This is a genomic window from bacterium, assembly GCA_037143175.1.
In the GTDB taxonomy this organism is placed as follows: Bacteria; Verrucomicrobiota; Kiritimatiellia; order CAIKKV01; family CAITUY01; genus JAABPW01.
The window spans coordinates 1-56021 of the sequence record JBAWZF010000018.1 but is presented as its reverse complement, the minus strand read 5'-3'; the positions used below and the strand labels follow the sequence as shown (position 1 = coordinate 56021).

General features: G+C 52.5%; 51 protein-coding genes. 33 read left to right on the top strand and 18 right to left on the bottom strand.

The genetic code is table 11. The features are described 5' to 3' along the window. Positions 1 to 148 precede the first annotated feature (148 nt). The 4 genes from WCI03_07930 to WCI03_07915 are packed head-to-tail and all read left to right on the top strand — an operon-like array spanning position 149 to position 5949. Entirely contained in the window at positions 149 to 2353 is a 2205-nt protein-coding gene (locus WCI03_07930; GenBank protein ID MEI8139781.1) for a GDSL-type esterase/lipase family protein, read from the top strand. 7 nt (positions 2354 to 2360) lie between these two features. Then, positions 2361 to 3791 carry a glycosyltransferase gene (locus tag WCI03_07925; protein MEI8139780.1) on the top strand — a complete coding sequence of 477 codons (1431 nt, stop codon included), beginning with the start codon at positions 2361 to 2363 and terminating at the stop codon, positions 3789 to 3791. Further along, the gene (locus WCI03_07920; GenBank protein ID MEI8139779.1) at positions 3778 to 5286 is read left to right on the top strand and encodes a hypothetical protein; all 1509 of its coding nucleotides are present in this window, start codon (positions 3778 to 3780) and stop codon (positions 5284 to 5286) included. Before WCI03_07925 ends, WCI03_07920 begins: the two co-directional genes overlap by 14 nt. Positions 5287 to 5292: 6 nt before the next feature. Then, positions 5293 to 5949 carry a hypothetical protein gene (locus tag WCI03_07915; GenBank protein ID MEI8139778.1) on the top strand — a complete coding sequence of 219 codons (657 nt, stop codon included), beginning with the start codon at positions 5293 to 5295 and terminating at the stop codon, positions 5947 to 5949. Here WCI03_07915 and WCI03_07910 read toward each other — a convergent pair. Next, the gene (locus tag WCI03_07910) at positions 5930 to 8230 is read right to left on the bottom strand and encodes a DUF5060 domain-containing protein (GenBank protein ID MEI8139777.1); all 2301 of its coding nucleotides are present in this window, start codon (positions 8228 to 8230) and stop codon (positions 5930 to 5932) included. The two genes, WCI03_07915 and WCI03_07910, sit on opposite strands and share 20 nt — an antisense overlap. 143 nt (positions 8231 to 8373) lie before the next feature. Between WCI03_07910 and WCI03_07905 the strand changes: the two genes are divergently transcribed. Genes WCI03_07905 through lepB (WCI03_07890) form a run of 4 tightly spaced genes read left to right on the top strand, consistent with a single transcriptional unit; the run spans position 8374 to position 12284 of the window. Beyond that, positions 8374 to 9606, top strand: coding sequence for a pyrophosphate--fructose-6-phosphate 1-phosphotransferase (locus WCI03_07905; protein ID MEI8139776.1), 1233 nt, complete (start codon positions 8374 to 8376; stop codon positions 9604 to 9606). Between the two features lie 33 nt (positions 9607 to 9639). Further along, positions 9640 to 10149, top strand: a complete 510-nt coding sequence (gene tpx / locus WCI03_07900) for a thiol peroxidase (protein MEI8139775.1) — start codon at positions 9640 to 9642, stop codon at positions 10147 to 10149. Between the two features lie 37 nt (positions 10150 to 10186). After that, on the top strand, positions 10187 to 11752 hold the full coding sequence (amrB, locus tag WCI03_07895) for an AmmeMemoRadiSam system protein B (GenBank protein ID MEI8139774.1): 1566 nt from the start codon (positions 10187 to 10189) through the stop codon (positions 11750 to 11752). 13 nt (positions 11753 to 11765) lie between these two features. After that, entirely contained in the window at positions 11766 to 12284 is a 519-nt protein-coding gene (lepB, locus tag WCI03_07890) for a signal peptidase I (protein ID MEI8139773.1), read from the top strand. A gap of 37 nt (positions 12285 to 12321) precedes the next feature. Here the strand turns inward: lepB (WCI03_07890) and WCI03_07885 are convergent, their stop codons facing one another. From WCI03_07885 to WCI03_07870, 4 genes are all read right to left on the bottom strand, one after another. After that, positions 12322 to 13413: a DUF362 domain-containing protein gene (locus WCI03_07885; GenBank protein ID MEI8139772.1), complete on the bottom strand. Its 1092-nt coding sequence runs from the start codon at positions 13411 to 13413 to the stop codon at positions 12322 to 12324. 97 nt (positions 13414 to 13510) lie between these two features. Next, positions 13511 to 14062 (bottom strand): hypothetical protein, encoded by a 552-nt coding sequence (locus WCI03_07880; protein ID MEI8139771.1) that lies wholly within the window; start codon positions 14060 to 14062, stop codon positions 13511 to 13513. A 114-nt stretch (positions 14063 to 14176) separates the two neighbouring features. Further along, positions 14177 to 14476, bottom strand: coding sequence for a hypothetical protein (locus tag WCI03_07875; protein MEI8139770.1), 300 nt, complete (start codon positions 14474 to 14476; stop codon positions 14177 to 14179). Between the two features lie 182 nt (positions 14477 to 14658). Beyond that, positions 14659 to 14841: a hypothetical protein gene (locus tag WCI03_07870; GenBank protein ID MEI8139769.1), complete on the bottom strand. Its 183-nt coding sequence runs from the start codon at positions 14839 to 14841 to the stop codon at positions 14659 to 14661. 234 nt (positions 14842 to 15075) lie between these two features. Here WCI03_07870 and WCI03_07865 point away from each other — a divergent pair, with 234 nt between their 5' ends. The 5 genes from WCI03_07865 to WCI03_07845 all read left to right on the top strand — a co-directional run bounded on the left by WCI03_07865 (position 15076) and on the right by WCI03_07845 (position 19870). After that, on the top strand, positions 15076 to 15516 hold the full coding sequence (locus WCI03_07865) for a type II secretion system protein (GenBank protein ID MEI8139768.1): 441 nt from the start codon (positions 15076 to 15078) through the stop codon (positions 15514 to 15516). Positions 15517 to 15600: 84 nt separating this feature from the next. Further along, positions 15601 to 16458 carry a PHP domain-containing protein gene (locus tag WCI03_07860; GenBank protein MEI8139767.1) on the top strand — a complete coding sequence of 286 codons (858 nt, stop codon included), beginning with the start codon at positions 15601 to 15603 and terminating at the stop codon, positions 16456 to 16458. 4 nt (positions 16459 to 16462) lie between these two features. Continuing rightward, positions 16463 to 17281, top strand: coding sequence for a nitroreductase family protein (locus WCI03_07855; GenBank protein MEI8139766.1), 819 nt, complete (start codon positions 16463 to 16465; stop codon positions 17279 to 17281). Positions 17282 to 17291: 10 nt separating this feature from the next. Continuing rightward, entirely contained in the window at positions 17292 to 17759 is a 468-nt protein-coding gene (locus WCI03_07850) for a YaiI/YqxD family protein (GenBank protein ID MEI8139765.1), read from the top strand. Positions 17760 to 17947: 188 nt separating this feature from the next. Continuing rightward, a complete protein-coding gene (locus tag WCI03_07845) occupies positions 17948 to 19870 on the top strand; it encodes a sugar phosphate nucleotidyltransferase (GenBank protein ID MEI8139764.1) in 1923 nt (640 codons plus the stop codon). Between the two features lie 14 nt (positions 19871 to 19884). Here the strand turns inward: WCI03_07845 and WCI03_07840 are convergent, their stop codons facing one another. Continuing rightward, positions 19885 to 20193, bottom strand: coding sequence for a YkgJ family cysteine cluster protein (locus WCI03_07840; protein ID MEI8139763.1), 309 nt, complete (start codon positions 20191 to 20193; stop codon positions 19885 to 19887). A gap of 17 nt (positions 20194 to 20210) precedes the next feature. Then, complete coding sequence (gpmI, locus tag WCI03_07835; protein ID MEI8139762.1) at positions 20211 to 21863, bottom strand: 2,3-bisphosphoglycerate-independent phosphoglycerate mutase; 1653 nt, start codon at positions 21861 to 21863, stop codon at positions 20211 to 20213. 101 nt (positions 21864 to 21964) lie between these two features. Between gpmI and WCI03_07830 the strand changes: the two genes are divergently transcribed. Both WCI03_07830 and WCI03_07825 read left to right on the top strand, forming a co-directional pair. Continuing rightward, a complete protein-coding gene (locus tag WCI03_07830; protein ID MEI8139761.1) occupies positions 21965 to 22408 on the top strand; it encodes a 3D domain-containing protein in 444 nt (147 codons plus the stop codon). A 23-nt stretch (positions 22409 to 22431) separates the two neighbouring features. Then, positions 22432 to 23622, top strand: a complete 1191-nt coding sequence (locus WCI03_07825; GenBank protein ID MEI8139760.1) for a flavodoxin domain-containing protein — start codon at positions 22432 to 22434, stop codon at positions 23620 to 23622. Position 23623: 1 nt separating this feature from the next. Here the strand turns inward: WCI03_07825 and WCI03_07820 are convergent, their stop codons facing one another. Next, on the bottom strand, positions 23624 to 24328 hold the full coding sequence (locus WCI03_07820) for an AraC family transcriptional regulator (GenBank protein MEI8139759.1): 705 nt from the start codon (positions 24326 to 24328) through the stop codon (positions 23624 to 23626). Positions 24329 to 24496: 168 nt separating this feature from the next. Here WCI03_07820 and WCI03_07815 point away from each other — a divergent pair, with 168 nt between their 5' ends. From WCI03_07815 to WCI03_07785, 7 genes are read left to right on the top strand one after another with little or no spacing between them, the layout of a single operon-like run. Continuing rightward, entirely contained in the window at positions 24497 to 25594 is a 1098-nt protein-coding gene (locus WCI03_07815) for a Gfo/Idh/MocA family oxidoreductase (protein ID MEI8139758.1), read from the top strand. Positions 25595 to 25612: 18 nt separating this feature from the next. Next, complete coding sequence (locus WCI03_07810; protein MEI8139757.1) at positions 25613 to 26608, top strand: sugar phosphate isomerase/epimerase family protein; 996 nt, start codon at positions 25613 to 25615, stop codon at positions 26606 to 26608. A gap of 3 nt (positions 26609 to 26611) precedes the next feature. Beyond that, the gene (locus WCI03_07805) at positions 26612 to 27637 is read left to right on the top strand and encodes a Gfo/Idh/MocA family oxidoreductase (protein MEI8139756.1); all 1026 of its coding nucleotides are present in this window, start codon (positions 26612 to 26614) and stop codon (positions 27635 to 27637) included. 33 nt (positions 27638 to 27670) lie between these two features. Further along, the gene (locus tag WCI03_07800) at positions 27671 to 28576 is read left to right on the top strand and encodes a sugar phosphate isomerase/epimerase (GenBank protein MEI8139755.1); all 906 of its coding nucleotides are present in this window, start codon (positions 27671 to 27673) and stop codon (positions 28574 to 28576) included. A 58-nt stretch (positions 28577 to 28634) separates the two neighbouring features. Further along, the gene (locus tag WCI03_07795; GenBank protein ID MEI8139754.1) at positions 28635 to 28955 is read left to right on the top strand and encodes a homocysteine S-methyltransferase family protein; all 321 of its coding nucleotides are present in this window, start codon (positions 28635 to 28637) and stop codon (positions 28953 to 28955) included. Further along, positions 28952 to 30892, top strand: a complete 1941-nt coding sequence (gene dxs, locus WCI03_07790; GenBank protein MEI8139753.1) for a 1-deoxy-D-xylulose-5-phosphate synthase — start codon at positions 28952 to 28954, stop codon at positions 30890 to 30892. The genes WCI03_07795 and dxs overlap by 4 nt, the downstream gene beginning before the upstream one ends. A 22-nt stretch (positions 30893 to 30914) precedes the next feature. Then, the gene (locus tag WCI03_07785; GenBank protein MEI8139752.1) at positions 30915 to 31913 is read left to right on the top strand and encodes an AEC family transporter; all 999 of its coding nucleotides are present in this window, start codon (positions 30915 to 30917) and stop codon (positions 31911 to 31913) included. Between the two features lie 72 nt (positions 31914 to 31985). On the opposite strand, the gene ilvD is transcribed toward WCI03_07785, so the two are convergent. Beyond that, positions 31986 to 33656 (bottom strand): dihydroxy-acid dehydratase, encoded by a 1671-nt coding sequence (gene ilvD / locus WCI03_07780; protein MEI8139751.1) that lies wholly within the window; start codon positions 33654 to 33656, stop codon positions 31986 to 31988. A 204-nt stretch (positions 33657 to 33860) separates the two neighbouring features. Between ilvD and WCI03_07775 the strand changes: the two genes are divergently transcribed. The 7 genes from WCI03_07775 to lepB (WCI03_07745) all read left to right on the top strand — a co-directional run bounded on the left by WCI03_07775 (position 33861) and on the right by lepB (WCI03_07745) (position 43384). Next, positions 33861 to 35018, top strand: a complete 1158-nt coding sequence (locus WCI03_07775) for an FAD-dependent oxidoreductase (GenBank protein MEI8139750.1) — start codon at positions 33861 to 33863, stop codon at positions 35016 to 35018. A 228-nt stretch (positions 35019 to 35246) separates the two neighbouring features. Beyond that, on the top strand, positions 35247 to 36026 hold the full coding sequence (locus tag WCI03_07770; protein ID MEI8139749.1) for an MBL fold metallo-hydrolase: 780 nt from the start codon (positions 35247 to 35249) through the stop codon (positions 36024 to 36026). Between the two features lie 181 nt (positions 36027 to 36207). Continuing rightward, on the top strand, positions 36208 to 38736 hold the full coding sequence (locus WCI03_07765) for a sodium-translocating pyrophosphatase (GenBank protein ID MEI8139748.1): 2529 nt from the start codon (positions 36208 to 36210) through the stop codon (positions 38734 to 38736). 91 nt (positions 38737 to 38827) lie between these two features. Further along, complete coding sequence (locus WCI03_07760; GenBank protein ID MEI8139747.1) at positions 38828 to 39601, top strand: MBL fold metallo-hydrolase; 774 nt, start codon at positions 38828 to 38830, stop codon at positions 39599 to 39601. A gap of 114 nt (positions 39602 to 39715) precedes the next feature. Beyond that, positions 39716 to 40423 (top strand): ribulose-phosphate 3-epimerase, encoded by a 708-nt coding sequence (gene rpe, locus WCI03_07755; protein ID MEI8139746.1) that lies wholly within the window; start codon positions 39716 to 39718, stop codon positions 40421 to 40423. A gap of 9 nt (positions 40424 to 40432) precedes the next feature. After that, positions 40433 to 42259 carry a translation elongation factor 4 gene (gene lepA, locus WCI03_07750; protein ID MEI8139745.1) on the top strand — a complete coding sequence of 609 codons (1827 nt, stop codon included), beginning with the start codon at positions 40433 to 40435 and terminating at the stop codon, positions 42257 to 42259. 18 nt (positions 42260 to 42277) lie between these two features. Next, positions 42278 to 43384, top strand: a complete 1107-nt coding sequence (gene lepB, locus WCI03_07745) for a signal peptidase I (GenBank protein ID MEI8139744.1) — start codon at positions 42278 to 42280, stop codon at positions 43382 to 43384. A 46-nt stretch (positions 43385 to 43430) separates the two neighbouring features. Here the strand turns inward: lepB (WCI03_07745) and WCI03_07740 are convergent, their stop codons facing one another. Further along, positions 43431 to 44837: a glycosyltransferase family 39 protein gene (locus tag WCI03_07740; GenBank protein ID MEI8139743.1), complete on the bottom strand. Its 1407-nt coding sequence runs from the start codon at positions 44835 to 44837 to the stop codon at positions 43431 to 43433. A 60-nt stretch (positions 44838 to 44897) separates the two neighbouring features. Here WCI03_07740 and WCI03_07735 point away from each other — a divergent pair, with 60 nt between their 5' ends. The 4 genes from WCI03_07735 to WCI03_07720 are packed head-to-tail and all read left to right on the top strand — an operon-like array spanning position 44898 to position 48505. After that, complete coding sequence (locus tag WCI03_07735; protein ID MEI8139742.1) at positions 44898 to 46100, top strand: O-antigen ligase family protein; 1203 nt, start codon at positions 44898 to 44900, stop codon at positions 46098 to 46100. After that, entirely contained in the window at positions 46097 to 46501 is a 405-nt protein-coding gene (locus tag WCI03_07730) for a hypothetical protein (protein ID MEI8139741.1), read from the top strand. The genes WCI03_07735 and WCI03_07730 overlap by 4 nt, the downstream gene beginning before the upstream one ends. Continuing rightward, complete coding sequence (locus tag WCI03_07725) at positions 46501 to 48330, top strand: carbamoyltransferase (GenBank protein MEI8139740.1); 1830 nt, start codon at positions 46501 to 46503, stop codon at positions 48328 to 48330. The genes WCI03_07730 and WCI03_07725 overlap by 1 nt, the downstream gene beginning before the upstream one ends. 10 nt (positions 48331 to 48340) lie before the next feature. Continuing rightward, positions 48341 to 48505: a DUF5989 family protein gene (locus WCI03_07720; GenBank protein ID MEI8139739.1), complete on the top strand. Its 165-nt coding sequence runs from the start codon at positions 48341 to 48343 to the stop codon at positions 48503 to 48505. A 2-nt stretch (positions 48506 to 48507) separates the two neighbouring features. Here the strand turns inward: WCI03_07720 and WCI03_07715 are convergent, their stop codons facing one another. From WCI03_07715 to WCI03_07680, 8 genes are all read right to left on the bottom strand, one after another. Continuing rightward, a complete protein-coding gene (locus tag WCI03_07715) occupies positions 48508 to 49221 on the bottom strand; it encodes a glycosyltransferase family 2 protein (protein MEI8139738.1) in 714 nt (237 codons plus the stop codon). Positions 49222 to 49226: 5 nt separating this feature from the next. Then, positions 49227 to 50102 (bottom strand): FtsQ-type POTRA domain-containing protein, encoded by an 876-nt coding sequence (locus WCI03_07710; protein MEI8139737.1) that lies wholly within the window; start codon positions 50100 to 50102, stop codon positions 49227 to 49229. Position 50103: 1 nt separating this feature from the next. Beyond that, positions 50104 to 51033, bottom strand: coding sequence for a D-alanine--D-alanine ligase (locus WCI03_07705; protein ID MEI8139736.1), 930 nt, complete (start codon positions 51031 to 51033; stop codon positions 50104 to 50106). A gap of 12 nt (positions 51034 to 51045) precedes the next feature. Further along, positions 51046 to 52887, bottom strand: coding sequence for a DNA primase (gene dnaG, locus WCI03_07700; GenBank protein ID MEI8139735.1), 1842 nt, complete (start codon positions 52885 to 52887; stop codon positions 51046 to 51048). Then, positions 52875 to 53438 (bottom strand): CvpA family protein, encoded by a 564-nt coding sequence (locus WCI03_07695; protein ID MEI8139734.1) that lies wholly within the window; start codon positions 53436 to 53438, stop codon positions 52875 to 52877. The genes dnaG and WCI03_07695 overlap by 13 nt, the downstream gene beginning before the upstream one ends. Before the next feature lie 17 nt (positions 53439 to 53455). Then, positions 53456 to 54169 carry a tetratricopeptide repeat protein gene (locus WCI03_07690; protein MEI8139733.1) on the bottom strand — a complete coding sequence of 238 codons (714 nt, stop codon included), beginning with the start codon at positions 54167 to 54169 and terminating at the stop codon, positions 53456 to 53458. Positions 54170 to 54229: 60 nt separating this feature from the next. Then, positions 54230 to 55573 carry a sodium ion-translocating decarboxylase subunit beta gene (locus tag WCI03_07685; GenBank protein ID MEI8139732.1) on the bottom strand — a complete coding sequence of 448 codons (1344 nt, stop codon included), beginning with the start codon at positions 55571 to 55573 and terminating at the stop codon, positions 54230 to 54232. 70 nt (positions 55574 to 55643) lie between these two features. Beyond that, positions 55644 to 56021, bottom strand: a 378-nt coding sequence (locus WCI03_07680; protein ID MEI8139731.1) for an acetyl-CoA carboxylase biotin carboxyl carrier protein subunit, incomplete at its 5' end; no start/stop codon positions are given.

Genomic DNA, 56021 nt, shown 5'->3' with positions numbered 1-56021 from the left:
AGTATTTGAGCCAGAAACGCCAGATTAAAGGAAAATTAGATGCGTCTGCCCTGCTGCGCGCCCTACCTTTGGGATCTAACTCAGCGTGGCATGATTATTGCTTAAATAATACTCTTTATACAATGAATCGATCGAAAATAGGATGTGTTTGCAAAAATTTCTAATCATTTTGATATCAGTGCTGCTGGCGGGATCGGGAGAGGCAATCCCAACGGTGGCGTGGCGTTTTTCGGCCTATCCTTTTCGCACAGTTTTTCGTGTACCGGATGCGGCGCGTACAAATATCATGCTCAAGGTGAATCGTGTGGGTAACATGCCGGTGACCCGGAACGGGTTTCTGGCGTGTAGTCCTGATGGGACTCCGTTGCCACTGCGCGTGTTGCATATGGAGGGAGATGAGGTTGTTCTTGCGCTGGAGGCGCCTCGTTCAGGTGCACCTAACTATGCCGTGTATTACGGGGCCAGTCCAGCCAATGAGTTAGTGGTTCCCCTGGAAGCCGCAGTGGATCCAGAGCCACTGGCTTTCGGATTCATGTCACTTCCTGGAAAAGGGATCCCTTCATCATGGGAGCGACTGAGGCACATGCTTAAGTCTCCACCGGGCCAGATTCGGACCCCATATCGGATGTCGGGTTTCGATGGGATAGGGAAGGAGATGGATCGGATTGAATCTGAAAAAGCCGAAAAAGAAACCAAGGGTAAAAAAGAAGGGAGCCGATTCAAGTCGGGAATGAAGCTGGCCTTAATACGCTCATTTCTGCTCTGCCATCGCGAGGGAACGTATCAATTTGCAGTGAACTGCAAGGACGCCGGTTTTGTGGTGGTGGATGGAGAACTGGCGGCCACCTGGCCCGGCGAACATTTGCCTGGCACCTGGCAACTGGGAGCACCGGTCGCCCTCAAGGCGGGGGTACACCGTTTAGAAGTATTTAACGCGTTTGATGGTGCGCAGCCGAATCTCCGCGTGGGCTGGTTGCCGCCGGGACGCAAGGAATTTGTTCCGTTGGCCGTACCGGATCTGATCGCCTCGTGTGAAGCGATGGAGGCCAGAGCTGAACGCATGGACCGGACGCTCCAGCCCGGTTTTCTGGCGACTTTGGTCCAGGCCTATTCCTTTCGTGGCGATGCCGATGTCTTTGTGACCGTGAAATTTAACAACACCACCGAGAATTGGATCACGCCTGAGATGGTGTCGCGCTGGCAATTTGGCGACGGCGCACAAAGCGATGAACAGAATCCCAGTCATATTTACAAAACCGCTGATGTTTTCAAGGCTTCACTCGAGGTTCGGGATGCATTGGGGTTTGTGGCCAGTTGCAGTGAATCTGTGGATTGTCGTCAAATTCAACCCGAGGAATACGCGGTATCATTCGATATGGTCGGTCTACCCGCCCTGTGTTTTGGCCGTGATCAGGTGGCTCCCTCCCTACGTATCCAGGGAGTTGTGCCAAACGATGTCGTTCTTGACGTAAGCTGGGAGTATCATCTCCGGTCAGGGGCTTCGCAACAGAACCACCAGGAGATTACTCCAAAGAGCCAGGCGCAATTCATACAGCTTGCACCTGTGGCGGCGAGTGAAGTGGAGTCCCTCAACTGGAGCATCAGTCACCGTAAATCAAGGTTGGGCGGAGAATTGATCAAGTTTGTGCGTCCACCATTCGATACACTACCATCACGTCTTGAAGGTGACAGGCTATACGCTGCCGGGGGGACTCGACTGGTACTGGTTCCCGGCTCCGGGGTATCGGAGCTCCGGCGGACGGTTCCGGTTCCGGGTAAAAGTTTTGGTCGACTGGTATGTGTGGATGATTCCCTTGCCGTCATAGGGCTTATTAAACCCGGCTATGAGCCGTTTGATCGCATTCTGGCGCGCCTGCTGGCGGGGCGGGTGGATGAGGTCCGTTATGCGGCGCTCCCCGAATGGACACAATTTTCAGAATCGTATGGTTCGTTACGCAAGTTTGTCGATGTGCCCGCCGCCTTAGAGCGGGAGCGGGCCGATGTTGCCATCCTCACCATCGGTTTAAAGGACATTCTAGAGGTGAAGGATGTTGATGAATTTGAGCGGCAGGTGGCGGCACTGTCGGACATGGTGGCAACGTTGTTGAATATCAAGCTGGTATGGGTGACTCCACCCCCGTATCCTTCCGCCCCTGAGCGTAGCCGGGTGTTTGCCGCAGCGATCCGACGTGTCGCTGACGCACGTGGGATTCCTGTGGCTGACCTGTTCACGGCCTTTAGCTGCGTGAGTGATAGCCGACATGTTTTTTTTCAGGAAAATTCCCTTATGTTGTCGGAGCAGGGACATCGGCTAGCAGGTCAGCAGATTGCCCGGGCGTTGGTGGGGGAGTAATAAAAAGATGTTTCAAAAGTCAGCAGTGAGCAGTCAGCAGTCAGCAGTGACTGTAGGCGATCCCTTGATGCTTAGCCGTTTACGGCCCGAGTGGAGTGCCCGGGTTCCGATCACCAGTGCCCAGCGGACGGTTCTGCTGGCGGCTTGCGGGGTGGTCCTGCTTCTGGCCGTCTGGCAGCCCTGGTTAACCGCCAAGGTATTTGTTTTGACCTCCACTGTCTTCTACGTGATTCACGCCATTTACAAACTGGCTCTGGTCCGTTTCTCCATTTCCGTCAACTCTGAACTCGTCATAGGGGCGGCTGAACTGGCGGCCATACGTGACGAAGAGCTGCCCGTCTATTCGATCATGGTGCCGATGTACCACGAATGCGAATCGGTGAAGCATCTTGTGCAGGCCTTGAGTCAGTTGGATTATCCCGCCGATAAACTCGATGTTCAACTCCTGCTGGAGGCTGACGACAATGAAACCCGCGCCGCAGTGGAGGCGATTACACTGCCTGCGGGGTTCCGGGTCACCGTGATACCGGTTTCTCAGCCGCGAACGAAGCCCAAAGCCTGCAATGTCGGGCTCGATTTCGCACGCGGAGAATACCTGGTGATTTATGACGCTGAAGATCGCCCCGAACGGGATCAGCTCAAGAAAGCGGTTGTCGGGTTTTCGCGTGCTGGTGCGAATACTATCTGTCTTCAGTCACGTCTCAACTTTTACAATCCGCGCCACAATCTGATCACCCGTCTTTTCACGGCGGAATATTCGGCGTGGTTCGATTTATCCCTGCCCGGACTTTCTGCGGTGCAGGCCGTGATCCCGCTGGGGGGGACATCGAACCATTTTGTTACGCGGAGACTGAGGGAGTTGCTGGGGTGGGATGCGTTCAATGTGACAGAGGACTGCGACCTAGGTATCCGGATACAGCGGGCGGGTTATCAGACCAGTATGCTACATACCACGACATGGGAGGAGGCGTGCAGCCGAGTGCGTTTCTGGATCCCCCAGCGGACACGTTGGATCAAAGGCTACATTCAGACCTACCTGGTCCATATGCGCCATCCTCTGCAATTGTTGCGCGAACTCGGTTTGGCGAAGTTCCTGCATTTTCAGTTGGTGGTGGGGTGCAGCACCCTGGCAACCTTGCTTAACCCGTTATTCTGGTTTCTGGCTGTTTTGTGGTTTCTTTTTCGTCTGGATGCCTTGACCAGTTTATTCCCAGGTCCGGTGTTCGCGATGGGGGTACTCTGCCTTTTCGCAGGGAACTTCGCGTTTGTGTACCTGGGAATGATCGGGTGTTACCGGCGGCGGTACTGGGACCTGGTGAGTTATGCACTGCTGGTTCCGTGCTATTGGATTCTGATGAGCTACAGCGGGTGGCGGGCTTTTTTTCAATTCTTTTCCGATCCGTTCAAATGGGAGAAAACCAATCATGGCCTATCCTAAACATGAATCTATATTGTGGCGGTGGGGGCTCTGGGTTAGCCTGACGGTTGTGCTCCTGGCTGCCGGGCTCTACCTGGGACGGGAGGTCGGAACCGAGGGGCTTGTCCGTGAAGGTATTTGTCGGGAACTTCTGGCCGGGTATACGTCAGGCCGGCAGGGAGTGATCAGTTCCGTATGGTGGGGACCTTTCCCGACGCTCGCGATTCTCCCGGTGGCCTTCCTGCTGCCTGCCGCCTTGTCCCTGCCCGCCTGTCTGTTGGTGAGTGCGTTGTTTGGTGCGGCGACTCTGGTCTTGATCGAACAGGCACTCAGGATGTGGGGGGCGGGGCGCTGGCGGTGGGTGCTGTTGCTGGGCGTGGCACTGAATCCTGCTTTTCTTGAGCATTGTTGGACGGGCTCGTCGTTACCCATGGTTACGTGTTTGCTGGTTCTGTCCTTATATAGCGTGACGAGCTGGGTGCACAGACGGCGATTGCTGGACTTGGTCTGGTTCGCCTTTGGTAGCGCCCTGCTTCTGGGAACCGGCTACGAGATGAGTGGATGGGTCTTGGCGGCGGTATGTGTGGTCGCCATTGAAGAGTGGCGTCGTCGTGTGTCCGGGGCCGAAAAACGGGCGGTCTTGCTGGTGGCATTGCTGCCATTGGCCTATATGGTCGCCTTATGGCTGTTGATGTGCTGGTTGATCATGGGGGATCACCTCTATGCGATGAGATCTCTGATGGCGGCGGGCCCCGGACCGGGTAGTGCGCTGATTCTTCCGGATCTTATCTGGTGGAGTTATGCCTGCCTGGCGATTCTGGTGGTCTGGATGCTGGTGCTGGCCCTGCGCGGACATGACCGGGGCGGTGTCTGCCTTGCGGTGCTTGGACTGGCGTTGCCGGGAGCGGCAGGGCTGATGGCCTGGCGGGAACAACTTTGGGATGGGGCGCCGCTCCTGTTGGCCATTCTGCCTGCTGCGGTTATGGCGCTGGGGCACTGGCTGGCAAACCGGGAGCAAGGGGAGACGGCTAATGGGGGGGGCGCGTCGACCCGATGTGACCGCCGTACGGTCGGTGTCTGGCTTCTGGCCTGCCTACCGCTGATCCTGGCTGATATAGTGCCCCTGGCGCTTCCTCCAGGAGCACTGAGGACGGCCTCTGTTCCCAGTGATTCAATGCAAGGGCCCTGGTTACCCGAACTGGAGCGACACATTCGCCTCCAGACACCCTTCGCCAAGGTGTTTGTCTGTGGTTTCGAGAGTTTTGCCCTGTTGCAGAGTCATGTCAGTCCGATCTTTGAACATGCCCTTGATTTCAACTTTGAAAAATCCAAGCGCGATTACCACGGTCATGTTTTGTATATTCTTGTTCCCCGGCCGGAGCAACGTAATGCCATGGAAAGCATTCACTGGAAAAATCGTAATATTTATGTGCAAGGCGGGCCGGATGCCTTGTACGATAGCGACTGGGGTAATTGGCGCTTGTTTGAAATCATTCAGGCAACCATGCCGAGGTAGGAGTGTATGAAGGTGTCACGAGCATTACTATGGATTCTGGGAGGCGCCGCTTTAATAGCGGGGGTGATCGTGTTCGGCTCATGGAATTGGAGGCTGCATGGTGAGTCGGAAATGCGCCTGAGTCGGGCCATGAAGCTTGAGGCCCGCGACCAATCCCTGCGTGCCGAGGTCGCGGCAGGAACCGGTCAAATACGTGAATTGATAGAGTCGTTACAGGTCGCCTCCAACCACATGGACGAAGTCGAACGACAGCTTGAAGTGGAAATAAAAACTCACGATCCGCTGCGACGTCAGATCGAAGAAATGCTGGTGGAGCAAATCAGCATCAAGGACAATCTGAGCAAACGGGAGAAGTCTGTAGCTGGTTTGGATGCTTCCCTTAGCGAGGCACGGAAAACGAACGAGATCCTGCGAGTTCGGCTCGACGGGCAGCGGGATCAGATAGCGAGCTTGGAGAAGGAATTGAAGGGGGCGAGCGAACGTGAGGCCGCCGTAAAGACGCAATGGGGTGAGGCGCGTAACAGCGTGACCGAACTGAAGACCAAACTGAATGAAACTCAGCGGCGCCTGACAGAAAGCGAACGACTGGCCGGCGAACTTCAAAAACAAGCGGCTGTGCCGGAGACGGCCACCAACACGGCAGTTACTGTTTCTTCGCCTTGAATGCGATGTCCCTCGAAAACAGGGGGACGCTGATGGAAAGAATACCCTCCTTGACCTCGACGGTCTCGGTTTTCGTCAGTACCCCCCCGGAGGTTTCCCAGAACTCAACACGGTATAAGCCGTTGCTCATGTTATTCAATCGGGCGACCAGGTTACTGATCACGGGATGAGCATCGGACTCGGCGGTGTCGAAAGCTGGCTCATCATAGATCCAGCCCTGAGCGCGGGTTCCGTTGTTCAGGGAGTAAGCCTGAACATGTGTATTTGGAATATCGGGCCTGGAGAGCACCGGACTGCGGGATAACAAGGTGCGGTCACGCTGGTCTTCGCCTTTCATGAAGCGACTGATAGCCAGGTATTCCGGGTAGTAATTTTCCTCCTCGATCAGACCCCACCACCAGAAGAGCGGGGTACCGGCGAGAGGGATGGAGGTGGAGGCCCAGAGTCCGGCATGCAGGCTGTTTTCGAGGTGTACAAGTCCCTGGGCGAAGGAGGCGCCCCCAAACTCCGTGACCAACACCGGTTTACCGGAGGGATTGTTGAACTGGGCGGTAGCGGACAGGAGGTCGAGAATCTTGAGGATGCGTGGCTCGTTGTGATAGGCGTCCACAGAGGAGTGGGTAATTCCGGGTAGAGCGGTAATATCCATGTTCTGAGCGGAATAGTCAGGGCAATAATGGGTGGTAATAAGGTGCTTGTTTGGATCAAATTCATCGATTGCAGCGGTGGCCATACGATGCCAGTTCACACATTCCGGGGTGCGATAGAATTCCCTAGTGGAACCTGAAATGTTGAGTTCACTCCAAAGTTCCCAGGCAAATACCCTGGTGCTGTAGCCCCAGCGGGCGATGATGTACCGCATCAACTGCCGGAAAGATTTCTGGGCGATGGGATCCGTGAAGTACTCGTCCGGCTTTTCCAGATAACCACCGAGTTTTTTATTGAAAGGATTATATATCCATTCGTTATCCACATAGGTGCTGAATTTTCCGTGGTTGTGAATGACTACATTCAAATAAAGCCCGTTGCGGTCGGCTTCATCAATAACCTTATCCATTTCCCATGCATTCATCAGGTTGTACTGCCCAATGCCGTGGTAGCCGCGCCATACAGGGGACCATTCGAGGCCGAGTGACCAGGCTGCCATCCAGACCTCTGCGATATTCTCCCCGTGCTCGCGCATGTTTGAGAAATGACGTGCATAAGCCGAGGTTCCCTCAGTCCAGCGCTTAACCCAGGGGAATGCACTGTTCATGCGACTATCGGAGGGCGAGCGGATATTGTGGCCAATAGGGAAGAAAAAGTCGCCATTGTCGAATTCGAAGTAACGGCTGTCGGTCTTGGAGACGCGGACATAACCCGGTAACGTGGGGGACTTGGCTACGAAAACGCCGGGACCCCACGTGGCGGTGCCGCAGGCGTCGCGAACCTGCAGGGTATAGCGATAGGTGCCGGCACGGGGAGGCGCATAACGGATTTGCCAGTGGGGCGGCCCCTGGGGGAGGATTTCTTCCCCGGTGGGGGTGATAGTTCGGTAGCAGTCGCGCATATGGAACCCGTCGATGGTGACGGTTTTGCCGTCGGGCATTTCCAGGGTTGCCGTGACGGAAACCTCCTCTGGGTCGAACGGGTTGGCATAGCGGTCCGGGAGGTCGAACGTGACCTCAAACTTTTCGTAACAGGCTACCTGCTGCGCGGAAGGGCGAACATTGCGGATGGTAGGCGGCGTGGTCTCAGGCGGCATCCTTTTGGCGGTAACGTTGCTGAGCGTTCCGGTCAGACTGCCGGGGCCATCAAGAAAGATACGGATACCGAACTCACGGGGCTCCATCAAAGTGCGGGCATTCCAGATGGCGTGGTGTCCTTGCGGCTCCCATTTGGTGGATGCGGGGGACAGGTCGACACGGTAGCGATTCGTAACGCCGGCTGAGGCGTATCCTGGCAGGAGTTGTTGGTACCACAGATAGTCCCAGTCCTTCATGAAGACCAGCACTTGCACATTGGTTGGGGCTTCATCGAGGGCGAGTGTCCAGTTCAAGTCCGACATGCCAAACCAGGTTTTCGCAGGGAGGATCAAGGCAATGTCCCGGTTACCGGGCCCGGTGAGCGTGAATGTGAAGGCGTTGGTGCCAACCGGCACCGGGTTTGTGGAGGTTGCGGGTACAGTTGGGATCGAGAGGCCAAGAGGTATGGCGTCCCTGGAAGCGGGGACATCCTCTGCCACGGTGACGTGGAGTGCGAGTCCGATAAGGGCGATGAAGCTGAGTACGGTTCTTTTCACCCGCACAGAGAACGCCACCGCGCAAAGGAAGTCAATATCGATTTCCATGTTTTGTGAGGTCTCTGCTCTTGTAAAATGAACGGTTTTATTTTACAAAGCACCTCCCTTTGAATCAGGGAATACACAGTCATTAAGGAGAATCTATGAGCAAGCAAGTGAAGAGGGTGGGGATTTTGACGGCAGGTGGCCTGGCGCCGTGCCTGAGTTCGGCGATCGGGTATTTGATTGATGAGTACAGTCGCGTGGCTCCCCAGATTGAGATCATCGGGTATGTCAACGGTTACATGGGCCTGCTGAAAGGGCAAAGCATCAAGGTCACTCCTGCGGTTCGCAAGAACGCCCTATTCCTGACCGAGCATGGCGGTAGTCCGATCGGCAACAGCCGCGTGAAACTCACGAACATCAAAGACTGCATCAAACGGGGCCTGGTCAAGGAAGGCCAGGATCCTCAGCAGGTTGCGGCGGATCAACTCGTCAAGGATGGTGTGGACGTGCTGCACACCATCGGTGGCGATGACACCAATACGGCAGCAGCAGATCTGGCCGCATTTCTTGCGAAGAACAATTACGGCCTGACTGTGGTAGGGCTACCCAAAACCATCGACAACGATGTGTATCCCATTCGCCAGAGCCTGGGGGCGTGGACCGCCGCCGATGAGGGTGCACGTTTCTTCGCCAATGTCGTCAAAGAAAACACCGCCAACCCGCGCATGCTGATCGTCCATGAGGTCATGGGCCGTAACTGCGGATGGCTCACTGCGGCGACCGCCCTGGCGTATCGCAAGCTTCTGGATGGTTCTCATTACCTGCCCGAGTTCGGCCTGACGCGTGAACGCGAGGAGGTTCATGCCGTGTATGTTCCTGAGATGGCTTTCGATGCCAAGGCTGAAGCTGCCCGTCTGCGTGAGGTGATGGATAAAAACGACTGCGTGAACATCTTCGTGTCCGAGGGGGCCTGCGTTGAGACGATCATTGCGGAGTTACAGGCCAAAGGCGAGGAAGTGCCGCGTGATGCGTTTGGGCACCCCCGTTTGGACAAGGTCAACGTGGGCAACTGGTTTGCCAAGCAGTTCGGTGAGATGCTCGGCGCCGAAAAGACCATGGTTCAAAAGAGCGGCTATTACAGCCGTGCGGCGGCCCCGAACAGCAAGGACAAAGTGCTGATTCAAGCCTGCGCAAAGAAGGCGGTCGAGTGCGCGCTGGTCGGTATCGGCGGTGTGGTCGGCGAGGACGAGGACAAGAATGGCGAACTGCGCGCTTGCGAGTTTCCCCGCATCAAGGGCGGCAAGCCCCTCAGTATCGATGTGCCGTGGTTCAAGGAGTTATTGGCGGCTATTGGTCAGCCAAAAGGGGTCAAGGTCGCGGTCAAGCACTAAGCAGAACAATTAACCTAAATAAGGAGAACACTCATGGCTACAATTACACTGAAGGGAACGGCAATTCAGACATCCGGTTCATTACCCAAAGTGGGGGCCAAGGCGCCACCATTTAATTTGACCGGGGTTGACCTGGCCGATATCGGGTTATCGAAATTTGCCGGGAAGAAGAAAGTCCTTAACATTGTCCCGAGCCTGGACACTTCCGTATGTGCTCTCTCGGCTCAGCGCTTTAATCAGGAAGTGTCGACGTTGTCGGATACAGTGGTTTTCAATATCTCCGCGGATCTGCCTTTTGCCCAGAAGCGATTCTGTGAGAGCGCCGGGCTCAAGAATATCATCAACCTCTCCACGATGCGGTCGCCCGCCTTCGGGACAGATTACGGTGTGGTGATTACGACGGGGCCTCTGGCTGGCTTGATGAGCCGTGCCGTGGTTGTCTTGGATCGACAGGATCAGGTTGTTTATACGGAGCAGATCCCTGAGATTGCCCAGGAACCTAACTATGACGCAGCTTTGGCGGCGGTAAAGAAAATGGGCTGAACGCCAACCCATTGTCCGCCGGGAAGGGGATGGGAAAATGAACATGGTCCGGTTATACCTAAGCCATTGTTTGATCCTTCTGATAGTGACGGTGATCGGTTGTAAGGCCGGTTCTGTGAGGCCTCCGGCAGTAGCCGGGGCCTTCTATGAAAGTTTTCCACCTGCCCTTGACCGGCAGGTGGAAAACTTGCTGACTAAGGCGGTGCGGCCCGCAACAACAGGGCTGTTGGTGGCGGCTGTGTCACCCCATGCTGGCTTTGTTTTTTCCGGTTCCTGCGCGGTAAGTATCTACAGCTTGCTGTCCAGTGGTCAGTATGACCGGGTCATTATCATGTGTCCCGCGCACCATGTTTTTGTCAAAGGGGTATCCCTGCCGGATCCGCTCCTGACCGCATACTCCACACCGCTGGGCACAGTGCCCATTGACCGTGAAGTGTGTAATGCCTTGCGAGATAAACCTGGCTTTGTGACCTTGCCAGCCGCTGCTGTCCAGGAACATGCCATTGAGGTGCAACTGCCTTTTTTACAGAAGACGCTCCAGTCGTTCCGGCTCGTGCCACTGATATGCGGGCCGGAAGGGCAGGTGGATTTAGGGGCTGTGAGTGCTGCGTTGGTTCCCTGTTTTGGGAGTAATACGCTCGTGATAGCCTCCTCTGATTTTACGCATTATGGCGAGAATTACGGGTTCAAACCATTTGTCGCTAATATCCCGGAACGCCTACAGGTCTGGTTGAAACAGTCCAGTGAACGGGTCGCGGCGTTAGATCTGAAAGGCTTTTCTGCTCATTGCGAAACCACCCATGATACGATTTGTGGTGAGATGCCCATCAAAATCCTGGTCGCGACGCTAATCGGTAGTGGTCGAAATCTCTCCGGTCAGGTACTGAGTCAGGCTACCTCGGGTGAATTGACGGGCAACTTTGAAAATTCAGTATCTTATGCGGCGATCGGGTTTTTCTCCGGCAATACGGTCGCAGCGGGTCTAAATCAGAATCGGGCCGGGTATAAGGAGGGCCATATCGTGAAAGAACATCGAAGTGGAGGGTGGACGCCGGGTTTGACGGAGGCCGAAAAGGGGACGCTCTTTGCCATTGCGAATGACACCTTGAAATGGTGCGTCGCCGGGCGGCATGGGAAATTTGATTTTACTAAATACGCCATAACCCCTCTGTTAAAGGTTGAGATGGCCACCTTTGTGACGCTTAAAATTCACGGTGACCTCAGGGGCTGTATTGGTTCTTTAGCACCAGTGGAGCCCTTGTATCAATCGGTTCACAACAATGCGGTCAATGCGGCCCTGCGGGACCCACGGTTCAATCCGGTTGAGGATCGGGAGTTGCCGCTGATTGAAGTGGATGTGTCCGTGTTGAGTCCCATTCGCGATATTCCGTCCATAGCCGATTTCAAAATTGGCCAGCAGGGGATCATTCTTGCGAAGGGGCGGTATCGGGCGGTGTATCTTCCCGAAGTGGCAACCGAGCAGGGCTGGACGATGGAAGAGACGCTCGCATCGCTGAGCCAGAAGGCAGGGCTCCGGCCCGATGCCTGGCGTGAAGGTGCCACGTTTCAGGTGTTCGAGAGCGTCGTGTTGTCGGAGAAATGAGCATCTTTATTATATGCGTCGTCTATTCGATTATCGTTCGGTATCGCGGGAAAAACGAACCCACATCATGGCCGCCATGTTGTTTGGTTCCATGCTGAGTTATTTTCTGCTTACACGGTTTGTCCTATCGGTAGGGGAAGTTGAAGGGGCCAGTATGCTGCCGACACTCCGGGACGGGGAGCGTTATCTGATTAACCGGGTGATCTATCAATTTAAGGATCCGGAACCTGGAGACATTGTCGAGATCAGTCGGAAAGGTTCAGATGAATTTGCGGTCAAACGGATTATCGCCGCTCCGGGTGACGTCGTGCAATTTAAGGAGGGGCGTGTCTATGTGAATGGGAAGGTTCACCCGGAGCCGTATCTGCCAAAAGGGTTGATGACAGATGGCAAAGCGCTCGGAAGTGAAGCCTTTGTTGTGGTTGATAACGCGTATTTTATCCTGGGCGACAATCGCTCAGCCAGTGTTGACAGTCGGGTATTTGGTGCGGTGCAACGGCGGCAGCTGGTGGGCAGACTCTGGATCTGGTAGCCAGCTGGTGATGCATCACAAAAATTGGCGCTCTGGCTTATTCAACTTCCTTCAAGGTGTATTTTTGTTTGCCCATTCCGAGTTCCGCAAGGAACTCTACCACCGCATGCGGATCCTTGCCATGTACGCGTTCAAATAAGTGACCCTTGGTCCCCATCTTCCACCCGGGTGGTAATGAATGGGGGATCAGATTCTCAGTTTTCACCAAATCCAGCGAGGCCTGCTCAATGGCGACGATATCGCGACCGGCCAGAATCCCAATGTCCGGCACCAGACTGGCTGTCGTCATGCCCCAACAGTCACAGAAGATTGTAATGTTCATCAGCATATTGATGAAGATCCGATGTTCTGCGGGGAAATTTTCAAGGACGAGTTTGGTAGTGAGTGCCATTCCTCGTTGGAAATCACGATATTTTCCGCCCAGCATGGTCAGCGACTTTTCCGGGCAGATCAGTACGCAGTGCTGGCAATACTTGCAATTATGATAAAAGACATCAAAACGGTCTTTATCAAAAGAAATGGCACCTGTAGGGCAGTTCTTTTCGCACTTACGGCAACGTGTGCAGGCCTTCTCATCCCACTCGAGCCCACCTTCGAGGGCATGCAACGTACCGCGAGAGCGTTGCGTCACGCAGCCCATGGAAAGATTTTTTGATGCGCCCCCGAACCCGCAGGCGCCATGTCCTTTCACATGCGAGAAGTCGATCAGTGCCTCCGCAGCCAGCACTTCGCCGCCGATATCCACTTTTGTGAATGATCCAAACGGGGGATTAATCTCCCGTGTCTGGAAGTGCGTATCTGTTTGTCCGGACAGGGGCACCAGCGGACAACCGACTGTTTCTGCTGTATACCCTCGCTCTACCGCCTGAAGTACCGCCCCGGGGGAGTCGGTAATGAAGACCGTTTTTGCGCCCGCCTCCTTCACTTTCTCGACAAGTTTGCGAGTGAAGAACGGGTGAATGGTGGTAAAGCCCATGCCGCCCCCCAGGTGCATTTTGATACATGTACGCTTCCCCTTGACTGCTGGTGCCAGATCCAGCGTATCCAGTAAGCGCATCCATTTGGCCCCGATTGAATTGACCGGTTCCAAGTTCTTGGCCGCATATTTTGCAAATAGTAAGTTTGTCATGTTTAAATGTTCTCCTGTTATTACCAGCGGCTTGTCTTATAGGCGCTTGTGGCTGGAAGTTCAAGCCCCACTAACTTTTCTCCGAAAAAAGGCCTGTCTAGTTGGCCTCACTTGCCTGCCAGCTGATCGTGAGTGGTAGGCGAGTATCCCGTGCCGGGTTTCCCACAGGCCATTCGGTGAGCCAATCGGTGAAATTCCAGTAAGGAAGGTGATCGATCAACCCGTTTTCAAGCCGCTTCCGCTCGAACCAATCAAGGACTGTCTTGATACCTGGCATGACCTCCTTAACCAGTTCCAGATCCCCAAAATAGTCGTAATAATACCGGACCATCATCACCCAATACAGGCTGAAACCGGGGATGAACTGCGTCCACGTCGAAGGATAGCGTGACTGAGTGATGCCTTCGTGTAACCGGGACCAGTCATACTGCAGGATGGCTTGTCTTCCGAGCCGCCCGTCACCCGCTGCGCTATAGGAGACCAGTGCCTGGATCCGGGTATCGCCGACATACTGAAGTTGCTCGTAATAGGGGCAGTCGTAATAATGTTCATGCGCGCAGAGCCGTGCCGTTCGCCAGACAATGTCCAAGATTTTTCGGCAATCGGGGTCATCACCATTAAAGGATGCCCGTTGTTTAAGCGGATACATGAAGGTCCGGAATCTCGGCGTCTCGAGTGTAACCGGGGAGTCCGGGCTGGCTTGAATATCCAGCTCAATGAAACGGAAAGTCCGGAACCAGAAAGGCTCATACTCCGCCAGCTTTCAATCAAGCCGGATGAGATCGCTATATTCGAATACCCGGCCGTCCGGATGGTCCCGTTCCCGTTTTTCATTTCCTACGAACAACGATTCAGAATAGGTGATTTTAACCGTGGCGTTTTTTCCGCCTTTAAAGGCAAACAAAGGGAAGGCGGTGGTTAAGGCGCCCGCATCGAGGGTGAGTTTAACAGAGCCTGAAACTTTCAAGGGGGCTATAGCCGCGAGCCAGCGGGTGGCTTTCGCGAAGTCCACTCCTTCAGCACGGAACACGCGTTTGAAATCCGATTTTTTCTCCTCCATCATTTTCTTCCATGGGCGGGACGACCGCATAGGCGCGAAGATCATATTCCGCATTCAAAGGTCTGTGTTTCCGGGAGAGGTCTTCAGCGCATTTCCAGTCTGTCGTGGTCTCAAGGTTGATGAGTTTTTTTGTCTTTGTGAAAACACCCCGGCGATCAGGAATCCTGAGCCGCAATGCATTTCGGTTATGGATAATCCATCGGTGAAGGACAATCCATCCCCCGAAACGAAGCAGGTCGTTTCGCCAGACGCGATACCACTTGCGCCAGCCGAAGCGGATGTTCCATAGCAATTCTGGTGTAGATATTGAAGGCGGGGAAGGCCGGAATGATCATCCGGAATCGTCGCCTTATAGGAATATCGCCCATATGCGTGAGCCCTTTCTGTGTGTATGGGGTTACAATAGACCGAATCATAAAAGGGCCAATCGGGCGAACCATGATCTCTGTATCAGGATGATCCTGATAAGGAGAAGGGGTTAGTTGAGCGTTTGAAAATATTGATCGACGGGCTAAGAAAAAATGGTTTAAATCTTAACAACTGCGTTTGCGTGACTGTTCGATGGCGATTTTGAAAAGTTTGAAAGAAAGGGCCGGAAGATATTGAAAAATCATCGTTTGATTCCATACTCTTATTCCCCTGGATTCACACTCGTGGAGATCATGATTGTGGTCGCCATTATTGGTATGCTTGCCGCCCTTGCGATTCCCAGCTTCCAAAAAGTGAGGATCAATTCACAAAACTCTGCGTTCAAGAATGACTTGCGGATTATTGATGCCGCAATCAATCAATACATTGTCGACAAAAAGGGGTACCCGGCTGATGTGAATGAAAAGATCATGCCTCCGGAACTTGTCCCTTATCTCAAGAGCTCGGACTGGTCGCAGCCCACGCCTATTGGAGGCTACTGGGACTACGATTACAATTGGGGTATGACCTGCGGAATTGGGGTGTTTGGTCCCTCAAGAAATGATGCCGAGATGGAAACACTCGGTGACTTCGTTAAATACGGCGGCCAATACATACAAGTCATTGTGCCGTAACTAACAGTGAGCAGTAGATAGCGGGTAGAGGGCAGTGACCTCTTCATATTTGCAGAGGTCAAACTAATGTGCTAAATACGACACATGCTTCTTACTGAAACCGTTACCCCTACAAACTCACATGAGTGGACGGCCAACTGGCACACGCATACGGCCCGCTGCAAGCATGCGAGCGGCACGGTGGCCGATTATTGCGCTGTTGCTGCGGTGTATGGACTTACTGATTTAGGCATCTCAGATCATACTCCTTTCGCCGATGGCCGCTGGCACAGTGTGCGTATGGCGATCGCGGAGTTGCCTACCTATCGCGCAGAGATTGAGGCGGCGCGTCCGCTGTTTCCAGGTCTTCGTCTGTGGGCTGGCTTGGAGTGTGAGTTCCGCAGGGAACTTGGTGGATTTTACCGTGAGGTGTTATTGCAGGAACACTGCATGGACTATCTGGTCGGCGCGGTGCATTGGTTTCCATACCGTGATGCCTGGACTAGTTTGGAGGAACCTAGTGTGCGAAACGATCCAAAGGCGTTGGCGGCCTATGTTACGCACATTATTGACTGCATGAGTGCTAACTTATTTTTGTTTATGGCGCATCCGGATGCGTTTGCTGGTTTTTACGTGATTTGGGATGCCGAGGCGGCTGCTGCGAGCCGTGATATTCTTGAGGCGGCACGAGACTTGGGTGTCCCATTGGAAATTAATGCCTTTGGCCTGCGTAAACCTCGTATAGAGACCCCGCAGGGGCTGCGGTGGCGATATCCCTTGGAACCTTTCTGGCAGCTGGCTGGCGAATGCCGCACACCTTCTGTGGTAAATTCTGATGCCCATCGTCCGGAAGATATTGCTGGCGAAGTGAACAGGGCACTCGCCTGGGCTGTTCGCTTCAACGTGCCCCTTGTGGATCTGCAACAAGTGGTGGTGAAACGAAATACACGGATAAAGAGGTGATCGTATGTTGAAATTCATCGTCGATTCCGGACTGTGTACGCGATGTGGATTGTGCGTGCAAGACTGCCCTGCCAACATCATCAGGCAGGAAGGTGATGCTGCGCCTGATATCGCGCCGGATCAGGAACTGCTCTGTTACCAGTGCCAACACTGTCTGGCTATCTGTCCCACGGCGGCGCTTTCAATTCTAGGCCGGAACCCGGCGGAGAGTATTCCTCTGACCACAGGGAGTCTTCCATCTTGGGAACAGGTTGACCGTTTTGTCCGGGGACGCCGCAGTATTCGTCGGTATCGGGACAAGAATGTGGATCCCGGTCTGATCCAAAAACTTTTGACCACTCTTGCAAATGTGCCGACCGGAGTAAACCGACGTGAACTGATCTTTACCGTGATTGATGACAGGGTTGTCATGCAGAGACTTCGAGTACAAATTTACAAAGCCCTGGCGGCGGCTGGTGGGACTAGGCGCGTCCCGGAATATCTTAATACTGCGGCATCGGCCTATTTGGAGCAGGGGACTGACCGGGTTTTCCGTGGTGCACCTCACGCCCTCATTATATCTGCCCCACTTGATGCACCCTGTCCCCGCGAGGATGTGGTGCTGGCTTTGGCATATTTTGAATTCCTGACACAGAGTACGGACCTGGGAACGGTGTGGTGGGGGATGTTCAAGTCCATCATGGAGTCGCTACCCGAACTGAAGCCTTTGGTCAACCTTCCAGAGGATTATGTCTATTACGCCATGCTTTTCGGGATTCCTGCCATCCATTTTGTACGTACCGTCCAACGTGATGATGCTGCTGTAATCAGAAGAGTAGAATAGAAGGCTTCATATGCTTCATATTTATGTCGATGCTGATGCATGCCCGGTCAAGCAGGAGGTATATCGTGTTGCGCATCGATATCATCTCAAAGTGACCTTGGTGGCCAACTCCTGGATGCGCGTTCCTCGCGAGCCATGGCTTTCACTTGAGGTGGTAGGAGATGGATTTGATGCGGCCGATGATTGGATTGTCGATCATGCGGAGCCTCACGACATTGTGATAACCTCTGACATTCCTCTTGCCAGTCGTTGCCTGAAGAAAGGGGCGCGAGTCATGGGGTCAACAGGAAAGTCGTTCAGGGAAGATAATATCGGGCAGGCCATCGCAACGCGGGCACTGTTGTCAGAACTTCGTGATGCTGGCGAGATAACGGGAGGGCCTCTGCCGCTGAACGTGCATGACCGCTCCCGTTTTTTGCAAGAACTTGACGAAGTGATTCAAACAATCCGTCGTAAGCATCCATCGCCCTCTATCTAACTTTACCTGTAAAATGGCCGCTCTTTTCTCACGGAAGGTTGACAGGCTGTAAGTCTATTTGTGAGGTTAATTATTTCTTTGCGAATTCTGATTGTTCCGGAATTGCGAAAAAACTAATGACCAAGTAGTATGTCGGCTTCGTAATCCTCTAGAAGGGGGAGAGCATTCTCAAGGTGGGGGTAATTTTCATGAAGTTATTTGTTCCTGGCCGTATTTGTCTTTTTGGCGAGCACTCTGATTGGGCTGGCAGTTATCGCCGTATCAACGGAGAGCTTGAAAAGGGCTACACGATCATCACGGGCACCAACCAGGGCCTGCATGCCACGGTCAAACCCCACCCGAATAAGTTAATTCTCAAGACGACCCTGAGCGACGGCACCCCGTTCGGCCCTTATGAGATCCCGATGGATCGTGAGGCCTTGCTGGTAGAAGCTCAAAAAGGAGGCTTCTTCAGTTATGCCGCAGGGGTCGCCTATCAGGTTTTGACGCATTACCGGGTGCGAGGCTTGGAGCTTGATAACTATCTTACTGATCTGCCGATTAAAAAAGGCTTGTCTTCCAGTGCGGCAGTTTGTGTGCTGGTGGCCCGTGCATTTAACCGGCTCTATGACTTGAAAATGACCGTTCGCGGTGAAATGGAATTCGCTTATTTAGGTGAAATTACCACGCCGTCCCGTTGCGGGCGTATGGATCAGGGATGCGCCTATGGCAGCCGTCCTATTATGATGAGCTTTGATGGCGATCGGATTGACGTCTCAGAACTGAATACCCCCAAGGATCTTCATTTTGTCATTGTGGACCTTCACGCTGGCAAGGATACCCGCGAGATTTTGAATCACTTGAATCACTGTTACCCTTTCGCGGAGGATGAGATCCAAAAAGGGGTCCAGAAGTACCTGGGTCCGGTGAGCTCCACGCTCACCCAACGTGCCGCCCAGGCGATCCGTGAAGGTGATGCAAACCTTATTGGTGAGCTCATGCGGGAGGCTCAAGCCGAATTTGATAAGTATTGCATTCCGGCATGTCCCTCGCAGTTGACCTCGCCTGTTCTCCACAAAGTGCTTAATTATGCTCCCCTCCAAGCTCTCGTTTTGGGAGGCAAAGGAGTGGGGTCGCAAGGCGATGGCACTGCTCAGTTTATCGTCAAGGATCAGGAGACGCAGGAGAAGGTAATTGAGATCATCGAGCGCGATCTCAAGATGAGCGGGCTCAGACTTGTGCTTCAGGCAGGACGTCGGCTTCGTAAGTGCGTTATACCTGCCGCTGGTTTTGGAACCCGGTTGTTCCCTGCCACCAAGGCCCTTAAGAAAGAACTGTTTCCCATCATGGATCGACAGGGACGAATGAAGCCTGCCATTCAAATCATCGTTGAGGAAGCCGTGCAGTCCGGCATTGAGGAGATCGGACTGATCGTGCAAAGTCGAGACAAAGAAGTTTTCGAGGACTTTTTTTACTCCCCGCCGCCCATCGAAAACTTCAATAAGTTGTCCAGGGAAAATCAGGAGTACAGTCAGTACCTTCTGGATATTGGACGACGTGTGAAGTTACTGCCGCAGGATACCCAGGAAGGGTTCGGGCATGCGGTCTATTGTGCGAAGGACTTCGTCAAAGAGGAGCCGTTTTTGCTCATGCTGGGGGATCATCTTTATGCCTCTGCAATTGACCGCTCTTGTGCCGGGCAATTGATGGATGTTTATGAGAAAACCGGAATGAGCGTGGTGGGCCTAAAGGCCATGCCCGCCGACCAGGTAAAACATTTTGGCTGCGTTACGGGAATGTGGCAGAAGGAAGGTGAAATTCTGAGCATCACCGAGTTCGCCGAGAAACCTGATGCTGAATATGCCCGCGCGAATTTGAAGGTGGATGGCTTGGCCGATGATACCTTCCTGACGGTTTTCGGCATCTATATCATCAAGCCCCAGATATTTCATCTGCTTGGGGAGAACATTCGGAATAATATCCGTGAGCGTGGCGAGTTCCAACTTACTTCGTGTCTGGATGAATTACGAAAACTGGATGGATTCGTCGGCTGTGTCGTGAAAGGACGCCGTTTTGACATCGGGCTTCCCGACGTTTACCGGCAAACCATGATTGATTTCCCAAACGCCTGATACCTCTCGGGGCTTTAGCCTGCGGCCGGCTTGGCCGCAGGGCAGATGGCTTCTAAATCCTGATATTTCCACTGCAGGGGGAAGTCGCGACACTGGCGGGGCTTGGCTGCCTGAATATGGCAGGCCGCCAGGGCACCCTCCAGAAAGATGCAGGAACCGTCCGGCAAATCCTTTAGCGACAAGCCCCGGCGGTCATCCCTGAGCCGGGTGAATTGCTCGGTGAAGGAGGCGACCTCCATACCCAGTTCAGCCGCAATCGCTTCCGCTTCGCCATCGTCAAGACGTACCTCTCCGTCATGACGACAGCAGTTTCCGCATCGCAGACATTGGAATGACGGTACTATTTTCCCACCTCGATCACACTGGGATCGTAATTGGCCGGGGCTTCAAAACCGAGCAGATTCAGGCAGGTTGCCGCCAGGCTACTGATGCCGAGGCCCTTGTGGCCGCTCAATTTAAGTTTCGCGCACTGGCTGGGGTCATAGACAATCACAGGAACCGGGTTGAGTGAGTGGGCGGTTTTGACCTTGATTTTGCCGTTCTCCAGCTTCGTCTTGCCGGTTTTCTTATCATGCTCATACATGTCATCCGCATTTCCATGATCCGCTGAAATCACCAGGATGCCGCCTGCCGCCTGGATCGCGGGGAGCAGGCGCCCGATGCAGAGATCGACCGTTTCCACGGCGATTTGAGTGGCCTGATAGACACCGGTATGCCCGACCATATCGCCATTGGGGAAATTCAACCGGATAAAGCGGTGGGTATTCCCGGCGATGGCCTTCAATACGGCATCAGTAATCTCCGCTCCCTTCATCCAGGGACGTTGTTCGAAAGGAAGGATATCGGAGGTGATCTCGTAATAATCCTCCAGGGCGGCGTCAAATTTTCCGGAACGGTTACCGTTGAAGAAATAGGTGACGTGTCCATACTTCTGAGTTTCGCTGATAGCCATTTGTTTGATGCCAGCATGCGCCAGATATTCGCCCATGGTTTCGGCGATCGCCGGGGGTTCGACCAAATAGTTTTTCGGGAGTTTCAAGTCGCCGTCATATTGCATCATTCCGGCAAAAAGAACCTTGGGGCGTGGGGAACGATCAAACTCGGTGACCGTGTCGTCCTCGAATGCGCGGGTGATCTCGATGGATCGATCGCCTCGGAAATTGAAGAAGATGACGCTGTGGTTGTCCGTGATATTGCCGATCGCCTGTCCCTTATCGGCGATTACGAAAGCGGGAAGATCCTGATCAATGACTCCGGGTGTTGCTTTACGGAGTGCCTCGATGGCGGTGCGTGCCGAGGGATACTGGGCACCGAGTCCACGTACATGGGTGTCCCAACCGCGTTTGACCATATCCCAGTTGGCGTTGTAGCGATCCATGGTGATATTCATGCGTCCACCGCCGGAGGCAATCCGGAAATCAGCGGCACCGCCTGCGTTAAGTCCCGCGAGAAATTGTTCGAAGGGATCAACATAGTCCAGGGCAGAGGTCTCACTGACATCCCGGCCATCCAGTAGGATGTGAATCCGGGCGCATTTCACGCCTTCGGCCCTGGCCTGGGTGAGCATGGCCTTGAGATGATCAATGTGGCTATGGACATTACCATCCGAGAACAGGCCGATGAAATGAAGCGGGGTGTGATGGTTAAGGCAATTGGCGACTTGGGCTTTCCAAACCTGGCCCTGGAACATCGCGCCGGAGTTGATGGCGTCGCTGACCAGGCTGGCGCCCTGGGCGAAAACGCGGCCGCAGCCGATGGCATTGTGCCCCACTTCGCTGTTTCCCATGTCCTCGTCGCTGGGGAGACCAACCGCAACGCCGTGTGCTTTGAGCTGGCTGTAAAGGGCATTGGCCTTCAACCAGTCGAGATTCGGGGTGAGTGCCGTGCGGACCGCATCTCCTTCCTCATATTTCCCAATACCAACTCCATCCATGATGACCAGAACCACCGGGCCTTTCGGGCCGGGGAAAATCGATTTTTTCAATGCCTGCATTGTTGTGTCCTTTCGTTGAAAATGGCTTTAAGTTTACCTAAAAACCAGATGGCGGTAAAGAGGGTTCACGAGATGATTATTTTATGTTATTCTTGACGCCCGTGAAAAGAGCCGTTCCATTTCTTTGTTTAATTCTTTTGACCTTGTGGGCGACAGGGTGTGCCTCTGTGCGGCCGCCCAGGGACAGTCGTGCTGTGGAGCGACGGATTCTCACTACCGGGTATTGTCCCTGTGGTGAATGTTGTGGATGGCGTCGTAATTGGCTGATGCGACCGGTCTATACGTCGGGTCCGTTGAAGGGGAAGCGCAAAGAGGTCGGTGTGACGGCCAGTGGCATAAAGGCGCGGCGGGGAACGATCGCGGCTGATACGGGTCGTTATCCTTTCGGTACGGTGATGTACATTGATGGATATGGCGCCGGGCGGGTCGAGGATCAGGGCGGGGCCATTACAGGTGAACACATCGATTTATATTTTCCCACTCATCGCGAAGCCCTGGCATGGGGTAAACGTGTGAAATGGGTGCGGGTATGGTATGGTGGTTGAGAAGTTAAAAGTAAGGAGAAATCATGAGTATTGAAATTGCAAAAAATATTTTCTGGGTAGGCGTGACGGATTGGGGTATTCGGCGGTTTCACGGTGTTGAATTGTCAGTTCATCGCGGAACGACTTACAACGCGTACCTGATCATGGATGAAAAGATTGCGATTGTGGATGCCGTCTGGGATCACCATGCCGATGAATTCATGACGAAGATCAAAGACATTGTGGATCCGGCCAAGATTGATTATGTGATCGTGAATCACGCGGAACCGGATCATTCCAGCAGTTTGCCGATTCTCATGAAGCACTGCCCGAATGCGACGGTAGTTCTTACCAAAAACGGGGCTGCCAGTGTGGAGGGCCATTATCATGAAAAGTGGAACTTCCAGACCGTCAAGACCGGTGACAAACTTAGCCTTGGTAAAAATGAGTTGGTTTTCATTGAAGCCCCGATGCTTCATTGGCCTGACACCATGTTCACTTATGTGACCGGGCACAATATTCTAATGTCCAATGATGCCTTCGGGCAGCATTACGCCTCGGCATTCCTCTTTAATGACCTCGTCAATCAGGCGGAGCTCTATGAAGAGGCCTTGAAATATTACGCCAATATCCTAACCCTTTATAGTGACAAGGTTTTGAAAAAGATTGATGAGATTCTGGCACTCAATCTTCCGGTCGACATGATTGCTCCCAGCCATGGGGTTATCTGGCGTAATGAGCCCTTGCAGATTGTCGCTAAGTACCAGGAATGGGCGCGGCAGATACCTGCCCCGACCGCCCTGATTGTTTACGATACCATGTGGAATGCCACTGAAAAAATGGCCAAAGCGATTGCCGAAGGCTTAATTGAATGTGGCGTGGACTGCAAGGTCTGCCATGCGGCTTTGTCGGATGGGAATGATTTGATGGTAGATATTTTTAAAGCCAAACTGGTCGTGCTGGGCTCCTGTACCCACAATAATGGGATTTTACCGTCCATGGCCAAAATTCTTGAAGAGATGAAAGGGCTTCGCTTTAAAAATAAAATCGGGGCGGCTTTCGGTTCTTATGGGTGGAGCGGCGAGAGCGTCAAGGATATCGAAGAAGTGTTCAAAAAGGCGGGCATTCCCGTCGCTTTGCCCGGACTTCGTGTTAAGTGGCAGCCCGGTGCGGCCGAGGTCGAGGCCTGCCGTGCTATGGGACGGCAACTGGCGGCTGCAGTGAAGGCCCCTTGAGTTATTGGTGTTGCTGGCGATAAGCGGAAGGGGATAGGCCGTAGACGCGAACGAACTGCCGGATGAAATGGCTGTGGTCATAGAACCCGCACTGAGCGGCAACGTCTGTGATCTTGGCCGGGGTTGAGGTCAGGATCTGGCAGGCCTTGGTGAGTCTCAAGCGAATGAGGTATTGCACCGGGGTCACCTGAAAAAGCGTCTGGAATCGGCGCTCAAATTGGCTGAGCGACAAATGGGTGATGGCGGCAAGCTCTTTGACCGTGACAGGCTCAGGGTAATGGTCTTCCATGTGTTTCATGACACCATCCATCGATTTGTACCGGCTGGCGGTGACATTCGTTCGGTTCAAGTCGCGTGTCATCCCCGCCGTTCCAACGATCTCGCCGCCATCATCCCGGATCGGGATTTTTGTCGTGATATGCCAACTGATACTTTTATCGAAGTTCGGGACCAGTTCCACTCGGCTGGCCATCGGTTTCCCGCTCCTGATGACCTGCCGGTCATCCCGTACAAAACGGTCTGCCAGCTCCTTGGGTGAGAAGTCATGGTCTGTTTTGCCAACAAGCTCTTTCAGGTTGCGTGCTCCCAGCATTTTGAGGAAAGCCGGGTTGCCGTAAAGGAACTCACTGTTCATGTTTTTTACAAAAAAAGAAACATCCGGCAAGAAGTCAAACAGCTTCAGTGCTGAATGAACAGGTGATGCCATTGAAAATTGATACGTTTTGTTCATGCCGAAAATATACACAAAGATGCGCAATTCATGCAAGACCACTGAAAGGTCTGAAATCTAGTATGTCACTCTGTAATTTGTCCGGAGAAATCCGGCTTAGCACGAGTTTCGGTTTGAACTCACAACAAAACGGAAGACATGACAATGGCAGCGAAAAATAAACAGGACGTCGTTAAAGTCGGGATTATTGGGTGTGGTGGCATTGCCAACGGTAAGCATATGCCCAGCTTGAAGAAATTACCGCATGTGGAAATTGTCTCATTTTTTGACATCGTTCCCGAAAGGGCGACCGCTGCGGCCACAGCCTTTGGCGTCAAGGGTGCCAAAGTGTGTGGAAGCTATAAGGAAATGCTCAATGATAAGACCGTTGATGTCATCCATGTTTGCACTCCCAATAAATCCCATTCGGATCTTGCGATTCTGGCCTTGGATGCTGGTAAGCATGTCATGTGCGAAAAACCCATGGCTAAAACTTCTGCGGAGGCCCGCCGAATGGTCCAGGCGGTGAAGCGTACCGGAAAAAAACTCACCATTGGTTATCAGAACCGGTTTCGAGCCGATTCTCTGTTCCTCAACAAAGTCTGCCGGGACGGCGAATTGGGAGACATTTATTATGCCAAGGCTCACGCTATTCGCCGACGGGCTGTTCCGACCTGGGGTGTATTCCTGAACGAGGAGGAGCAGGGGGGGGGGCCGTTGATCGATATCGGGACTCATGCCTTGGATCTGACTCTATGGCTGATGAATAACTACAAGCCCGTAAGTGTTATGGGCTCAGTTTATCATAAGCTTGGAAGTCGCAAAAATGCTGCTAATGCATGGGGGCCATGGGATCCGAAACAATTCACCGTGGAAGATTCGGCCTTCGGGTTCATCACTATGGAGAACGGCGCGACCATCATGCTTGAGTCCAGTTGGGCTTTGAACGATCTCCAGGTTGGGGAAGCCAAGACCACCCTGTGTGGAACTGAGGGCGGAGCAGATATGTGGGACGGGTTACGTTTAAATGGCGAAAAGCATGGGAAGCTCTTCGTTAATAAAGTGGATATGTCCGGCGGCGGTGTTGATTTCTTTGCAGGAGTTTCGGAGAATGAGTCCGATCGCGAAGCCCGCATGTGGATTGACTCCATCATTAACGACACGGATCCCATGGTGCGGCCTGAACAGGCTTTGGTGGTAACGGAAATTTTGGAAGCTATTTATAAGTCTGCGAAAACAGGGAAACTCGTCACTTTCAAATAAAGAATAGGAGTGTGATCTATGGCGCGACAGGTAACATTATTCACAGGGCAATGGGCTGATATGACGTTGGAACAACTTTGCCAGAAAGCAAAGGGATTTGGTTATGATGGGCTTGAATTGGCATGTTGGGGCGATCATTTTGAGGTGGATAAAGCGGATGCCGCCTACTGCCGTCAGAAACATGAGACGCTGGCCCGTCATGGCCTGAAGGTGTATGCCATCAGTGCCCATCTTGTGGGGCAGGCGGTGTGTGACCAGATTGATGAGCGCCATAAATCCATACTTCCTGCCTATATCTGGGGCGATGGCGATCCTGAAGGGGTGCGCCAGCGTGCAACCAAGGAGATGATCAAGACCGCCAAGGCGGCTAAGACCCTCGGCGTCAAGGTTGTCAACGGCTTTACAGGCAGCTCGATTTGGAATTTGCTCTATGCATTCCCGCCCGTATCGGAGGCGATGGTCGCCGCGGGTTACAAGGACTTCGGAAAACGATGGAAGCCGATCTTGGATCAGTTTCAGAAAGTTGGCGTGAAGTTTGCCTTGGAAGTGCATCCCACCGAGATTGCCTTTGACATTGTTTCAGCTGAGCGTGCCCTGGCCGCCGTTGATGGACATCCGTCTTTCGGGTTCAACTTTGATCCGAGTCATTTGGGGTATCAGGGTGTTGACTATGTGAAATTCATTGAGCGGTTTAATGACCGGATTTTCCATGTTCATATGAAGGATGTTGCCTGGGGTCAGACCCCGCAGTTGTCCGGTGTGTTCGGGGGACATCTCACTTTCGGGGATGCCCGGCGGTTCTGGGATTTCCGTTCATTAGGTCGTGGGAATGTGAATTTTGAGCCGATCATTCGCGCCTTGAACCGGATCAACTATCAGGGGCCCCTCTCGGTGGAATGGGAAGATAGCGGAATGGATCGTGAACATGGAGCCCGGGAGGCCTGCGAATTCGTCAAACGGCTTGATTTTCCGCCCTCGAATGTCGCATTTGATGCAGCTTTTGAAAAAGGATGATTTATGAAAAAACCGTTTCGTGTCGTTTTGGTGGGCTGTGGAGGCATTAGTGGGGCCTGGTTGAAGCCCGTGGCAACTATGCCTGATATCCAGATTGTCGGGCTGGTGGATCGTGTTGAGGAGAGTGCCCGCAAGCGGGCGACTGAGTTCCATTTGGAGTCGGCGGAGATTGGGACAAATCTCCGCACGGTTCTCAAGAAGCTGAAGCCGGATATCGTGTTCGATTGTACTGTGCCTGAAGGTCATGTCGAGGTGGCTTTGGAAGCCTTCCGTCATGGCTGTCATGTGCTGGGAGAAAAGCCCTTGGCCGACAGCATGGCAAATGCCCGTCGGATTGTGAGGGCGGCCAAAAGGGTAGGGCGTACGCATGCGGTCATCCAGAATCGACGGTTTGATGCCAATATCCGGACGGTGCAAAAATTGGTGGAGTCGGGTCGTATCGGAACTTTGACCACCCTGAATTCCGATTTCTACATCGGGGCTCATTTTGGCGGCTTTCGTGACCGAATGGAGCATGTGCTCCTGCTGGACATGGCGATCCATACCTTTGATGCTGCGCGTCTCTTGGGCGGCGGGGACCCCGTGTCCGTTTATTGCAAGGAATGGAATCCAAAAGGCTCCTGGTATGATCACGATGCTTCAGCCATGGCGGTGTTTACCATGAGCAACGGACTGGTGTATACTTATCGAGGCAGCTGGTGTGCTGAAGGGATGAATACCACATGGGAAAGCACGTGGCATGGGATTGGTACTAAAGGCAGTTTCCGCTGGGATGGTGCGACGGACATCCGGGCGCAGGCCGTCAAAACTAAGGGGGGCTTTTTCTCCACATGGGAAGACATTGTGGCGGAGCCCTTTACCGACGAAAGCAGAACGGGTTTTCATGGTGGTCAGATTGCGGATTATGTGAAATGTTTGCGCAAGGGCAAGTCGCCGGAGACCATTTGTACGGACAATATCAAGAGCCTGGCGATGGTTTTTGCCGCGATTAAGAGTGCTGCATCTGGTAAAGAGGAAAAGGTCAAGTGACCTGTTTGTTTATAAAGAAGGAAATTTCATATTATGAATCATCAAAATCATTGTGACATCAGGATTGGTACGCTGGTGAGTGCTGGCAAGGATACCAAGAAATACATCCAGCAGATTATTCAGCATGGATTTGAGAGCTTTTCTTTAACCTTTTGGCAGACAATAGGTGATGCCGACCTGAAAACCTTGGCGGCTGAGGTCAAGGAAGCGATTGGTAACAAGGACGTCGTCATCAGTTCGTTGGGCATGTTCGGAAATCCTCTTGAGAATGACGAAAAGGATCTGGCCACCCGGCGCGGCTGGGAAACCTTGATCGACAATGCGCATTTGTTTGGTGCGGATGTTGTCGCCGGATTTACCGGCCGACTGCGGGGCCAGTCGATCGACGCGTCCATTCCCCGGTTTAAAGAAGTTTTTGGAGAGTTGGCTCGACGCGCGGAAGGCAAAGGGGTCCGTCTGGCTTTCGAGAACTGCAGTATGGGTGGCACCTGGCAAAGTGGCGATTGGAATATCGCGCACAATCCCGATGCATGGCAATTGATGTTCGATGCGGTTCCAAGCGCTAACCTTGGGCTTGAATGGGAGCCCTGTCACCAGATGGTCGCTCTGATTGATCCTCTTCCCCAACTCCGGAAATGGGTCAACCGTATCTTCCATGTACATGGAAAGGATGCGTCCATATTGTGGGAGGTAGTTAGGACTCATGGAGTATATGGCAATAAGCAATTTGCCTTCCACCGCACTCCGGGATTTGGTGACACCAATTGGACGGATGTTATTACAGAGTTGCGGCGTGGCGGGTTTAAAGGCTCCATTGATATTGAAGGCTGGCATGATCCGATTTACAGGGATGATTTGGAAATGACGGGCCAGGTGCATGGCCTGAATTTCCTGAAGCATTGCCGGGGTGGGGCATTTGTGCCAAATCCGGGAATCTAATAGGGGTAAAGTTCTCTGGACTCGACGAAGAATGGTCGAGTCGCTATAGTCCCCCTCCGTGAAACCGAATCAAAACTTTCTCGAAAAGATACGTGCTGGTGTCATGTTGTTTGATGGCGCCATGGGGACGATGATCTATCAGCGTGGCGTCTTTGTGAATGTGTGCTATGACGATTTGAGTTTGACGCAGCCCCAATTGATTTTGGGGATTCACAAGGAATACGTCGAGGCAGGCGCCGATGTTATTGAAACCAGCACGTTCGGCGCCAACCGTATTAAACTCTCGGCTTACGGCCTGGCGGATCGTGTAGCGGACATGAATCGTGCGGTCAGGTTGGGGGTGAACACCGCGCTTTCTGTGCTCGCGGGGGGATCATGAGCACCGTTCTTGATAAAATCAATGGCCCGGCAGATGTAAAACTGCTCTCACCAGATGAGATGACCGACCTGGCAAATGGAATCAGGGTGCTCATGATCGAGACCATCAGCAAAACGGGTGGTCATCTGGCCTCCAATTTGGGTGTGGTGGAACTTACCCTGGCAATTCTAAAGGTGTTTCAACCGCCAGAGGATAAGATTTTGATGGATGTCAGCCATCAGGCTTATACCTATAAAATCCTCACAGGGCGCAAAAACCAGTTCGCCACGCTTCGTCAGTATGGTGGGCTTTCAGGATTTATGAATCGCAATGAGAGCCCCTGTGATGCTTTTGGCGCCGGACATGCGGGAACCGCTTTGTCGGCAGCTCTGGGGATGGCTGTGGCGCGCGATCGACAGGGGGGCAACAATCATGTGGTGGCGGTGGTAGGAGATGCCGCTCTTGGCGGTGGATCCTCGTTTGAGGCTCTGAATAATATCCAGGGCACCACGGGGCGGATGATTGTAATCCTGAATGATAATGAGATGTCCATTTCCGCAAATGTTGGGTCTGTGTCCAAATATCTGGGCGCGCTTCTGACAAACCGCAGCTATAATAAATGGAAGCACTCTGTTGAGTCGGTGGTGAAGCGCATGTCGGGGCAATCGAATGTTTTGAGGCGTTTGTATTACCGGGTTGAGGAATCCATCAAGAGTATGTTTCTTCACAGTGTGTTGTTCGAAGAATTCGGGCTTCGATATATCGGCCCGATTGACGGCCATGATATACCGCGTTTGGTGGCTGCTTTGGAAATCGCCAAGAACAATGACGGGCCGATTATCCTGCATGTGCTCACGCAGAAAGGCCGAGGCTATTCGTTTGCCGAGAAATGTCCCGAAAATTGGCACGGAATTGGTAACTTCGACGTTGAATCGGGGATTCCAATTTCCTGTTCCTCGGCTCCTTCCTACTCGCAGGTTTTTGGCAATACTCTTGAAAGGCTTGCCGCGAGTGATTCCGGGATCGTTGCCATTACGGCGGCCATGCGATCAGGAACAGGGCTCACCTCTTTTGCGACTCGTTTTCCTGAACGCTTCTTCGATGTGGGGATTTGCGAGGAACATGCCGTAATTTTTGCTGCCGGTCTGGCTTCCCAGGGGATGACCCCGGTGCTGCCTCTCTATTCAACGTTCTCGCAGCGCGTGGTGGACTACATTCTTCATGATGTTTGCCTGCAGAACCTGCCGGTGGTGTTCTGCCTCGATCGCGCAGGGGTTGTCGGTGATGATGGCCCTACGCATCATGGAGTATTTGACATTGCCATGATGCGAACGTTCCCGGGATTGATCATTATGCAACCTGCCGATGGGGCGGAGCTGTCCCACATGCTCTATTCGGCAATCAAATGGAAACGTCCGGTGGTCATTCGCTATCCCCGCGGAATTTGTGCCGGGTTTGAACCACCAGATCAGTTTGAAGAGGTTCCTTTGGGAAAATCACGTATTCTACTAGAAGGGTGGGAAATCCAGATTTGGGCGTTGGGCGACATGATCCCGGTGGCGATAGCGGCAGCTGACATTCTGGTAACCAAAGGGTTTTCAGTGGGGGTTGTAAATGCAAGATTTGTGGCCCCATTGGATCTGGATTTGATCACGGGCCAGAGTACGTTAGCCCGGACATTCGTCACTCTTGAAAATGGGGTTGCCGCAGGAGGGTTCGGGACTGCGGTTGCTGAAACGCTGGGCGATCTTGGGTATCAGGGCCGCATCATCAGGAACGGTTGGCCTCGTGAGTTCGTTCCGCATGGAGCCCCTGCGATACTGCTTGAAAACTTTGGCCTGACCGCCGAAGCCATTGCTGAACGGGTGGAGAAAACGCTCAGGATTCAAAAGACGGACGACAATAGACAGGATACAGAAGTCTGTAGACATAAATCAGTGGTCAGAATGGAAGCCTGATCTGGCTTACCAGGTATTTCCCATGATCCAAAGCAAGCTTGTTTTTCTCAAAATTTCGGTGATGTTTCTGATGATGGTTATCGGGTGGTGGTGTGCCCGCTGGCAATATCTCACCACCACTTTAACCAAGGCGTTAAGTCTGCTTGTGGTACAGGTGACCTTTCCTGCTTTGGTTTTCGTTCAGATGCTTGAAACGGTCAGTTTTGCATCGTTACAGCGAGGGTGGTGGATTCCTGTTTTTGGAGGAGTCAGCATTGTTTTGGCGGCCTTGGTCGGTAAAGGTCTTATCGGTTTTTTCCGGGTTCCGCCAGAAAGTCGGAAAACGTTTGTTTTCCTTGTGGCACTTCCGAACTGGGTATTCCTACCTTTGCCGATTGCGGCGGGCCTGTATGGTGCCGAGGGCGTGCGATTCGTTCTGCTTCTTAACTTCGGTGCCCAGATTACCCTGTGGACGTATGGGATCCGTTTACTGCAGGACGGTGAGGCCGAAAAGCAGTCTGCTTGGCGGATGCTGTTAAGCAATTCCGGGGTGCTGGCGACTCTTGTGGGTGCCGGCTTGGCCTTATGCTGGCCGGGAATAGCCGCGCCAGCAGACTCTGACTCGGGTCTGGTTTGGGGACTCACCATTAATAGTGTGCTGGGGGCGTTAAAAATGATCGGAGATCTGACGATTCCGCTTTCGTTGTTGGTTGCAGGTGCCCAATTGGCCGAATTGATGCGATCCAGTCAATTTCAGTGGCGTCCATTATCGGGCGTGATTTTAGCCCGGCTTGTTGTGGCTCCACTGGTGACACTTTTGGCGCTCAAAGCGGTCACGCTATTGATTGGTGTGCGTCTGACTGAAGTGGAGTTTATCACTTCGACGGTGATTGTATCCATGCCTGTGGCCATCAGTTGCTCCATGTTTGCCGACCATTACAACGGGGATCGTGGCTTGACTGCGAGTAGTATCTTTTTGACCACTCTGCTCAGTCTTCTCACGGTTCCTGCCGCAGTGTGGTGCTGCCACTGGCTCTTGTAGAATCAGCCGGCCGTTGGCAGTGATCAGTAGGCAGTGAGTTTAATAATCTGTCTACTGTCAACTGCCTGCTGCTTACTGGAGTACAGCCCCTGTATTCGCACTGGTAACCTGCTGGGAATAGCGTTTGAGATATCCTGAAACAATCCGGGGAATATACGGGGTGGCTTCAGCACGGCGGCGATTCAACTCGGCCTCCGAGACATCGACTTCGAGTTTATGCTCCTGAATATCAAGATTGATGATATCGCCTGCCTTGATGAGGCCAATGACACCCCCAGCTGCGGCTTCGGGTGAAACATGCCCTACACAGGCACCCCGTGTGCCGCCTGAGAATCGGCCATCCGTGATCAGGGCGACACTCTCGCCAAGTCCGGCACCCATGATGTAAGAGGTGGGGGCCAGCATTTCCTGCATTCCCGGACCGCCACGCGGGCCTTCATACCTGATGACGACACAGTCGCCAGCCTTGACCGCCCCTTTGAGAATTCCGTAACAGGCGTCTTCCTGGGATTCGAAAATTACGGCAGGACCACGGAATTTCAGCATGGAGGGGGCTACACCAGCTTTTTTAACGACTGCGCCACTCTCCGCCAGATTGCCCCATAGAATTGTTAGGCCGCCATCAGCGGAGTAGGGCTTATCGACAGGGTGAATGATCTCAGCATCCTTGACTTCGGCTCTGGCCACATTTTGCCAGATCGTTTTGCCAGTTACGGTTGGAGCGTCTCGGCTGATAATGCCGTGAATGGCCCCGATTGATTTGATAATGGCACTGATGCCCCCTGCACGGTCCACATCCTCCATATGGTGGGGCGAGGAGGGTGCGACCTTACAGATATTAGGACATTTCTTGGAGATCTGGTTGATCCGGTTGAGGTCATACTTGATGCCTGCTTCATGGGCGATGGCAAGTGCGTGAAGGACGGTATTGGTGCTGCCCCCCATGGCCATATCGGTGGCAAACGCGTTGTCGAGTGACTTCTCGGTGACAATTTCCCGGGGCAGGGGACCGCCCGCTTTGGCCATCGCGACGATGCGGGTGGCGGCGAGGCGGAATAATTTTTTCCGGCGAGGATCAATCGCCAGAATACTTCCGTTACCCGGTAGTGCGATGCCAATGGCTTCGCAGAGACAGTTCATGGAATTTGCAGTGAACATTCCCGAACAGGAGCCACAACCCGGGCAGGCATGTTCTTCAAGTGATTGAAGGCCTTGATCGTTGATCTTGCCCTGTTTGTGGGCTGCCACGCCTTCGAATACACTGATCAGGTCGACGGCTTTTCCATCGGGCATCCGTCCTGCGGCCATCGGTCCACCACTCACCATCAGGGTGGGAACATTGGCGCGTAACGCTCCCATGAGCATGCCGGGCACGATTTTATCGCAATTTGGGATGCAGATGACGCCATCAAAACAGTGAGCCTTGATCACGGCCTCCACGCTGTCGGCAATGATTTCCCGGCTTGGCAGGGAGTACTTCATGCCGGCGTGACCCATGGCGATTCCGTCACAAACACCAATGGTATTGAACTCAAAGGGAATACCGCCAGCTTTCCGGATGGATTTCTTGATCAGTTCAGCCACCTTGTTCAGATGAACATGGCCGGGGATCATTTCGTTAAATGAATTACATACGCCGATAAAAGGCTTATTGAAATCGCCTGTTTTCACCTTGCCCGTTGCCCGCAGCAGGCTGCGATGGGGTGCGCGTTCAGTTCCCTGTTTGATTTGGTCGCTATTCATAGTGTTCCTTTTCGTGGGATTAAAATATGATGCCTACTCTATCGCAGCGCTACGGTGGTGTCGAGTCAGGAAGTGCGACAACTGCAATCATGAATACCTTCTGGCCCGGTACATCATCCGCACCGTCAGAAAAGCGATTTCTTATCAAAATATTGCGTTTCCGGACGAGGCATTGCATAGTCTTGCCCCACTTACAGGAGCGAGATGAGCATGAAGATTGGAATTATTGGGGCAGGACATGCAGGAGTGGAGGCGGCGAAGGCGGCGCGTGAGAATAGGGCGGAGGTGACCCTGTTTTCTAACGAAACCGTGGTACCATATTACCGTCCTCGGCTGGTTGCATTGGCGTTTGGGCAGGCTGAGTTCTCTGCCATACAAATCAAACCGCTGGAGTGGTATGCTCAGCAGGCTATTGCACTCCGATTGGCTGCGGAAATCGCCTCGCTGGATCCTCTCCATCATCGAGTGAGTACGGCCCAGGGCACTGAATCGTTTGATGGCCTGATTATGGCAATTGGCAGTAATCCCGTTTTGCCCCCCTTTGTAAAAGACGGCGGTGGTTTCATCTGGCCGTTGTGGAATGTTCAACACGCCGAAGCCATTCGAAGTCGAGTGGGTAAGGGTAAGCGCTTAGTGATTGTCGGCGGGGGAATTCTGGGCATTGAGGCGGCATTGCACGGTGTTGAGGCCGGAATGAACGTGACCATTGTGGAACTGATGAGCCGCTTGATGCCGGCACAATTCGGCACAAGGGCTTCATGTGCCCTTCTGCGCGGGCTGGAGGAGCGTGGAATTCGCGTTGTACTGGGACACGGTATCGCATCGGCAAAGCCGGGGCCGACTTCGGTAACCCTTGGACTGGATAAAGGCGAACCGCTGGAAGCAGACTTATGTCTGGTTTCTATTGGTGCAAGACCAGACAAATCCCTGGCGACCTTGGCGGGTCTGGCCTGTGAAAGAGGGGTGCTCGTGGATGAATTTCTTCAGACCCCGGCCCCTCATTGTTATGCTGCTGGTGATATGATCCAATTTGAAGGGGTGACCCGCTGCTCCATGAAAGAGTCGGCGGCACAAGGGAAATTGGCGGGGCTAAACCTGATGGCATCGTTGCAAGGCCGGGGCGGGCAAGTCTATAACCCAGAAACGGTTCCTCTCACATTCCGCTCCAAGAATTTTGAAATCTACGCGATCGGCGCGGTTTCTGCGTCAGGCACCGAAGAGCAGATTCTGGACGGATCCACTGAAACGCTCATCCGCGCTTTGGTGCTGAAAGATGGAGTCCCTGTGGGGGTTCAGATGATTGGAACGCGGGAAGGTTTTGATTCTTACGCCGCCGAGGTGAAAAAAGCCGGAAAAATGTAAGACGTGAAATGTGAGACGTTAAGAGGCCGGCTTGGGCTTCCATAGCTTGCAGCCGACATCAACAATGGCACTAGGCACATCTTTAACATCGGTACTTTTTCCGTGCTCCATAAACCATTTGCATCCGCATGGAAAAACGTTACCGCCTAATTGGCAATACTGGCAAGACCAGCATGATTTTGTTTCTGAAGACATAAGGGCACGATATCAAAGATCGTGAGAAATACAATGAGAGTATGTGTATTGGGGAGTGGAAGTGGCGGAAATTGCACCTATGTTGCATCCGCAACGACGGCTGTTTTAATTGATGCCGGTCTAAGCGGGCGCGCCACGGGGCTACGTTTGGCTGAATGCGGAGCCTCCGTGGAGTCTATTCATGCCATTTGTGTGACACATGAACATAGCGACCATACCTCAGGCCTTGCCGTTCTGCATCGTGGCGGAAAAGTCAAACTTTACGCCAACAGTGGAACGATCGAGGGCATTGATGCCCGGGCTGGGAACGATAAAAAATTACAATGGAATGTTTTTTCAACGGGTGCAAATTTTCAGATAGGGGATCTTTCCATCGATCCTTTCTCTGTTCCTCATGATGCTTATGATCCTGTTGGCTTTGTCATTCGTTGTGGCGAGATCAGGGTAGGGGTTGTGACGGATATGGGAATGGTCACAGGATTGATCCGGGAGAGACTGAGGGGTTGTAATGTTTTGGTAATTGAGTCGAATCACGATGAACAAATGCTCAAAGACGCAGACCGTCCCTGGCATCTCAAGCAGCGGATTAGTGGACGACAAGGACATCTTTCGAATCAGCATGCTGCTGAATTGCTGACAGAGATTGCTGGTTCGCATCTAAAAGCCGTTTTTTTAGCGCATTTAAGTTCAGAATGTAATTCGTCCGAACTGGCACTACGCACGGTATCAGATGCATTGAAAAATCAAGGCCATCTGCATGTTCGCGTTGTGGTCGCTCCTTCAGACCGTGTGAGTGAGGTTTGGAGTGAATAAGTAATTGTTAAAAAAATAACAATTACTTCTTGCGTTATCCTGTATGTGGGAGTAATTACTGTTCCGTTTTAATTTCGTTCTTCATGGTGTATTCCATACTCCCTCTGAGGGGTGGACTATGTCGCGGGACGGGTGTTGTTGGTTCGGAAGATGAAACATTATGGAAAGGTTCAGCAAGTTCATGAATAGGTCAAGGTTGTGGATGGGTATCTGTGTGGCGTTGGCAGTCTTGGGATTTGGGGCAGGCGCGGCAATGGCCAGCGAAGCTGATCTTAATCTCCCTGATTTAGGAGCAGTACATTTTTCCGCATTGGGCGGCCTCTCCGGAACGACCTTGATGCTGATCGGAATCGGTGTCTGTTTTCTTGGACTCGGCTTTGGTTTGATTCAATACGTCAAAACTGAGAAACTGCCGGTTCACAAGTCCATGAGCGACGTTTCGGCAATCATCTGGGAAACCTGTAAGAGCTATCTGGCACAGCAGGGGAAATTCCTAGCGATCCTTTGGGCGCTGATTGGCGTCTGTATGATTTACTACTTCCTGATTCTTCAGAAAATGACCTGGGGTAGCGTTCTTCTGATTCTGGCCGCCTCGATCCTTGGTATTCTGGGATCCTACGGTGTGGCGTGGTTCGGCATGCGCATCAATACGTTTGCCAACAGCCGTTCGGCTTTTGCCGCCCTTCGGGGAACCCCCTGGGATGCCTTGGCCATTCCGATGCGTTCCGGCATGAGCGTAGGAATGTTGCTGATCACGGTTGAGCTTTTCTTCATGATCTGCATTCTTGTGTTTCTCCCTTCTGAACTGCGAGGCCCCTGCTTTATCGGATTTGCCATTGGTGAATCTCTGGGGGCGTCCGCTCTGCGTATTTGTGGTGGTATCTTCACCAAGATTGCGGATATCGGTTCTGACCTGATGAAAATCGTATTCAAACTTCCTGAAGACGATCCCAAGAATCCCGGTGTAATTGCCGATTGTACGGGTGACAATGCTGGCGACAGCGTTGGCCCGACGGCTGACGGGTTTGAAACCTACGGGGTAACCGGGGTTGCTCTGATCACCTTTCTGGCTTTGGTGCTTGGTGCCGGCACGTTGTGTGCCCAGCTGATCGTCTGGATCTTTGTGATGCGTATTCTGATGATCATTTCTGCTTTGGCAGCCTACCTTGCCAACGATTGGCATTTCACCTCTAAGCTGAAAAACGCTAAAGAATTCGACCCGGAGCATCCGTTGACGGTTCTGGTGTGGTTGACCTCTTTTGTTTGTATCGGCGTCACCTACGTTGCCAGTTATTTCCTGTTGGGCAATATTGAGGTCAATGGTGCGGCACAACCGAATCTCTGGTGGGTTCTTTCGACCATCATCTCCTGCGGTACAATTGCGGGTGCATTAATTCCCGAGTTTACCAAGGTTTTCACCAGCACGAATGCCATCCATGTAAAGGAAGTGGTTACTGCGTCCAAGCAGGGCGGCGCTTCTTTGAACATTTTGTCGGGATTTGTGGCCGGTAATTTCTCGGCCTTCTGGGAAGGCCTGACCATGCTGGTACTTATGTTGGGTGCGGCACTCCTCGCCGGTCATCCGGCGGTTGCCAGTCTGATGCCTGCAGGGCTGGAGTTCGCTGCGCCGATCTTTGCCTTTGGCTTGGTCGCATTCGGCTTTTTGGGCATGGGTCCCGTGACCATCGCGGTTGACAGCTTTGGCCCGGTGTCCGACAACGCCCAGTCGGTGTATGAGTTGAGTCGCATCGAATCCATTCCCGGCATTGAGAAAGAGATTGAGAAGGATTTTGGTTTCAAGCCTGACTTCGAAAACGCCAAACTCAACCTGGAGCGGAATGACGGTGCGGGTAATACCTTTAAAGCGACGGCCAAGCCGGTGTTGATCGGAACCGCTGTAGTGGGCGCCACGACCATGATCTTTGGCATCATCCTGATGCTGGGCAAGACCAAGGCCTATGAGTTGGCGAAGGTGGCGGCGGCAAAGGCGGGCGAAGTGTTTGATCACACGGCGGCCCTCACGGCGGCGCAGACCACGGAAGGTGTTAATTCCGTTATCGCCAGTCTCAGTCTTGTGCAGCCTGAGATTGTTCTCGGACTCCTTATGGGTGGTGCGGTGATCTACTGGTTTACCGGCGCAGCAACGCAGGCGGTGGTGACCGGTTCCTACCGCGCGGTTGTATATATCAAAGAGAACATGAATTTGAATGCCGAGACGGCTTCGATCAAGGACAGCAAAGAAGTGGTGAAGATCTGCACGATTTACGCGCAGAAGGGGATGTTTAACATCTTCGTCGCCATCTTTTGTTTCGCTTTATCGCTGGCTTTTTTTAACCCGTATTTCTTCATCGGCTATCTGATCTCCATTGCCTTCTTTGGCCTCTACCAGGCTATTTTCATGGCGAATGCCGGTGGCGCGTGGGATAACGCCAAGAAGATCGTGGAAGTAGATCTGCGGGCTAAGGGCACGGAATTGCACGCAGCCACGGTGGTGGGTGATACCGTTGGTGACCCCTTCAAAGACACCTCTTCGGTGGCGATGAACCCGATCATCAAGTTCACAACTTTGTTTGGTCTGTTGGCAACGGAAATTGCCGTGGCCATGACGAACACGACCATGAAGTACGCGATCGGCGCTGTGATCTTTGCCGTAGCGTTGGTCTTTGTGTACCGTTCGTTCTATTGCATGCGCATCCCTGAGGATAAATAATCCGATTCGATGTGATTCGTACCCCCGCGCCGGTAACGGTAGCGGGGGTTTTTTTTGACAAGAATGGCTGGGGTATGATTCCATGTACGATATGAAGGTAATATTTTTAGGAACAGGCACTTCGGTAGGTATCCCGGTGATTGGGTGTGAATGCACGATTTGCCGCTCCCCGGATCTGCGCAATCGGCGTCGGCGTTCAAGCATTTATGTCGAGGCGGGCCGATTTCACATTGTTATCGACACCTCTTTGGATTTCAGAGAGCAGGTATTGGAGTATCGTGTACCGCGTATCGATGCGGTGTTGATTACCCATTCCCATGCCGATCATATTTTCGGTCTGGACGATATTCGCAGGTTCAACACGATGCAAGGGGCTAGCATTCCGGTGTATGGCTCTCAGGGGACTATTACCGATCTCAAACGGATTTTCTCCTATGTGGATCAAGCGGTACCCGAACCCGGGGTCTACCGTCCGCAGATCGATTTCCTGGAAATCAAAGGGCAAATCCCTGTTGGCCCCTTTATGGTGAACGCACTGCCTGTGTTACACGGTAAAACTGAAACTTGTGGTTTTCGGCTGCAATGGGACGGGTTGACGCTGGGGTATGTTCCGGACTGCAAGGTCATGCCAGAGTCGACTGTGGCGGCTTTCAAGGGGGTTGATGTGATGATTCTTGACGGATTAAGACATCGGAACCATCCCACCCATCTGTCAGTGGCGTCTGCATTGGGACTCTTGACCAAAATCGGGGCCAAACGTTCCTACCTGACTCACGTTTGCCATGATTTGGATCATGAAGAGACACAGGAATCCCTGCCGCCATCCATCTATCTTGCATGTGATGGCATGACGCTGACCTGGTAATTTCGGGAACAGAGTAAAATTTACAGGTCTGTGGCTGCCCTTTTTCTGTGGCGCTGTAAGCGGCTTCCTGACATAATAACCGGCCGAATTAAAGTGTCTTAGGGCTGGGTTCATATGAATTACGCACAACAAAAAGCAACAGGACAAATTGTGATTTTGCCATCGCTTCTGGCAGCGGACTTCGGTCATCTTGCCGACGGGGTTTGTTTAGCGGAAACCTCTGGAGCTGACGGGCTGCACCTGGACATTATGGATGGGCATTTTGTGCCCAACTTGAGCATGGGGCCGGATGTTGTGGCCATGGCTAACCGCACCTCCGATATTCCGTTGAGCGTTCATTTGATGATGTCCAAGCCGGAAGCCTATTTGCTGCCCTTTATCAAAGCGGGCGCAGATGTGCTCCTTATTCATATCGAAATTGAGGGCGATGTCCTCGGCATGCTACGCACGATTCGCAAGTTGGGCGCGCGACCAGGCATTACGCTTAATCCTGATACCCCTGCGGATTCTGTATTTACTGTACTGCCGGAGGTGGATGAGGTGCTTTGCATGTCCGTGCACCCCGGCTATGGCGGACAGGCGTTTATTCAATCCGTGGTTCCGAAAATTAAAACTCTCCGTGAGACCGTCACAGCTCGTGGATTGAATGTGGATATCAATGTGGATGGCGGTATTGATTTAAAGACCGTCTCCTTAGCGGCTTCAGCAGGCGCGAATGTGTTTGTTGCGGGTACTTCACTTTACCGGGCCCCAAATATGCGGGAAAGTATCGCCGCTATGCGCGCGCTCGCAGCCCAAACTTATGATTCGATGAAGGACTAATTATAACCGATGCATCTCCAAGATCAAATTAATCTCAAAGCACTTCCCGCTATCCGGAACTTCTGTATCATCGCCCATATCGATCATGGAAAATCCACCCTCGCAGACCGACTGCTTCAACTGACCGGAACCATCGAAGCCCGGGTGATGCGTGACCAGGTCCTCGATAGCATGGATCTTGAGCAGGAGCGCGGGATTACCATTAAAAGTCATCCTGTAACCATGACCTACAAGGCCAAGGATGGCATCGAATACGAGCTAAATCTGATTGATACCCCCGGGCATGTGGATTTCACATACGAAGTATCGCGCAGTATGATGGCTTGTGAAGGCGCCATTCTGGTGGTCGATGCGGCCCAGGGAGTGGAAGCACAAACAGTTGCCAACACTTATCTAGCCATCGAAAATAACCTGGAAATCATGCCTGTGATTAATAAGGTGGATTTGCCCGGCGCCGAGCCAGAGGTCGTGGCCAAGCAAATCGAGGAAATTCTCTCCATCCCAGCTGATAACGCCTGTCGGATAAGCGCCAAAAGCGGATTGGGTATAACAGATATGCTGGAGGAGGCTATCCTGCGTCTCCCGCCGCCAAAAACCTGCGAGGACGGATACCTGCGCGCCATGGTATTTGACTCCGTATACGATGCCTTCCGCGGAGTTGTTACCTATATCCGGATGGTGGATGGGGAACTTAAGGCCGGGGACCGGATCCATCTGCTGGCCAGCGGACTGGATACAGAAGTCAAGGAAGTCGGGCGTTTCCGCCCCAAGATGGAGCCTTGTAAAAAATTGACGGCAGGGCAGGTGGGGTATGTCATAGGTACCATTAAGGATTCCTCCGATATTAAAATTGGCGACACCCTGACCATGCACAATAAGCAGGTCACCAAGCCCTTGCCCGGGATGAAGGAAATTCACCCCATGGTGTTCAGCGGGCTCTATCCGGTTGATACAGCGGACTACGAAAAGCTGAAAAAAAGTATGGAAAAACTGCGGTTGAACGACAGCGCTTTCACTTACCAATCGGAATCCTCCGTCGCCCTGGGTTTTGGGTTCCGTTGCGGTTTTCTTGGACTTCTGCATCTGGAAGTCGTTCAGGAGCGCTTGCGCCGTGAGTTTGATCTGGATGTGATCAGTACTTACCCCTCAGTAATCTATCGGATCCATTTACGGGATGGTTCCATGATTGAGGTGGATAACCCCCTGCACCTGCCAGATCCCACGCGAGTTGATCACATGGAGGAACCGATGATCCGTGCCTTCATTATTTGTCACAATGAGAATATTGGCGATATCCTCCGGGTCGTCATGGACCGACGCGGAACAGTTGAAAAAACGGACACACTCGATTCCAAGCGCGTCATGTTAAGTGCCACCATGCCACTGAATGAAATCCTGATTGATTTCCACGACTGTCTCAAGAGCATCAGTCGCGGATATGCATCCATGGACTATGAGCATAATGGCTATGCGCCGAGTGATCTGGTGAAGATGGATATCTTACTGAATGGGGAAAGTGTTGATGCCTTCTCCTGCATTATCCATCGGGACAAAGCTGTGTCACGCGGACGCCAGATGTGTGCTGCGCTCAAAGACGTCATCCCCGCGCATCAGTTTACTGTTCCTATTCAGGCGGCCATCGGTAAAAATATTGTTGCGCGCGAAACCATTAAAGCCATGCGAAAAGATGTAACCGCTAAGTGTTATGGTGGCGACATCTCCCGAAAACGGAAATTGCTGGAACGCCAGAAAGAAGGCAAAAAGCGCATGAAGGACATAGGCTCTGTCAGTGTGCCTCAGGAAGCGTTTATTTCCGTGTTGAAGACCACAGGTTGAGAAAAGGCGGAGACTACGATGGCTGGATATTTTCAAAAGCGTAAATTCGTAAAACACGGCAATGAATGGGTGCGCCATGCTGAGTTATGCCGGCATCTCCGTGAAGATGTGGTCCTGCCGCAAGCTTTGGAATCTCTGAATAAAGCGGAAGCGGATCTAAAAAACGCCATCACCCAAAAAGATATTGCTAAGATTGAGTCTGGTTGTGGGGCTGTTCAAAAAGCCGTCTCGGTTCTCATGCCGCTCAAATCCTTTTCCGGATTCAGGGAGAATATCGAGGTATTTGTAGTGGCTATTGCTGTTGCCATGGCTTTTCGAACCTATTGTCTGCAACCCTTCAAAATACCCACAGGTTCCATGCAGCCAACCCTTTACGGCATTCACTATGAACCAACCGAGGGGAAGGGGATATTTGATACTGTTCCGCTCAAATATGCGCAATGGTTGTTTTTCGGGCAAACCTATACGGAATGTACGGCCCAGACAGCAGGTACCATCCGGGGGCCTTATTCCATGCGGCGTACGGGAGACGGAGTCGGCGAAGCCGCCTATGAGATTGGCGGCCTTGCCCATACCATTCCTATCGGATTACCTCTGACGGTGCAGAACGGGGACGAAGTGGTTACTGGACAGGTGATCGCGCGGGGATATCGGATTACCGGTGATCATCTTTTCGTGAACCGGATCAAGTGGAACTTCATGAAGCCTTCCCGGGGAGATGTCATGGTTTTTCGCACTGATGGAATCCCGATTCGCGGGCTTACCGAACAGACGCATTACATCAAACGAATGTGTGGTTTACCCAACGAGTCCATCTCCATCCGTGAGCCGTATTTATACATAAATGGGGCGCCAGTTATGGAACCTATGGCCATCCGTCGGATTGCGGAAAAAGCCCCCGGATATGCAGGCTATTGCCTGGGAGAGATATCGCAGGGAGCTGAATTCATCCGCTCGACCAACGACGTTCGAACGCTGGGCCCAAACCAATATCTGGCCTTGGGCGACAATACCCATAACAGCCTTGACGGCCGTTACTGGGGAACTGTTCCTGCCGAAAATCTGGTAGGCCCTGCCATGGTAGTGTACTGGCCCTTCTCCCGGCGATGGGGTTGGATTCAGTAGGAAGTCGAGATGCACCCAGTCCAATGTGCCGACTTTCAACTTTGGACTAATGACTTTGGACTTCCAACGCATGATATGGCCCCTGATTGAATACCGGTTTAGCTGAGGCGGGTGGTTTCCAATCAAATTGATCTGAATAGATCAGCAGGCTGCCGGGCTTGAGTGGTTTTGGCGCCAAGTGCAGGGGAGTGGGCCAATAACCGGCTTTCAGGAAAACAGTACTCTCATCAATGGCTGTCATGGCGGCAGAAAATACCTGATCGGGAGGTCGGGTCCGAGCCCATTGCACCAATGCCGTCAGATCCTTTTCCGGGGGAGCCTGAAAACAGATGGGCAGGAAATGGACCATCAGGCTGACTGCAACAACCAGTAGGGCTGTAATATTCAAACCATGCCGATACCATTGACGGAGGGGCCGCCAGGCACATGTGGTAATCCCATAAGCGGCTATCATCGCCGCCATGGGATAGAGCGGAAGTTCATAGCGCGGTCGCTTGTCTGGAAACAGGGTTAGGACAATGGCCCAGATGCCCACCCACACTGACGCCAACAATAGCATTTGGCGGTGGTGCCGCGATACCGGACCATGCCACCAGCGAAAAAAACCAGCAATCAAGGTAACCATCCAGGGCCAATAGGAACGTCCGATTTCGACAACGTAGTACCATACGGGTTCACGGTTTCGATGCCCCTGTAAGCGGGCTACAACTTCATGACCAAAGTATTGTCGGATAAAGGTGTCTCCGTAGAGGTGAATCATGGAAAGGTGCCACGGTAAGGCGATCAGTAGTGCCATCAAGGTCACAGCAAGAATCGAAGCGTAGGAATGACCTCTGTATCGTTCTCCATAGTGTTGTAAGCGGTCTCGTCGCTCAAGAACCAGCCAGACAAAGAGAATGGGCAGCATTACCAGCGCCATCAACGGTTTGCACATCAAGGCCAGGCCTAGCGGGATCCCCGCCAGCCAAGATATACGCCGGTCACGGCTTTTGGTGGCTGCCAGCCAGATCCAGACGGCGGACAACATGAACAGGAGTTGCCACATATCCAGGCAAATCTCTCGCGAACGGCGGAAGAACTCATAGGAAAGGGCCAGGACGCACCCGGCGGCTAGGGCGACGACTCTTCCTGACAATTGGCGCGTAATACCAACGGTACATAATACGCAGCCAGCGGCGGCAAGTATGGCGGGGATGCGCAGGGCGGCAAGGCTAAGGCCGAAAAGATGCAAAAAAAGGCCGTGAATCCAGAATACGAGAGGGGGTTTATTGAAATAAAGGACAGAAGGATGCTCGTGGGGTGTCCAAAATAGGGCGGGGTTTTGCCAGGCTTGCAACCCAATGGCCGCATAATGTGCCGTTTCAATCCGGAAATCACCCTGTTCAAGATGGGGCAGAGTGACTGCCAAAAGCAGCAATACCGGCAGCGCATAGATCCAGAATCGTCGTTTCATAATAAGTCAGTCGCTGGAAGATATTGCATCCGGCGCCAGCTTGCACTAATTTTCTGGCATATGTTGTCAAAGTACATAGGGCCATCCATTGAAGAACGGGCGTTTGCAGCCTTGTTGGCGACCGTATTCACGATCACATTTTCAATTGCATTGGGACAACTCTGTGCGGCGGCATGTCTGTTACTTTTCCTGCTGGGGCTCTTTAAGCAACAAATCACATGGTGCAGTCCGGCGGGGGGCGGCCTGGCCGTGTCCTTTATCATCTTCGCAATCATCCTTTCCGCCATTCATGGAGAGGTCGCCAGTTTATGGACAAGAGTGGGCCGGTTATTCTGGTTTATCCTGATTCCTGTCACGGCATCTCTTGTGGCGGCACCCAACCGTAACGGGAAACTCATTGCGGCGTTTCTGGCCGGTTGCGCTGTACTTGGGTTAAAGGATCTCATTGTTTACCCGATACTGGCTTGGCGAAAGCCCTTGCCGGATTTCCTAACCGCCCTGATTGACAAAGGTTCCATGACTGATGGACAGATGCTGATGTTGGGAGTGGTTGGATCGGTATTGATCCTTTTGATGGCGATCAAAGAGCGGCGCTCCTTGCCTTGGTGGGGGTGGGTGATACTGCTCGCCCAGTTGGCCGGTTTGATCATCAACTTTAAGCGGGGATCCTGGTTCTGCGCCATGATCCTGATCGGGGTTGCGGTTTTAATGCAACTCCGGTGGCGCGCCTGGCTCATCATGACCGGTTTTCTTGTAGTATTTTTCATGCTTCCTCCCGTCCAGACCAGGATGGTGCAATTGAAACGAGAATTTAATGTGGAAGGCGGGGGGCGGCTCACAATGTGGTTTAAAATCGCACCCGCCTTGATTCAGGAAAATCCTGCCGGGCTCGGTTTCGGATGTCTGACCAACGAGAAAATGAAACAGGTTTTCAGGCATGTAGAACCCAATCGAAACCATCTTCACGCCAACTGGGCCCAAGTGTTGGTGGAAATGGGCTGGTTGGGACTAGGGCTCTATCTCGTGTGGATGGTGAAAATGTTGCTGAATCATCTCACATGGGTGCGCCGCTCAAAAATGGCGACCGCGGAAGAACGCGGTGTAGCCTGCGTAGCCCTATCTCTTTTGCTCGGGCTCTTGTTGAATGGTTTGGTTGAATATAATTTTGGAGACACTGAACTCATGTTCATCTATGCCGTAATTATGGGTTTATCAGGGACTTGCATCGGCAAGTCTGAATCTGTAAAGTATCACGCATTATGAATCAGGACGACAAACCATCGATGAATCCAGCCTTAAGTTCGGTATTGATTCAGGCTTTTGTGCCTGCAACAGTAGGTCTGATTTTCTTTCTATTGAAAAAGTCCATGACCGCCAATGTGCTTTGGGGCGTCAGCGGTATCTTGCTTGTATCCGGACTATTTATTCCTCCCGTTTTCAACAGGATTGAGCAATTTGGGCGCTGGTTTGGGAAATGGGCGGGCATGGTTATCACCTGGGTATTATTGGTGCCTATGTTCTTTCTGGTATTTATGCCAGGCCGATTCATTCTAAAGATGCGCGGCATTGATCCGATGTGCCGAAAATTCCCAACGGATGCCAAAACGTATTGGGTACCGCGCAAGCCGGTTACGAACCTGGAAGAATATAAGAGGCAATTCTGATGAATATTCTTGGGATCAGCGCATTCTATCATGACTCTGCAGCAGCTTTGGTCTGTGACGGAGAAATTATCGCCGCCGCCCAGGAAGAGCGGTTTACTCGCAAAAAACACGACCCTAATTTTCCATTGAATGCGGTCAAGTACTGTCTCGCGGAACTCGAAAAGCGTGGTGGCACTTTGGATGCGGTGACCTTTTATGACAAACCCATCCGGAAGTTCGAGCGCATTCTGAAAACCTACTTCAGCACGGCGCCGAAGGGCTTGCAGTCATTCATGATGGCCGTGCCACTTTGGCTGAAGGAAAAACTCTGGATCCCGATGGAAATCGAGGAAGCACTAGAAAAGTGCGGCCTGAAAACGATCCCTCCGATTTATTTCCCGGAGCATCATGAGTCACACGCCGCCAGCGCTTTTTTCCCGTCCCCCTTTCAGAAGGCGGCCATTTTGACCCTGGATGGAGTAGGGGAATGGGCGACGAGTGCCATTGGCCTAGGGGATGGCAACAAGCTGGAGATTCTTGAGGATTTGCATTTTCCTCACTCCCTCGGGTTGCTCTATTCGGCCTTTACTTACTTCACCGGCTTCCGCGTAAACTCAGGTGAATACAAATTAATGGGGTTGGCCCCATATGGAGAGCCGAAGTATGTGGATGTCATTTGGGATAATCTTCTGGATATGCGCGAGGATGGCTCGTTCCGGCTGAATCTCAAGTATTTCGGATTTGTCGATGGGCTTACGATGACCAATGATGCGTTCGCCGGTTTATTTGGGGGTCCCGCCCGCTCCTCAGAAAGTGAAATTACCCAGCGCGAAATGGATATCGCCAGGTCCATCCAAGTCGTCACTGAAGAAATTGTGATTCGCATGGCGCGACACGCTAAAAAGATTACGGGGGCAGATTACCTCTGCATGGCTGGTGGGGTAGCGTTGAATTGCGTGGCGAATGGCCGACTTCTTCGTGAAAATCTTTTCAAGGATATCTGGATTCAACCTGCTGCGGGCGATGCCGGTGGTGCCCTGGGAGCGGCGCTGATGGTGGCCTATCAGGTCATGAAACATCCTCGTCAGGCGGACAATATTCATGACTTTATGAAGGGCTCTCTCCTCGGTCCGGACATTCGGGATGATGCCGTTGAGGCCTTTCTTAAAGCTAATAACTATCCCGGTCATAAATATGATCGTCAGCCATGGGCAGACGAGATCGCCAGACTTATTGCTGCCGAAAATGTCATTGGGCTGGTTCAGGGGCGTATGGAATTCGGTCCGCGCGCGCTGGGCGGGCGCTCTATTATCGGTGATGCCCGATCACAGAAAATGCAGTCGGTCATGAATCTTAAGATCAAATACCGCGAATCGTTCAGGCCATTTGCACCGGCCTGTCTGGTGGAGCGAGTGAGCGACTATTTCGAGTTGGACCGGCCTTCCCCTTATATGTTGCTGGTGGCGCAGGTGCAAAAAGCGCGCTGTAAGGGACTGGAGGATGTGGGGCGTTTATCGATTCGTGATCGCATTAACCAGGTGCGTTCTGATATTCCGGCAATCACTCACGTGGATTACTCTGCTCGAGTTCAGACCGTTTCACCCGAAAGTAATGCCGGGTATTATGACATTATCAAGGCCTTCGACAAACTGACTGGATATGGGGTAATCATCAATACCTCGTTTAATGTCAGAGGCGAGCCGATTGTGTCGACACCTGAAGACGCTTATCGCTGCTTCATGCGGACAGAAATGGATTATCTGGTATTAGGCTCGTATATTTTGTCGAAGAAAGAACAACCGCCTTGGCAGGACAAAGCCAACTGGCGAACGGAATATGCTCTAGACTAAGGGATACGTTATGCGCTTTTTTAAACATCTGGGACGGCTGCTTAAAGAATTCGGGAGTTTTGCCTGGCACAATAAGGCTTGGTGGATTATCCCGGTAGTTCTTGTGTTACTTCTGCTCGGGATTTTTATTGTCGCCGGCCAGGCGGTCGCCCCGTTCATCTACACTCTGTTCTAATCTTATGACCGTTTAATCAGCCCCGCATCCAGCTGAATCAGGTAACGTTTACGGTACCAGACAAAACCGAACAGGTCAAAAATCGTTCGGGGTAATCGTTTCATGTTGGTGTATTTTGACGTTCCCATGGTGCGAGCGCGGTGATCTACGGCGACTTCCTTAATTTGACGGCCATTCAGTTTGAAATAGGCGGGCATGAACCGGTGCACGCCCTCCACATGAGGAAGGTCGGGAACACAGACTTTACGAAAGACCTTGAGGCTGCACCCCGTATCACGAATCCCATCATGGGTTGCCCAATTTCGGACGCGGTTGGCAAGGCGTGAGCCTACCCGGCGTGCCCAGGCATCCTTTCGTTTGGCACGGAACCCGCAGACGGCATCGAAATCCTGGAGTTCCTCCAGCATGCGGGGAATATCGGCGGGATTGTTTTGCAGATCTCCGTCAATCGTGACCAATATATCACCCGCAGCCATTTGAAGCCCAACCAGCATAGCATGGCTCTGACCTCGGTTCTGATCATAATGAAGCCCGCGAACCGTATAAAATTGAGTTTGCGCCTCTAATATCCGGGCCCAAGTTTGATCGCGACTACCATCATCAACCAGCAAAACTTCGAGATCGGGAATGGACGTGTGGAGTTTGTGGAGTTCTCCCGAAAGAGGTAACACATTGTCCTGTTCATTGAAGACCGGAGCTACAATTGAAACTTTCATAATTATTAATACTCCTGTGCAGGTATGTACTGGTCAGAAAATGTGAGATCCAAATTCACTAATCGGCGGCCCCGTTCCTCGGAGGCGCGCAACGCACTTGCGAGGGTTATCAATTTATGCTCCGCTTTCTGCCTCAGGTCTGGTAGTTTTTGATCCATGTCCTCCCAGCCAACTTTAACGCGCTCACCTGCTGTCAGACACATTTCAAGATGGTCTTTGAACCCCACTTCAATGGAGGTAATTTTGACCTGCTCACCCAATTTCGACCTGTTACAAATATCCACAAGCTCAATCGCGTTCATTGCAGACTGGTCGACTTTCCCTCCAGGTTTAAGATTCGTATCGGCATATCCAATAATGACAGGATAGTCCCGTCCACCTGCCCTGAGGTTGAAAACACAACCTTCACGATCCACCGCCAGGGAGCCCCAGCGTCCCAGCCTGGCAATGGGGATTCGCTCAACAACTTCAATGCTCAAGGTATGAGGCAGATGGCGCTGAAGTTTAACCGATTTGGCTATGGGGGCCTTGCGCAGGAAATCGGAGCGCAGGGAATAGAGGTTTGAGGAAAACATGTTGGAGCCTTCGCCAATGTTCATATATTCCCGAACATGAGCTGAGGTAATGGTGGCACCCTCAACCCGAATTTCGAGTTTTTGAATGGTGTAATTCGGGTTCTCCCAAAATAACATCGCACTGAGTTTCCACGTCAACAAGGCCCCAAGGCCAATCGCAAGAAGGCCCACCAGCGGGATCCAGACTATTTTAGGAAGAGGTGGTTGTTTTTCACTCAACCGTTGGTCGCGCCGGGTATTAATCTTGGAGGATTCCCCTCGCTGACTTTTATCTGAATCCCCAGATTTACTTTTATTAAACCACATATCATCCTCCTGCTGGCGGTAGAACCGCTGTTTCCAGAGTTGCCATCTCCATTATTTGCCAGCATAGCTCGTGAAATTCAATCCCTGCAGCCTGCGCCGCTTCGGGGAGCAGGCTGGTCTCCGTAAATCCCGGAATGTTATTCAGTTCCAACACAAACAATTCGCCGGATTCCGTGAGCCTGAAGTCCACCCGCCCCAGTCCCCGGCATCCGAGTGCTTTAAATGTCTGGAGTGCGATGTCTCTGACCCTATTGGCCAGATCTTTATCAAGCGGGGCAGGGCAGAGATGCCGGGATTGTCCCTTGCTGTACTTGGCATCGAAATCGTACCACCCGTCCGGCGCCAAGATTTCGACTGCAGGTAGGGCCGTCTCGCCTACCACTCCCACCGTCAGTTCACGCCCCGGTATAAACGCTTCAACTATGATTTCGCCATCATACCGGAGTGACTCACGAAAGGCCTTTTTCCATTCTTCGGGACGGCTTACCTTAAAGATTCCGATGGTCGAACCCTGACAAGGAGGCTTAACCACAACAGGCAAGGGCAGGGTGAAATATCCACCAGCCCCTAACGTCTCGTAGGGGGCTGTCGGAATGCCTGCCTGGACAAAAACCTCCTTGCTCAACCTTTTATCAAAAGCCATCCGGCTGGCTCTTGGGCCGGAGCCGGTGTAAGGAATTTTTTGAGCCTCCAGCAGCGCTTGAATCTGGCCATCCTCACCAAACTCGCCATGAAGGGCAATAAAAACAGCATCGACAGGTTCCGGCAGAGTGAGAGAACGTTCTGTAATATCCACCTCAATCACCTCGTATCCCGCCGCCCGCAAGCCTATGGCTACCGCGGCGCCTGACTTCAGTGAAATACTACGCTCAGATGATGGACCGCCTTTGAGTACGGCTACCTTTTTGAATTTTCGGGGATTTGCTTTCACTTTTATCCTGATCTATATATAGAGTTTGAGAACGGCTTCGCCGGTATCCCAGCGCTTCAAACGATTGATATCCATGGTTAATTGCGCCTGCTGCGCAGAAAGGTCATCACGGGCCAGTTCCTCCGTGACCGACTGAAGTTGTTGTTCCACCTGAATACGGCGTTTCTGAAGTTCGTTACGCCACATTCCCAGAATCAGACCTTCGACAGCCTGCCGGTCATTTCCTTCCAGGCCTGCCTTGTGCGGTGCACTAAGAACCTGGGCGGCAAAAGTTGACAGGTTGCGCTCCGCATCATCACGTTCGGTAAGCAATTGCATGACATCGACCCCTTCACGTGAACTGTCGCGCAGTACCTCAAGAAAAGCACGACAGGTCGGATCCGTGATCATGGTGAAGGGCAGGAAAAGTTCCATGATGGTGACTAGATCTGGATTTGTTCCCAGATGCTCGGCCAGAAGCACTTCGTTGAGCGGACGTTCGATTTTATCCGGCTTAATACTGGTATCGGCAACCGGAGGAGGCGCATTTCTCCGGAGATGTCGCAGTTCGACATGCAGGGCGTCTGTCGAAACCCCCAAACGCCGTGCAACTGTCTGAACCAGAACATCCCGCTGGATGGCATTGGGACTCTGACTGATGGTGGCCAGGGCTGCCTTACTCACCTTCATCATTCCGACTTCCGTCCGAATATCTTCCTGACTCAATAGTAGATTGAGTTGGAAATCAATCGCGGGTACAGCTTGGGACAAAGCTTTTGCAAAGGCCGGAGCCCCTTGTTTTAAAATGACAGAGTCAGGATCTTCACCTTGTGGCAGGCTGGCGACGCGTACGGCAAGGCCCATTTGCATGAAAACCAAGGATGTTTTAAGCGCGGCGTTTCGACCCGCTTCATCAGAATCAAAGACCAGAACCACACCATCCGCATAACGTTTCAAGATGCGCGCATGATCCTCGGTGAAGGCAGTGCCTTGTGCTGCCACCGCGGTTTTGAACCCCGCCTGATGACAGCGGATGACGTCGATCTGGCCTTCACAAATAATGGCTTCACGGGTTTCAACGATTTCCCGGCGAGCCCGGTCAAGCGCATATAGAATATGGCTTTTCCGGAATAGAGGCGTTTCCGGGCTGTTGACGTATTTTGCGGCTTTCGGATCCTGTAACAGAGTTCGTCCGCTAAAGGCCACGATCCGTCCTTGTTCGTTACGAATAGGGAACATGATCCGACTGCGAAAACGGTCATAATAAGGATTGGCACCACGATCCTCTTCACGCCTGATAAGAAGACCGGCGAGATCAAGCATTTGAAGTGGATGCCCCTTCTTCAACGCCCACTGAAGTAGAAAGTCCCAAGACTCGGGAGCGTACCCGATCATGAAGTCTTCAATGACTTCCGTGGTGATTTGCCGCTTATGGAGATATTCGCGCGCAATCTGGGCATCAGGGCTTTGCAGAAGTTGTCGATGGAAAAGAGCGGCCGCCTCTTCATGGATGGTTAGGAGGATTTCCTTATCGGCGTAAGGTTCGGATCCCTTTTTAAACTGGAGAGGGATTCCCGCTTTTTCGGCCAGGATTTTGATGGCGCCTATGAAGTCGACATGTTCATAGAGCATTACGAATTTGAAAACATCGCCTCCTGCACCACAACCAAAACAGTGAAAGATCTGGCGTTGGCGATTGACGTTGAACGAGGGGGTTTTCTCCTTATGGAAGGGGCAGAGCGCCTTGATGATCGTGCCCTTCTGAGGCAAGGTGATATAGGCGTCAATGACGTCCACAATATCGCAACGGAAACGGATATCGTCCAAAACAGATTTTGAGATGAGGCCAGCCATGAGCGAGGTTATTCTTCCCATTTCTCGCGTTTACCAGCGCGTTCTTTACGAGCATTTTCAATGATGCCCTCACCCTTTTCCACACGCGATGAGAGCCGGTGGATGAGTTGAGTCTCAGCGCCAAGCACTTCCCTGGAAATCCAGGAACGTTGGCCTACCGCAGCGGGACATTGATCTGCAGGAAGATAATTAAACGCCATGAACACAAGCAGGACTATCCCTGCAGAAGTGAGCCCCCCCGCCATGGCGCCTCCAAGTCGGTCAATCCAGGTGGTAAAAGTGATTTTGAGAAGGTAGCGAAGGAGGGCGTAGAGAAGCATGACGGCAAGAATGGGCGCAACCACAAGCATGAGGAAGGCGGCTAAGCGGGCCAGTTCTGCCGGTATGGAAAACTGGTAAACCAGCCAATCACGCAAGGGTGTGAACCCATTTACCAAAGCTGCGGCAACCGAGAGTCCGGAGAGTACCAATGCCATCTGCCCCGAGAGTCCTTGCCGGAATCCCGCAATGATCCCAATCAAGATGACCATGATACCTACAATGTCGGCAATTGTAAAACCCGAATTATGCATGGAATACGCCTCCCCAGTTAAAAGTATTTGACTCGGCTACGATTATCCCGGGCGTCGGAGTTCTCCTTTTGAGAAGTCCTTGCTGGTGGGGGAAGCGTGGCAGGCTTGCGTATTTTTTCAGTCATTGCCATCCGGGCAATAACGGTATGAGAATCATTTTTTTCGAGCGCAAGATAACGCTGGAAATACTTTTTACCCTCGCTCTGATTTTTCAGCCAGTCACGGTTGATAACGCCCAGATTAAATAAGGCGGGCGCGTAAGCAGGGGTGTCAGAGATGATTTTGAGCAGACGGTCACGGGCAACAATGGCCCCCGTGGTATTCAAATCGACAACGGCCAGTGCGGTTTGGACACTCGGAGAGCGTGGGGAACGCTTAAGTGCCTCTGTAAGAAGCACTGTCGCTTCAGGCCAGCGGTTATTATCCATCTGAATACTGGCAGCATATTCCAATGGACTGGGATCATTGGAGGCCATTTCTGCCACCTGCATGAAGCCGGCCAAAGCATTGTCCTGTTGCCCCAGTTTAAGCTGAACAATGTATAGATTCATAAGCGCATTGATGTTGTCAGGATCTTCCTGCAACGCCTGCGCGAGCAGTTTCTCGGCGTTTTGAAAATGACCTTGCTCAATGGCCGTAATGGCAGAAGATACAGGCTCGCGCCCGCATCCGGTCAAAAGCAATGCTCCAAGCATGATCCAAATAATTCCGTATAAAATGTGCTTTTTCATCTCTGTGTTTTTCGTTCTGTGAACTATACCACGCCCTTACGGGATGGCAATTCTTGAAACTCAACTGCAGAGGGCCAGAAGCACCCCGGCAACCACCGCTGAACCAATGACGCCGGCAACATTAGGGCCCATGGCGTGCATCAGCAGGAAGTTGTGGGGATTGGCTTCAAGTCCCAGCTTATTTGATACCCGGGCGGCCATGGGGACGGCCGAGACGCCCGCCGAACCAATAAGTGGGTTGATTTTGTCCTTACTGAATACATTCATCAGTTTGGCCAGAAGCACTCCCCCCGCCGTTCCCACGCAAAAGGCGAGCAGTCCCAGCGTAAGAACTCCGAGTGTTTCAACCGTCAAAAACTTGGCTGCGGCCAGCTTAGACCCCACGGCAAGCCCCAACATAATCGTAATGATATTGATCAAGGCATTCTGAGCGGTATCAGATAACCGGTTTACCACCCCGCATTCCTTGATCAGGTTTCCGAACATCAACATGCCGATGAGTGGAGTGGCTGAGGGGAGAAGAAGAATACATAGGAGTAGCGTCATGATGGGAAAAACAATCCGTTCAGCTTGTGAGACATGTCGCAATTGTTTCATTTCGATGGCGCGTTCCCGTGGAGTCGTCAATAATCGCATGATGGGTGGCTGAATGATCGGAATCAGTGCCATATAGGAATAGGCCGCCACAGCAATGGCCCCCAGCAGATTGGGTGAAAGTCTGGATGTAAGGAAAATAGCGGTAGGGCCGTCGGCGCCACCGATAATGCCGATCGAGGCCGCATCCTGAAGACTGAAATCAATCAGACCTCCGAAAAATCGCGTCAGCGCCAAAGCCCCGATAAGGGCAAAGAAAATTCCGAATTGTGCCGCTCCGCCGAGAAGGGCTGTCTTAGGGTTCGCCAGAAGAGGGCCAAAATCTGTCATGGCCCCAACTCCCATAAAAATCAACAGCGGGAAAATGCCGGTCTGAATTCCACCTACATAAAAATAATAAAGGAGACCGCCTGGCTGTCCTGCAAGTCCAACCTCTGCCATGCCCGCGATGGGGATATTGGCCAGGATAGCCCCAAAGCCGATGGGGAGAAGTAACAGCGGTTCAAACTGTTTTGCTATGGCCAGATAGATCAGTCCGAGCCCCACGAGGATCATGACTGCCTGTCCGGCGCCTTCAGGGATGATCGTGCGTCGCGGGGCATTGTCAGTGATCTCAGCGGCAGTCGCCTGGAGACGGGCTGCCAGTACTTCAGCCTCTTTCTCAGATAGGGTTTTGGGGTAAATAAACCGATAAATGCCCGTTTCGAGCCACAGCTTTTTAAATCCGCCACTGATGGACATCGCTTGAGAGCGGTGTGACTCGACTTGCGCCGGACCGGATGGAGTGTTGGCTAATGAAAGGTCCGCCATACTTAGAAGAATAACCGTCGAAAGTATTGAAATAATAAAATTTTTCATAACGGAGCAAGTTTGTGACATGTTAATTGGTGGATGCGATGAGCTGGCCCGTCTTGACCTGCTGTCCTGCCGTGATGGCAACTAAAGATATAATTCCAGTTACCGGCGACCTAACCTCAATTTCCATTTTCATGGCTTCAAGAATACAGACCACTTGACCGGCTTGAATGGGATCGCCTTCAGATACTAGGAGTTTGACGACTTTGGCGTTCATAGGAGCTTTGATGGCCGTTGTGTCTATTGACTCATGGGGTATCGCACCGTTAGCGGCATCCAGCCCTTCGGCCACATTGACCTCATAACTTTTTCCGTTAATCACCGCAGAGTTCTCATTCATTTGAACTGCATATTTTTTGCCATTTATGCTGACTGTATAGCTGGCAGGGATAGGGGTGTGCGG

Excerpts from the sequence above, each read along its gene's own strand:
- WCI03_07925 (MEI8139780.1), top strand. The coding sequence starts at position 2,361 with ATGTTTCAAAAGTCAGCAGTGAGCAGTCAGCAGTCAGCAGTGACTGTA.
- WCI03_07920 (MEI8139779.1), top strand. The coding sequence starts at position 3,778 with ATGGCCTATCCTAAACATGAATCTATATTGTGGCGGTGGGGGCTCTGG.
- WCI03_07915 (MEI8139778.1), top strand. The coding sequence starts at position 5,293 with ATGAAGGTGTCACGAGCATTACTATGGATTCTGGGAGGCGCCGCTTTA.
- WCI03_07905 (MEI8139776.1), top strand. The coding sequence starts at position 8,374 with ATGAGCAAGCAAGTGAAGAGGGTGGGGATTTTGACGGCAGGTGGCCTG.
- tpx (MEI8139775.1), top strand. The coding sequence starts at position 9,640 with ATGGCTACAATTACACTGAAGGGAACGGCAATTCAGACATCCGGTTCA.
- amrB (MEI8139774.1), top strand. The coding sequence starts at position 10,187 with ATGAACATGGTCCGGTTATACCTAAGCCATTGTTTGATCCTTCTGATA.
- lepB (MEI8139773.1), top strand. The coding sequence starts at position 11,766 with ATGCGTCGTCTATTCGATTATCGTTCGGTATCGCGGGAAAAACGAACC.
- WCI03_07885 (MEI8139772.1), bottom strand. The coding sequence starts at position 13,413 with ATGACAAACTTACTATTTGCAAAATATGCGGCCAAGAACTTGGAACCG.
- WCI03_07880 (MEI8139771.1), bottom strand. The coding sequence starts at position 14,062 with ATGTATCCGCTTAAACAACGGGCATCCTTTAATGGTGATGACCCCGAT.
- WCI03_07875 (MEI8139770.1), bottom strand. The coding sequence starts at position 14,476 with ATGATGGAGGAGAAAAAATCGGATTTCAAACGCGTGTTCCGTGCTGAA.
- WCI03_07870 (MEI8139769.1), bottom strand. The coding sequence starts at position 14,841 with ATGGGCGATATTCCTATAAGGCGACGATTCCGGATGATCATTCCGGCC.
- WCI03_07860 (MEI8139767.1), top strand. The coding sequence starts at position 15,601 with ATGCTTCTTACTGAAACCGTTACCCCTACAAACTCACATGAGTGGACG.
- WCI03_07855 (MEI8139766.1), top strand. The coding sequence starts at position 16,463 with ATGTTGAAATTCATCGTCGATTCCGGACTGTGTACGCGATGTGGATTG.
- WCI03_07850 (MEI8139765.1), top strand. The coding sequence starts at position 17,292 with ATGCTTCATATTTATGTCGATGCTGATGCATGCCCGGTCAAGCAGGAG.
- WCI03_07845 (MEI8139764.1), top strand. The coding sequence starts at position 17,948 with ATGAAGTTATTTGTTCCTGGCCGTATTTGTCTTTTTGGCGAGCACTCT.
- gpmI (MEI8139762.1), bottom strand. The coding sequence starts at position 21,863 with ATGCAGGCATTGAAAAAATCGATTTTCCCCGGCCCGAAAGGCCCGGTG.
- WCI03_07825 (MEI8139760.1), top strand. The coding sequence starts at position 22,432 with ATGAGTATTGAAATTGCAAAAAATATTTTCTGGGTAGGCGTGACGGAT.
- WCI03_07820 (MEI8139759.1), bottom strand. The coding sequence starts at position 24,328 with ATGGCATCACCTGTTCATTCAGCACTGAAGCTGTTTGACTTCTTGCCG.
- WCI03_07815 (MEI8139758.1), top strand. The coding sequence starts at position 24,497 with ATGGCAGCGAAAAATAAACAGGACGTCGTTAAAGTCGGGATTATTGGG.
- WCI03_07810 (MEI8139757.1), top strand. The coding sequence starts at position 25,613 with ATGGCGCGACAGGTAACATTATTCACAGGGCAATGGGCTGATATGACG.
- WCI03_07805 (MEI8139756.1), top strand. The coding sequence starts at position 26,612 with ATGAAAAAACCGTTTCGTGTCGTTTTGGTGGGCTGTGGAGGCATTAGT.
- WCI03_07800 (MEI8139755.1), top strand. The coding sequence starts at position 27,671 with ATGAATCATCAAAATCATTGTGACATCAGGATTGGTACGCTGGTGAGT.
- dxs (MEI8139753.1), top strand. The coding sequence starts at position 28,952 with ATGAGCACCGTTCTTGATAAAATCAATGGCCCGGCAGATGTAAAACTG.
- WCI03_07785 (MEI8139752.1), top strand. The coding sequence starts at position 30,915 with ATGATCCAAAGCAAGCTTGTTTTTCTCAAAATTTCGGTGATGTTTCTG.
- ilvD (MEI8139751.1), bottom strand. The coding sequence starts at position 33,656 with ATGAATAGCGACCAAATCAAACAGGGAACTGAACGCGCACCCCATCGC.
- WCI03_07775 (MEI8139750.1), top strand. The coding sequence starts at position 33,861 with ATGAGCATGAAGATTGGAATTATTGGGGCAGGACATGCAGGAGTGGAG.
- WCI03_07770 (MEI8139749.1), top strand. The coding sequence starts at position 35,247 with ATGAGAGTATGTGTATTGGGGAGTGGAAGTGGCGGAAATTGCACCTAT.
- WCI03_07765 (MEI8139748.1), top strand. The coding sequence starts at position 36,208 with ATGAATAGGTCAAGGTTGTGGATGGGTATCTGTGTGGCGTTGGCAGTC.
- WCI03_07760 (MEI8139747.1), top strand. The coding sequence starts at position 38,828 with ATGAAGGTAATATTTTTAGGAACAGGCACTTCGGTAGGTATCCCGGTG.
- rpe (MEI8139746.1), top strand. The coding sequence starts at position 39,716 with ATGAATTACGCACAACAAAAAGCAACAGGACAAATTGTGATTTTGCCA.
- lepA (MEI8139745.1), top strand. The coding sequence starts at position 40,433 with ATGCATCTCCAAGATCAAATTAATCTCAAAGCACTTCCCGCTATCCGG.
- lepB (MEI8139744.1), top strand. The coding sequence starts at position 42,278 with ATGGCTGGATATTTTCAAAAGCGTAAATTCGTAAAACACGGCAATGAA.
- WCI03_07740 (MEI8139743.1), bottom strand. The coding sequence starts at position 44,837 with ATGAAACGACGATTCTGGATCTATGCGCTGCCGGTATTGCTGCTTTTG.
- WCI03_07735 (MEI8139742.1), top strand. The coding sequence starts at position 44,898 with ATGTTGTCAAAGTACATAGGGCCATCCATTGAAGAACGGGCGTTTGCA.
- WCI03_07730 (MEI8139741.1), top strand. The coding sequence starts at position 46,097 with ATGAATCAGGACGACAAACCATCGATGAATCCAGCCTTAAGTTCGGTA.
- WCI03_07725 (MEI8139740.1), top strand. The coding sequence starts at position 46,501 with ATGAATATTCTTGGGATCAGCGCATTCTATCATGACTCTGCAGCAGCT.
- WCI03_07720 (MEI8139739.1), top strand. The coding sequence starts at position 48,341 with ATGCGCTTTTTTAAACATCTGGGACGGCTGCTTAAAGAATTCGGGAGT.
- WCI03_07715 (MEI8139738.1), bottom strand. The coding sequence starts at position 49,221 with ATGAAAGTTTCAATTGTAGCTCCGGTCTTCAATGAACAGGACAATGTG.
- WCI03_07710 (MEI8139737.1), bottom strand. The coding sequence starts at position 50,102 with ATGTGGTTTAATAAAAGTAAATCTGGGGATTCAGATAAAAGTCAGCGA.
- dnaG (MEI8139735.1), bottom strand. The coding sequence starts at position 52,887 with ATGGGAAGAATAACCTCGCTCATGGCTGGCCTCATCTCAAAATCTGTT.
- WCI03_07695 (MEI8139734.1), bottom strand. The coding sequence starts at position 53,438 with ATGCATAATTCGGGTTTTACAATTGCCGACATTGTAGGTATCATGGTC.
- WCI03_07690 (MEI8139733.1), bottom strand. The coding sequence starts at position 54,169 with ATGAAAAAGCACATTTTATACGGAATTATTTGGATCATGCTTGGAGCA.
- WCI03_07685 (MEI8139732.1), bottom strand. The coding sequence starts at position 55,573 with ATGGCGGACCTTTCATTAGCCAACACTCCATCCGGTCCGGCGCAAGTC.